The organism is Blattabacterium cuenoti (genome assembly GCF_014252095.1).
Taxonomy (GTDB): Bacteria; Bacteroidota; Bacteroidia; order Flavobacteriales; family Blattabacteriaceae; genus Blattabacterium; species Blattabacterium cuenoti_F.
This window is the reverse complement of the sequence record NZ_CP059210.1, coordinates 25773-83443: the sequence shown is the minus strand read 5'-3', so window position 1 is coordinate 83443 and position 57671 is coordinate 25773. Positions and strand designations below refer to the sequence as shown.

Sequence of the window (57671 nt, the reverse complement as noted above, 5' to 3'; positions counted from 1 at the left end):
TAAACGATTATGTTTTTTTCTATCAACATCTGATTATACTTATATTTATTTTCAAAGGTGGATAAATGAGGATAATTTTTTGGATTTAGTCCGCTAAATATTTCTTTTATAAACATTTTGGCTACACGTTTAGGTGTACTACGTAAACTATCATCATTCATATCCAAACCTAAAATTTCCATGATGTGGAAAAAATGTTTTTCTATTTTATCAATTTTTTTTTCGTCGCTTATAAGAAAAGCATCATCACGTAGTGGAGTTCCATGATTTTCTAAAAAATTAGTATCCTTATTATCTTTTTCTAAAAATTTTTTATACTCTTCTCCCATCATAATTTAACTTAATCCATGAAAAACAAAGGTACGAAAAGGTTTTTGGATTGATATGTTTCTCTTTGTTTTCCAAGAATCAGGAGATTATTTTTCCATTTCTTAAAATATCAGGAATTTTACAGATAGGAATAGGTCTCATCTTGTGTTCATTTTTTTTGTGTAGATATTGATATATTTTTAAAATATCATATTCTCTTCTTTTAAAGGTTTCATGAAAATTTTTTTCCTTTTTTTTTGCGATTTTCATGGCCCATTCTAATTCTTCATAAGTAGCTTTTAACTGATCTTCATCGGATCTTTGATCTTCCCATAATCCATCTGTAGGTTCAGCTTTTTGTATTCCATCAAGAATATTTAATTCTTTAGCAATACAACGGATTTCACTTTTAGTTAAATCTGCTATAGGATGTATATCTACGCCTCCGTCTCCATATTTTGTAAAAAATCCAACTCCAAAATCTTCTACTTTATTTCCAGTTCCCACCACTAGACAATTCTCTATATTTGCGTAATAATATAGAGTTAACATACGGAGACGAGATTTTGCATTGGCTAAGGCTAAAGGTTTATTTTTTTTTTCTGTAATATTATCATTTATAGTGTGAATAAAAGAAGTGAATAAAGAAGATAGATCTTTTTTTAAATGATGAATATTTAAAAATCTAGATTTTAAAAAATTTACATGTTGTTCAGATAGAAAATTTGGATTTTTTTCTAAAATAGGCATTTCTAATGTAAAAATTGGATATTTAGTCATAGCTACTAATATGGAGGTCACAGCAGAATCTATTCCTCCGGATATTCCAATAACAAAACCATTTGATTGAGTTTTTTTTATGTATTTTTTTAACCACTGGACAATATAATGAACTATTTTTTTTGCATTATTTATCATTTCAAATAGATTTTAGATATTTTGGTTGTGAAAAAAAATAATAAATAAAGATGACTTTGATCCTAAATTTGGAAACTTCTACAAAAAATTGCTCGGTTAGCATAGCAAAAAACGGGATAGGCTTAATCTCCATAGAAGAACATACGGATAAACATCTTCATTCAGAAAAATTACATACATTTATACAATATGCTATAAAAATTTCAAAGATTAATATAAATGATTTACAATCCATTTGTGTAAGTCAAGGTCCCGGGTCCTACACTTCCTTAAGAATAGGAGTATCGGCTGCTAAAGGTCTATGTTATGCTTTAGGGATTCCTTTATTATCATTAGATTCATTAACTATCTTGAGTCAAAAAATAGATGTCCAAGATGGATTTTTAATTCCTATGATACATGCAAAATCCGATTTTTTTTATACAACTTTATATAATAGATCTAAAAAAAGATTATGTCCTATTTCTATCAAGAAGTTTGGTAGTGATTTTTTTCAATCTATAACAGAAAATAAAAAAGTATATTTATTTGGGAATATAACTTTTCCAAAAGTAAAGAAGTTATTTACGGATAATTTTCGTTTTATTTTTCCTGTTTATCCATCTGCCATGGATATGTCTTTTCTTTCTTACGTGAAATTTTGTAATAAAAAATTCAATAACATTGAAGAGTTTATTCCTTTTTATTTATAATTAATTATAAAACCAAATAAAGAGTTTTTTGAATAGAATTATTAGAATAGGAAAAGAAATAGCTCATGGATTATTTCTCAATCAATAGAAGTTCACTAAGTCTTTCAGAGACATTGTTTTCATAGGATCCATTTTATTTCATTCTAATTTGTAAATTGGAAAAATTGTGATTCTCTATCTTCCAGTATAGAACGTTAATTTTTGAAACCTTTAGGAGGTGGATGTTTTATCCACCTATTGGAGTCCATGCCATCATTAAAAATAAAATTATTTATTTTACCGGAAAATTATTCAGTTTAAATGGCATGAAAAAAATAAGAAAAACAAAAATAGGAACTAATTATTAACCTGTTATAGGATTATAGGATATCAGTGTGCAAAGAAAATAAAAGAATATGAGAATAAAAAATATTTCATACTAAGAGTAAGCAGAGCCAGTCATGACCCAAATTATATTCAGAAATATATTACCATTTATAACTCCAATAACATTTTTTTATATAATTATTTCTTTAGGATGGAAAACATTTCTAAATCCTGTTTTAGATATAGGAATTCTCATGGGAATCGTATTCCTACTTAGTATTTTTCATTTTTGTTTTTTTTTCGAAAGGAGTCTCTACAAGGGATATAAATCCATGATTTTTTTATCTTTTTTTATTTTAATTACTTCTTTTATTTTTTCTGTTGGACAATTCTTTTTTTCAAAAACTGATAAAACAACAGATATACAAATAACCTTATTAATTTGTTTGACTTTATACATATTGATTCGTATTACCTATTTTATGCGAATAATATATGTCAAAATACATAATCCTGCTTTTATTTTTATTACTAGTTTTGTATTTCTATCTTTTGTAGGGGCAGTCTTGCTTATGCTTCCGACTTCTACAGTTCAAAAAATATCCTTTATAGATGCCTTGTTTACTTCTACTAGTGCCGTTTGTGTGACAGGTCTAGTCGTATTAGATACCGCAAAAGATTTTACCTATTTGGGAAAAGTGATTATTATAACGTTAGTAGAACTCGGAGGTTTAGGAATTTTAACCATCACTTCTTTTTTTAGTTATTTTTTTATGGACGGGATTTCTTTTAGAGAAGGAATATACATTAGCAATTTTTTGAATACAAAAACTACTAATAATGTTCTTAGTTTAGCCGTAAAAGTTGTTCTGTTTACTTTAACAGTAGAAATTATAGGAACTTTGTTAATTTATTTTTCTATTAATAAGGAAAAAAGTTTTATAGAAACTGATAGTCTTTTATTTTTTTCTATTTTCCATTCTATATCCGCTTTTTGTAATAGTGGATTTTCTACTCTTAGTGAAGGTCTTTATTCTGAATCTGTTAGATTTAATTATCTATTACAATTTATTATTGCCTGTTTATTAATATTGGGAGGAATAGGTTTTAATATTTTATTTAACTTTTTTACATATATATGGATGACAATCAAAAAATATTTTTATAGAGTTTTTAAAGAGGAATATTTGAGATATCCTGCTCATATTGTTACTTTGAATACAAAAATTGTTGTATTCACAACCTTTATCTTACTTTTTTTTGGAACCATTTTTTATTATTTCAGTGAATTTCATTTCTCTCTTATCGAACATCCTTCTTTTACTGGAAAATGGATTGCTTCATTTTTTTCTTCTGCCACATCTAGAACAGCAGGATTTCAAGTATTAAACCTGAATAAATGGACCCCAATTACTATATTATTTACGATTTTTTTGATGTGGATTGGAGCCTCTCCCGCTTCTACAGGTGGAGGAATTAAGACAAGTACTTTTGCATTAGCATTAATGAATGTGATTTCTTTATCTAGAGGAAATAATCGATTAGAAATTCAAAGAAAAGAGATTTCTTCAGAGTCTGTTAGACGTTCTTTTGCTATTATCATATTATCTTTAATTGTCATATATATAAGTATTTTGATTATTCTTTTTTTTGATCCAGAAAAAGAGATTTTATCCATTTCTTTTGAAGTTTTTTCCGCTTTTTCAACAGTAGGATTATCTTTAGGGATTACTTCTAATTTATCTAATGGAAGTAAGTTCGTGTTAATCATTTTAATGTTCTTAGGAAGAATTGGAATTTTTAATATTATGGTAGGATTATTAAAAAATAGAATAAATAGTCATTATTATTATAGATTTCCTCAAGGAAATATTCTCATATGAAAATTATAATTATCGGATTAGGAAATTTTGGAAGATCTTTAGCTCTCAATTTAACAGACAATGGTCATGAAGTTTTTGGAGTAGACTATAAAATGGAAAAAGTAGATTTATTAAAAGATCATATAGCCAATGTTGTATGTATGGATGCTAATAATGAAGCCGCTTATAAAGTATTGCCGATACAACAAGCTGATTTAGGAATTGTAGCTATTGGAGAAAACGAAGGATCATCAATAGTCACTACGGCGATATTAAAAAAATATAAACACCTTAGAATAGTTAGTCGATCTTTATCAAAAATACATGATACCATATTAGAAGCTATGGGGATTAACGATGTTGTCCATCCAGAGCAAGACGCAGCTTTCAGATTAACTAAACAAATATCCTTTAATTATGCTTTAGATTATTTTAGAGTGGATAATAAATATTCTATTGCAGAAGTTTTTTCTCCATATTCTTTTCATGGAAAGTCTGTGAAAAGTCTAAAATTAACACAAAAATATTCCGTTTCTTTAATCACGGTAATACGAGATATGAAAAATCAGATGTTGTATAAGGGAAAGGGAAGTTCATCTACAAGAAAAGTGGTTGGATTGGTAACTGGAGATACTATTCTTCAAAAAGGAGATATATTGACACTTTTTGGATCTAATAAATCCATAATGAATTTTGTAAAAGAAAAAAATCATGATTAAAATTCTTTTTTTATCAAAAAAGTTTTTTTATGAAATCTTGTGATTTTTTTATCCGTAAAAGTATTCTACTTTACAGAAAAAACCTATTCTAGGAAATGATCGATTCATTATAAAAATAGAAAATATGTTCAGTTATCACCGTTATTTTTATATATAAGGATATTTATATTTTTTACTTTCTTGAAAAAAAGGGTTTCCAATAGAATGAAGTTTTTTTTTGTTTAAGTTTCTAAATAAAATATAGCTAAAAATAGAACCTATCAATAGAAAAGATCCAATTTCAGATAATCCAAATTGAGCATCAAAGATTCCATTTACATCTGGAGCTATTAAATTATATATATCTATATAATGTCCAAAAAGTAATATACTAGCAATTGTCAAGACTATTCTTGGGTTCGTTTTACATCTACTGCTCATTAAACCTAAAAAGGGAATCAAAAAATTTGGAATGAGCATCCAAAAATGAATGGATCCGTAAACTTCTTTTCTTTTTATAAAAAAAGAAATTTCTTCCGGAATGTTTCCGTACCAATAAAGCATAAACTGTGAAAACCACAAATAAGTCCACAGTAAACTACTGGAAAAAAGGTATTTACTTAAATCATGTAAGTGATTTTCATTAAAAAAAGGTAAACATCCTTTTTTTTTTAGATAAATAGAAATTATAGTAATGGTGCTTATTCCTGTTACCATATAGGTACTCAAAATATACCAACTAAATAAAGTACTAAACCAATGAGGATTCAAAGACATTATCCAGTCCCATCCCATAAAAATAGATGTGATAGAAAAAAATATTATAAATATGATAGATAAAAAATTTAGTTTTTTGTAATCTTTCAAAGAACATGTTTTATCTAAAATAGAAGATGTTTTTTTTATTTTGAAATAAAAAAAACACCAGCCAATTATATAGATCAAACTTCTGATTAAGAAAAAGGGAATGTTTAAAAATAACTTTTTATTTGCAATGATTTTATCATATTCTAAGGAATTCGGATCATATAAAGTAGGATCCATCCAATGAAATATATGAATGTAATCCATAGCATTTAATAATAATATTATTAGAATCATCACTCCTCCATATGGAATAAAAGAAGAAATTTCTTCCATGATAGGATGGATGATAATAGACCATCCGGATTTGGAGACATATTGTATCCCTAAAAAAAATAAAGATCCTAGAGAAATACTGGTAAAATAAAATAGAGACATATATAATCCTATCCAGGGTTGATTTTCTATTTTTTCGGATTTTTGTAAAGTATTTTTTTTATTTTCTATAGATTTCTTTTCTAAAAAAAGTTCTTTTTTTTTGGAAAAAAAAATTTTCTTTGAAAAAGGAGTTTGATCAAAAAGAAGAATAAAAAAACCTATGAACATTATAAAAATAATAATTTTTTTCTTTTTTTGAGAAAATTGATACATCTTTTATTTTTTTAGACTATTGATTCTTTAGAATCATTATATATTCTGCCACTTTCCATCTATCTATTTCATTTAATTGAGAGGCATAGGAACTCATGTTATTTTTTCCATAAGTAATCACATGATAAATACTACCAATGGTAATATCTCTATCTTTATAACTGGGAATTCCTAATATTTTTTCTTTTTTTACTAAAAAACCTTGTCCATCTCCATTTTCTCCATGACATATAGAACAGTTAATTTTATAGATATTTTTTCCGTCTTCTATGATTTTATTGAATTCCTCCTTATTACTCTTTTTTAAAGGGGATTTCAATATTTTTTTATATAGATTATATCCTTTCTGGGTTCCATCAGATGGATAAAAATTAAATCCATAAGAATTTCTTGGAATAGTTCCTTTCACAGGCAAAAGAGATGAAGTTTTCCCTTTTATAAAAAGAGTAATTCCACTCTTTTTAAGAGTTTTTTTATAATTTGGATATGGATCTGAATAAGGCTCGTATGCATCTGAATAGTACATATCCGGCATATATACTCTATTAGGTTTTGATTTATCAAACCAACAAGAATTCAGTGTTATAAATATAAAAAGGATAAGAACATAAAGATATTGATTTTTCATATTTGAGCTATTTTAGTTATATTCACTTCCATAGCTCCATTTTCTTTTAAAAAATTCCGTAATTTTTCAGCATTTTCTTCTGTATAAATTTCTATTAGAAACATATTATCAGTAGTTCTAGGATCCGGATTTTTTGGAGTAGATCCTGGAAATAATTTACATTGAAAAAGATAAGTTATGCACATAAAATGTGCAGAAAAAAAAATAGATAATTCAAATATGACAGGAATAAAAGAAGGAACATTTTGAATCCAAGAATAAGATGGTTTTCCTCCAATATTTTGAGGCCAATCATAAATCATTGTATACCAAGTTATTAAAATAGATAAAAAAAATCCTATAAGTCCATAGATAAAAGATAAAAAGGACAAATTTGTTTTTTTTAATTTAAGTAATTTATTCAAATTATGAATGGGAAAAGGTGAATAAACTTCATGTATATTGATGTTCTTTTTTCGAAGAATTTTTAAATGATTTATCATTAAATCTTCATGATCATATAAGGCCTGAATATTAAATACGGATTTATTCATTTTTTATAACATTTTTTTTGGACCATTTCAAGGTCAATATTGTTTTTAGTTCTGCTTGTGATATAACTGGAAATACACGTATGTATAACAAATAAAGAACGAAAAAAAAACCAATAGTTCCTATAAATATCCCTACATCCACAAATGAAGGCATGAAACCAGTCCAAGAAGAAGGCAAGTAATCATGACTTAGATTTAAAACAATAATATCAAACCTTTCAAACCACATTCCAATATTGATAAAAATTGCTATGATATAAGACCAAAAAAAACTTCTTCTTACAGATTTAATCCATAAAAATTGGGGAATCAATACATTGCAAATAATTAACGCCCAAAAAGCCCACCAAAATGGTCCTATTGCAGCTTTTACAGAAAAATAAGTGAACTCTTCGAAAGGGCTGCTAGAATACCATGAAAGGATAAATTCGGATATATAAGCTAATAAAACTATTCCTCCTGTTAATAAAATGATCATATTCATATATTCAATATGATTTCTAGTTATATAACTTTCTAAAGAAAGGACTTTTCTAGCTACTCCCAATAAAGTTTGTACCATTGCAAAACCTGAAAATATAGCTCCAGCTACGAAATAAGGAGGAAATATAGTGCTATGCCAACCCTTAATCACAGAAGTAGAAAAATCAAATGAAACAATAGTATGTACTGAAAAAACTAACGGAGTGCATAATCCAGCTAGCAATAAAGAAATTTCTTCAAATCTTTGCCAATCTTTGGATGTTCCTCCCCATCCAAAACTAAGAATTCCATATATCTTTTTCTGTATAGGATCTGTGACTCTATCTCTGATCATAGCAAAATCTGGAATTAATCCCATAAACCAAAACACAGTAGAAACAGAAAAATAAGTACTAATAGCAAATACGTCCCATAAAAGTGGAGAATTAAAATTAGGCCACAAAGAACCAAATTGATTTGGAATTGGCAAAACCCAATGAGCATTCCATGGTCTTCCCATGTGTATGATAGGAAATAATCCAGCTTGGATAACCGCAAAAATAGTCATAGCTTCAGCTGATCGGTTAATAGATAAACGCCATTTTTGACGAAACAATAATAAAACAGCAGAAATCAAAGTTCCAGCATGACCAATTCCAACCCACCAAACAAAATTAGTAATATCCCAAGCCCAATTTATAGTTCTATTTAAACCCCAGACTCCTATTCCCGTACCTATAGTATAAAAAACGCATCCTAAACCCCATAAAAAAGCCATAATTGAGATTAATAAAGATATCCACCATAGCTTTCCAGCTTTATTTTCTATTGGTCTCAAAATATCCTCTGTGATATTTTGAAACGTTTTATTTCCTAAAATCAATGGTTCTCTTATAGAGGATTCATGGTTTTTATTTAGTTTTAACATAATAATCCCTTCTTTCTATTTCAAATTTCTAATCTTTAATTGATAGGATACATTCGGACGTATTCCGAGAAATTCCAGAAGTTTATAATTTCTTTGATCTTTAATTTTTTCTAAAATATGGCTATCCTTGTCATTAACATCTCCAAAAGTAATTGCTTTTGTAGGACAAGAAACACTACAAGCTGTTTCAAATTCTTCATCTTTTATATTTCTATTTTCTTTTTTTGCAATTCCTATAACAGATTGTGTTCTTTGTATGCATAAAGAGCATTTTTCCATAACTCCTCTGCTTCTAACAACAATATCTGGATTAAGAACCATTCTTCCTAGATCATTATTCATATGAAAATCAAATTTTTTGTTATTAGCATAATTAAACCAATTAAAACGTCTTACTTTATAAGGACAATTATTTGCACAATAACGTGTTCCTACACAACGATTATATGCCATCATATTTTGACCTTGCTCTCCATGAGATGTAGCACCAACCGGACATACAGTCTCACAAGGAGCATTTTCACAATGCTGACACATGACAGGTTGAAAAGAAACTTTTGGATTTTTGAAAAATTCATCCTTAGAATTTTCTTTTTCGGAATAATATCTATCCACACGTAACCAATGCATATCTCTAGATTTTCTAATCTCTTCTTTTCCCACAATAGGAACATTATTTTCCGAATGACATGCAATAATACAAGCTCCACATCCAATACAAGCATTCAGATCTATAGACAAATGAAAATGATGACCTTTTTTATTATCTTTTTCTTTTCCAAAAAGGCCATTCCAAATAGGAGCCTTCTCTTCTGGTTCATTCCAAATTTCTTTAGAATGTTTTAAAAAAGTTTCTAAATCTGTTTCTTTGACTATATTTCTTCCTTCAGTTGTATTTTGTAACTGGATACAAGCAAATTTATGTATTTTATTTACTTTTTTTATCTGTATATTTTTTTGTATCAAATGAAAATTTTCGTAAAGTACATAAGCATTTTTTCCTTTGATCATTTGAGAAAATTTTCCTATTTTTTGTCCATATCCAAAAGATAAACCGATAGAACCTATAGCTTGTCCAGGTTGAATATAAACAGGGATATCTGCAATCAAAATTTTTTGATCTTTGATTAAATCTACACAATGTCCATTCATAGCTCCTATTCCTGTATACCAATTTCTTACTCCTATTTTTTTTGCATCATCATATGATATAGTTAAATAATTTTCCCAAGTAGTCCGCGTAATTGGATCTGGAAGTTCTTGAAGCCATGGATTGTCATATTGATGGCCGTCTCCTAGACTTGTTTTTGTGTATAATCTAAGTTCAAAATTTTTATCTAATTTATTTTTTTCATCTCTAGAAATAGAATATTTTTCCTTAGATAGAACATTGTTTTTTCGAATGATATTTTCTTCTTTTTCCACTACTCCGTGAAACAAAGCTTCCTGAAAAGAGGAAACATTGGATTTGGGAATAATTTCTTTTTCCCAAATGTTTTTTAAGTATTCGTAATAATTTTTTTCTGGATTTTTTCCCCAAATCATTAAAGAATCTTGAAATTGTCTTGTATTAAATATACACTGAATAGTAGGCTGAATCAGGGTGTAAATCCCTGTAACAGGATGAGTGTCTCCCCAACTTTCTAGCCAATGAGGAATGGGCGCTAATACATCCATTAATTCATTGGTTTCATCTTTTTTCATAGAAAAAGATATAGTAACTGGTATTTTTCTTAAAAATTTTTTTATTTCATGAGAAAGGGAAGAAGGAAGACTATAGACTGGATTAGTATTATGAATTAATAAAGCTCCAACTTTTTCTTTTTCTAAATTTTTTATAAAGTTCTTTAGTTTATCATCATCACTTTCTTTTGATAAAAAAAATTTATTTTTTTGTAAAGCTTGACTATGAATTTTTTGATTTATTAAAAAAGAAAAAATATATGCTTCTTTACTTCCATCTGCAAGAACTACACTTTTTGATCCTTTTTTTTGAATTAAGTCAGTTATTTTTTTTACCATTTCACTATTAGTTTCTTTTTGAAGAACTAGTTTTTGGTAAACTTCAAATAACATTTTTTCTATATCTGATGGCTTTTTTGAAATACGAATGTCCGCATTGGCTCCAGATAGACTCATATTACTTTCTATCTGAATGTGTTGTATCATAGATTTTTTTGGATTTTTATTCCTTGTATAGGAATTACTCATATTTTCCGGACTCCAATCTCCTAAAAAATCAGCATCGAAAGATACTATTAATTCCGTTTTTGATAAATCAAAAAGTGGAAAACCTCGGAATCCAAATATTTCTGCTGCAGCATCTAAAGCTTTTGAATAAGAAATAGCATCATAAGTAATCCATTTTGTGGTTGGATATGTTCTTGTAAAATCTTGGATTAATTTTTTGGTCGAAAAACTTGGATAAGAGGACGAAAAGATTACAATATCTTTTTTTAGTTCTGATATTTTTTCTAAATGAGAAATGACATAGTTATCTATTTGATGCCAAGAACATTTATTTTCCTTAATAAAAGGATTTTTTAACCTTTTCTCATCATAAAGAGATAACAAAGAAGATTGAATTCTAGCTGATGTGGTATTTAAATAATTGGAAGTTAGATTAGGTTCTATTTTTATAGGACGTCCTTCTCTGGTTTTAACTAATACACTTCCAATATCAAAGGGGTCTATCATGGTAGATGCGTAATAGGTAGGAATGCCTGGAGTAATCACTTCTGGTTTTACGACATAAGGAATGGATTTTATTACCGGACCTTTACATGCAGCTAAAGTAACAGAAGCTGTACTAAAACCTACCCATTTCAAAAAATCACGTCTAGAGGTTCTATTTTTTAAAAAATTTTTAATTGGGATATCTATTTTAGAAATAGCGTTTTCTTTTTTATTTGATTTCATCATAAATAATTTATTAAGAAAAATAAATGACGGATTAAGTTATTTAATAGTGACATTTAGCACATTCTGTACCACCAATCATATCTATGGTTATTTTTTTTCCTTTCTTTTTTTGGATAAAATTGGAAAAATACTTTTGATAATATTGATTATTAATATCTATTTCTGTTTCTCGATGACAAGAAATGCACCATTCCATGGTAAAATCTTGAGACATTTCTACTTGATCCATATTTTGAACATCTCCATGACAAGCATTACAAGTCAAATCTACTTTTTTTGATTTTTTGATCATTTTTTCTCCTGTTATTATATGTTGAGAATGATCAAAATGAACAAAATCAGGCATATTGTGTATTCGTATCCATTGAATAGGATTTATATTTTGAGAATATTCCCTTTTTTCTGGATTCCAACCCACAGAATGGTATATTTTTTGTATTTCCTGATTATATATTTCCCTACTCTTTCCTTTTTCAATATAATCACCTTTATATTCATTGATAGTGATATGACAATTCATACAAATATTTGCAGAAGGAATTCCAGATACTTTGCTATATTTTGCTGAAGAATGACAATACTGACAATCAATTCCATTGATACCAGAATGAATTTTATGAGAAAACAAAATGGGTTGTTCTGGTTTATATCCTTTATTTACATCTATTTTCATTAAAAATATCCAAATTCCGTATATTCCTAATAAGAATAAAAATCCTATAAAACAAGATAGGAAAGCAAAATTTTTTTTCTTCTTTCCTAAAAATTTAAATAAAACAGAATATATCCAAAAATCTTTTTTATCTCTTTTCTTATAAAGAAGATCTTCATTTAATAATAATTTAGTTAAAATTTGAATTTTGTATAAAATCCAAAGTAAAATCGCAGATAAAATACTAAGTCCAAAAACAATTATTTTAATTAAAAATGGGTTTTCTTCCAATTCTAACTTGGCATTTTTTTCCTTTTTTTCGTCATCAGGACTTTCTTTCTTGATGACAGGATTTTTGATAAAAGATAATATATCATCTATTTCCTGTTCGGATAATTGAGGAAATAAATTCATTTCCACATTTCCATATTCTTTGTAAATGGCTATAGCGTCTTTATCTCCACTTTGTCGAAGAGATTTGTTATCCACAATCCATTTATGTAACCATTCTCTGCTTCTTTTTTCGGTAATACCAGCTAGAGGGGGTCCGATCATTTTTTTTTCTAAATCTATAGAGTGACAAGACGTACAATTCTTTTTAAAAAGTTCTGTCCCTTTTTCTGCATTTCCTTTTATATCTTTTGCTTCAATTTTTAGAAAAAAAGAAAAGAAAAAAAGGAAAAAAAATAAAAAATATTTCATAATATTTTACTCTTAGACTCCACATTAATTCCACAAAATAATAGAATAAAAGAAAAAAATCCCATTTTTTGGAAAAAAAAATTCGTAAATTCCTTTAATTTATTTTGTAAATTTGTTTTTTATTCATAGAAAACAATATGCAATATGAATAGAATTTCTTTCTTAATCATCATGACAATGATAATGTTTAATTCTTTGAAAGCTGATCAAGTACCTAATAATAAAATTAGATTTTTTGAGGAAACCCTGTCAAATGGACTACATGTTATTTTACATCAAGATAACACAAATCCTTTGGTATCTATTTCCGTTTTATATCATGTAGGAACTAAAAATGAATCTCCCGGAAAATCCGGTTTTGCTCATTTTTTTGAACATTTAATGTTTGAAGGTTCCAAAAATATTAAAAGAGGAGAATTTTTCAAATATATAGCTTCTAATGGGGGAAAGAATAATGCTTATACCAATCATGATGAGACTTGTTATTACGAAGTTTTGCCATCAGATCGCCTCCCTTTAGCCTTATGGTTGGAATCTGAAAGAATGCTTCATGCAAAAATAGATGCAGAAAGCATTAATATTCAAAGAGAAGTAGTCAAAGAAGAAAAAAAAATGCAAATAGAAAATCAACCGTATGCTAAAGCTATCTCAGAAATTATTCCTTCTTTATTATTTAAGAAACATCCTTATAAGTATCCTATTATTGGTTTTGAAGAAGATTTAGATTCTGCTACAGAGGTAGATTATAAAAAATTTTATGAAACTTATTATGTTCCCAATAACGCTACTTTAGTGGTAGCAGGTGATTTTGATATGAAAGAAGCAAGGAATTTGATTCAAACATATTTTTCTCCTATTCCAAAAGGAAAAATAGATTTTCACATGAAGAGAATAGAAGAAAACCCTATTAGAAAGGAAATTTTTTCTACCTATGTAGATAAAAATACTAAAGTTCCTGGTGTTTTTTTGTCGTATAGACTTCCAAAAATAACGGATAAAGATTCTTATGTATTAAAAATTATAGATCATATTCTTTCTTCTGGAGAAAGTTCACGGATAATGAAAAATGTTGTAAATAATCAACAGTCAGCTTCTTATGCAGGATCTTTTTTAGATTCTATGGAAGATTACGGTATTTTCATTATATACGGATTAATAAATCCTGGAGTGACTTTAGAAAAATTAACAAAAGTTATAGATAAAGAAATAGAAAATTTAAAAGAAAAAGGAATAAAACCGTATGAATTAGAAAAACACAAGAATTTTTTTGAAAAAAAATTTCTTTTCGAGAATTATTATATGAGTGGAATAGCAGAAAATTTAGCTCATTATCATTTATACTATAAAAACGCAGATTTAATTAATACAGATATAGAAAAATACCGTGAAATATCTGTGGAAGATATTAAGATAGTTGCTAATAAATATTTAAATAAAAATAGTAGAGTCCGTTTATATAATGTTCCAACTAGTTAAATTTTTTAATCAAAAAATTATTCTTCTTATAATAACCATCAACATTTTTTTTCAAACAAATATGTTTTCTCAAATAGTTAATCGTAGTTTTCCACCTAAGTCTTTAACAAGAAAGACTGTTATCAATATTGAAAAACCTCAGTTTTTTCAAATGAAAAATGGATTAAAAGTTTTAGTTGTAGAAAATCATAAACTTCCTTTAGTTAGAGTAGGTTTAGAATTAGACTATAAACCTTTTTTGGAAAAAGAAAAGGCTGGAATAAAAAAGATTTTTGGACAAATGCTTCGTTCTGGAACAAAGAATTCTTCTAAGGAAGAATTAGATGAAATAATTGATTATATAGGAACCACTTTGTATACTTCTTTTTCAGGAATATCTATTTCTACTTTAAAAAAACATTTAGAAAAGTCTATTGCTATTATGAGTGATATTTTGATGAATAGTCAATTTGATAATTCTAAAGAATTGGAAAAAATAGTCAAACAAAAGATTATAGATATTCACTTATCAGAAAAGGATCCCAATGCCATTTTACAACGGGTACGAAATGTTTTATATTTTGGAAAAAATCATCCTTATGGAGAATATGAAACTTATGATACAATAAAAAACATTACTCTTAAAGATTTAAAAAAATTATATCGTAAATATTACATTCCAAATATCTCTTATCTTTCTTTTATAGGAGATGTCTCTTTACAAGAAGCAAAACAATTATGTGAACATTATTTATCTAAATGGAAAAAAAGATCTTTTTCTCAAGGAAAACAAATTTTAAAAAAATCAAATTTTTCTCCAAAAATAGAAATAGATTTAGTGGATATACCTTCTCTGACTCAATCTACCATTTGTTATGGTGGGCCTGTATTTTTTCAGAAAAATGATCCTACTTATTTTTCTTCTATTTTAGCTAATGGAATTCTTGGAGGAGGACCTCAAAGTCGTTTATTTTTAAATCTTCGAGAAAAGAAAGCTTATACATATGGAATTTATTCTGTTTTGAAATCAGATAAGGATATAGGTTATTTTTCTGTTTATACTCAGGTTAGAAATGGAGTCACAGATCAAGCTATAAAAGATATTCTAAAAGAAATTGTAGAAATTACCACAAATAAAGTTACCCCAGAAGAATTGAATATTAAGAAAAAAGAGATATGTGGTTTATTTATTCTAGATTTAGAAGATCCAAATAGAATTAGTGATTTTTTTATAAGTGAATTAAAAAATAATCTTCCAAGTGGATTCTATAAAAATTATTTGAATAGTGTTCAATCCGTCACGATTTCTGATGTACATTCTTCATGTAAAAAATTTTTTTCTGTAAAAAATGGGAGAATTTTAATTATAGGAAAAGCTAATGAGCTTTTACCTATTTTGAAAAATTTTGATTATCCTATTCGTTTTTTTGATAAATTTGGAACAATGTTAAAATGAGTATAAATTGAAATGAAAGAAGATTATTCCTCTTTAGAGGATCGTATTATTTCTATATTGAAAAGAATATATGATCCAGAAATACCGGTAGATATTTATGAATTGGGTCTGATTTATGATATACAAATCTCTCATGAAAATGAGGTCAAAATAGTGATGACACTCACTACATCGAATTGTCCAGTTGCAGATAGTTTGCCTATAAAAGTCAAAGAAGAAGTTGAATCTATTGAAGAAATTAAAAAAGTGAATGTCGTTTTAACATTTGATCCTCCTTGGAAAAGAGAATTTATGAGTGAAGAAGCTCGTTTAGAACTTGGAATGTTGTAAATTTTTAATATATATATGAGCATTTTTAGTTTACTATTTTATGGATTATTAATTCTTTTAATCCTTTCTTTTTTTTCTAGCTTTATTTTTATAGTTCATCAAGAAACCGCTTCTATTGTTGAAAGACTTGGAAAGTTTCATAGTATTCGTCAAGCGGGATTACATTTAAAGATTCCTTTCATAGATAATATAGTAGGAAAATTAACATTGAAAATCCAACAATTAGATATTTTAGTGGATACAAAAACCAAAGATAATGTTTTTGTGAAAGTAAAAATATCGGTTCAATTTCAAGTGATTAAAAACAAGATATATGAAGCTTTTTATAAATTGGACAATTCTCATTCACAAATTACTTCCTATATATTTGATGTTGTGAGAGCTGAAGTTCCAAAAATGCGTTTAGATGATGTTTTTGAACGAAAAGATCATCTAGCTCTTGTTGTAAAGGGAGAGCTAGAAGGTGCTATGTTAAATTATGGATATTCTATTATTAAAGCTTTAGTTACAGATTTGGATCCAGATGAACAGGTGAAACATGCTATGAATCGCATTAATACAGCTGAAAGAGAAAAAGTAGCGGCTGAGTATAAAGCAGAAGCTGAAAGAATTAAAATAGTGGCTAAAGCTAAAGCAGAAGCTGAAAGTAAAAAATTACAAGGAAAAGGAACAGCAGATCAGCGCAGAGAAATAGCTAGAGGAATTTTAGAATCTGTAGAAGTTTTAAACAATGTAGGAATCAATTCACAAGAGGCGTCTGCCTTAATTGTCGTGACGCAACATTATGACACCCTTCAATCTATGGGGGAAAATTCCAATGCTAATTTAATTTTATTACCTAATTCTCCAGGAGCTGCTAGTGACATGTTGAATAATATGATAACATCATTCAATGTATCTAGTCAAATTGGAGAATCTATAAAAAAGAAAAATGACACTAAAAATAGTAAAAAAAATAAATAAAATTACATGGAAATAATAGGAAGAGTTAAGAAATTATTTGATATTCAAAAATTTGATAGTGGATTTAAAAAAAGAGAAATGGTTCTTACTACGGAAGAACCGTATCCTCAAAATATATTGATAGAATTTATTCAAGATAAAGTGGATTTATTAGGCTCTATAAGACCAGAGGATAAAATAAAAGTTTTTATTAATCTTCGTGGAAGAGAATGGACAAATCCAGAAGGAATCATCAAATATTTTAATTCAATACAAGGATGGAAAATTGAAGAAATCCAGCATTCTATAGAAAATAAAACATCTATATCTCCCTCTTTATCCTCATCTTCTGAGGATTTTGATGATTTACCTTTTTAATAGATTATTGTTGACCAATTTTTGATAGATAATGTCATTTTTAGAGTTCCATCTTCTAGATGGAGAATATTCTTTTCCGTAAAGAATGATTTGAAGGTGTAATTTTTTCCAATTTTTTTTCGAAAAAAAACATTTGGCATCTTTTTCTGTTTGTCTTATATTTTTTCCGTTACTTAGTTTCCATCGAAACATCATTCTATGAATATGAGTATCTATAGGAAATACAGGTTCTTTTGATACATGAGACAAAAAAACGGAGGCGGTTTTATGGCCTATTCCTGGTAAAGATTCTAATTCAAAAATATTTTTTGGAATAATTCCATTATATTTTTTTATTAAAATAATAGATAAATTATAAATATTTATAGACTTTCTTTTATAAAGTCCAATACTTTTTATATAATTTTGAATATTTATCACAGATAAATGAATAATATCTTGAGGTTTTTGAATTTTTTTAAACAAGATTTTTGTTATTTGGTTCACTTTTTTTTCCTGACTTCTCGAGGTTAATAGGATTGCTATAAGCAAAGTAAATTCATTAGTGTAGTATAAGGAACTAATTGGATTAGGATAAAGAAAATTTAAAGTATCTGTGATAATTTTTATTTTTTTTTCTATTTCTAACATTAAATTCTATTCTATGATTTTTGAATAATAACTTGAACATCATCTTTTTTTTCATTCATTTTCAATGTAATTTGATTTCCTTTTTTTAAGGTTTCATTAATGATACATTCTGAGATGGGATTTTTTATGAATTTTTCTATAACTCTTTTTAATGGACGAGCTCCATATTCTTTATCAAATCCTTTTTTTTCAATAAAATTTTTTACTTCGGGAAGTAATATTAATTGATATCCTAAATTAGATATATGAGCATTTATTTTTTCTATTTCTAAATGAGTTATTTTAGATATGTCCTCTGGTTTCAAAGAGTTAAAAAGGATAATATCATCTATTCTATTTAAAAATTCTGGAGAAAAAGTATGTTTCAGAGCATGCTCTAAAATGTTTTTATAATTATTTGATTTCCTAGCCTGAGTATAGAAACCAATTTCTTGGCCAAATTCTTTTAATTTTTGGATTTCTGTATTTGAAGTAAAGATAATGACGGTATTTTTGAAGTTGACTTTTCTTCCCAGGCTATCTGTTACACATCCATAATCCAACATTTGTAATAGAACATTAAATACTTCAGGATGTGCTTTTTCTATTTCATCCAACAAAATGACAGAATAAGGTCTACGACGTATAATTTCTGTTAGCTGCCCTCCTTCTTCGTAACCCACATAGCCAGGAGGTGCCCCTATTAATCTGGAAACAGAAAATTTTTCCATATATTCACTCATATCCAGACGGACTAATGATTCTTCTGAATCAAATAATTCCCTAGAAAAAATCTTTGCTAAATAAGTTTTTCCTACACCTGTTTTTCCTAAAAAAATGAAAGATCCTATAGGACAATTAGGATCTTTTAATCCTGTTCTATTTCTTTGAACTGCTTTCACTATTTTTTTCACAGCTTCATCTTGTCCGATTATTTTTTCTTTTAGAAGATCTATCATTTTATTCAACTTTTTCATTTCAGCTTGAGCTATTCTATTTACCGGAATTCCACTCATCATAGAAACTACTTCTTCCACGTTTTCTTCAGAAACAGTTTCTCTATTCTCTTTGGAAGACTCTTCCCAAGCTTTTTGTGCTTGTATTAATTGTTTTTCTATCCGTTTTTCCGTATCACGAAGACGTGCAGCTTCTTCATATTTTTGACTTTTAACTACTTGGGATTTTTCTTCACGAATATTTTCCAATTCTTTTTCCAGAAGAACTATTTCTTGTGGAACTTTAATATTTTTAATGTGAACACGAGATCCTGCCTCATCTAATGCATCAATGGCTTTATCAGGAAAAAAACGATCTACAATATATCGTCCAGTTAAGTTTACACAAGCATTTATCGCATCTTCTGTATAAATTACATTATGATGACTTTCATATCTTCCTTTTATTTTTTTTAAAATTTCAATAGTTTCTTCTTCAGAAGAGGGTTGTACAATAATTTTTTGAAATCTCCGTTCTAATGCTCCATCTTTTTCTATGTATTGTCTATATTCATTCAATGTAGTAGCCCCAATACATTGAATATCCCCCCTAGCCAAAGCAGGTTTGAATATATTAGAAGCATCTAATGAACCTGTAGTTCCACCAGCCCCAATCATTGTATGAATTTCATCGATAAAAAGAATTAAATCTGTATTTTTTTCTGATTCATTTATGATAGCTTTCATTCTTTCCTCAAATTGTCCCCTATATTTAGTTCCAGCTACTAAACTAGCTAAATCTAAAACAACTACTCTTTTATTATATAAAACTCTGGATACTTTTCTCTGTACAATACGTAATGCTAATCCTTCAGCTATAGCAGATTTTCCAACCCCTGGTTCTCCTATAAGAAGGGGGTTATTTTTTTTTCTTCTACTCAGTATTTGAGAGACCCTTTCTACTTCTTTGTTTCTCCCCACTACAGGATCTAATTTTCCTTGAATAGCTATGGAATTGAGATCTCTTCCAAAATTATCTAATACTGGAGTTTTACTTCGTACGGAGGTTCCTCCATAATAACTTGATCCCATTCCGCTACCTCCAGATCCATAGGAAGTAGAACTATCATTTTCAATATCTTCATCTGAAGAAGTAGAAGAAAAAAATATTTTTTTTTCTTCAAAAAAAGAATATTTTTTTAGAAAAAAATTATGAATCATATAAAAATGTTTATCTGAGAAGATAAATGATCTCTTTCATTTTTACAAATAAATCAACGGATAATTCCAATGTATCCTTTTACGATAAGGATATTTTTTTATTGTATAGTTTAGTTGGAATAGAAGATAAAATTTTCAATTTTAATCTTTCTATCAATTTATCTACACATTTATTTTTTCTAGATAAAAAATTGTATTGTTCTATTGGGAGATTTTCCAAATTTTTTTCTTTGACTAGAATTTTGAATTCTAAATGTGGATTATTCAATTTATTTCTAAAATATTTTATAAAATGTGTTTGTATGAAAAAAAAATTACGATTTTCTAATTTTGAGGGGACCACCAAAAGTATTTTATTTTTATAGATAAAAAATTTTATTTCATGTTTTAGTGAATTTAAATAAGTAGGATGAATCTTTTCAGAAAACTTTTGGATGAACTTTATCCAGTTTTCTTGTAAAAATTGAATTTTTTTTTCCTCAAGATCTTTCTTCTGAATAGGAAATTCCTCAAGATCTTTCTTCTGAATAGGAAATTCCTCAGGATCTTTCTTCTGAATAGGAAATTCCTCAGGATCTTTCTTCTGAATAGGAAATTCCTCAGGATCTTTCTTCTGAAACAGAAAATTGGCTAATTGGATCAAATAGATTTCTATTGTTAATTTAGAATTCTTATATATTAAAGATTCTTTTTCCATTTGACAACAAATCCTCAAAGCATTAACTAAAAAAGAAAAATGTATTTTTCTGGATTGTTGTATATAAAATCGTATAGTTTTCTTTTTTAATTTTAAAAGGAATAAAGTTTCAGTATTTTTCGATAACAAGAGATCTCTAAAATGTTTAGTCAATCCACTTATGAAATTAATAGAACTAACTCCAGATTGAAAAATTTTATCTAACAAAATTAATATCTTAGAGATTTTTTGATCTAATAGATAATCAATTATTTTAAAATAGTAACCCGGATCCAGAATTCCTAATTTTTCCATAACTAATTCTCTGGAAATTTTTTTTTGGTCATAAAAGGTAAGTTTTTCGAAAGTATTAAGCGCTTCACTAAGTGAACCATTTCCATTTTTAGAAATGAGAAATAAAGCCTCATTATCTATTTCTATACGTTCTTTTTCTGCTATTTTTTTTAAGTAAAAAAAAATATCTCTTAAAGAAATATGTCTAAATTCATAGATTTGACAACGTGAAATAATAGAAAATATTTTATTTTTTTCTGTTGTACAAAAAATAAATAATACATGTATAGGAGGTTTTTCTAGAGTTCTCAAAATAAGATTAAAAGAATCTTGAGGGAAAAAATTTAAATCATTAATAATAAGTATTTTATATTTTCCTTTTTTTGGATATAAACGAATTTTATGGATTTTTTCACATAGAGATTCCACTGAATGATTCAAAAATCCACTTATTTCGAAAACATTTGAAAAAGAGTCCAATTCATTAGCCAAGATTCTTGCACAGGTGTTTTTTCCAACTCCTCTAGGTCCAAAAAATAATAAGATTTGGGATAAACGATTTTTTTCCATGGAATTTTTTAAAATGTTTGTAACATCTACTTGTCCAATGACTTCTTCCCATCTGATAGGTCTATATTTTAAACTCCATACAATGTATGGAAATGGAAAACGTTTATCCATCATATATATCTAACTTCTTAAAATTTTTTTTATTTTATCTGCTGCCTCTTTTAAAGTGGACGTATAATAAATAGGCAATTGACTATTTTCAAGTCTTTTTTTTGCGATTATTTCATTAGTCCCTTGTAAACGAACAATTACCGGTATTTTAATTTTATGATCAATGTTATAATAGGAGTTAATAATTCCCTCTGCAACCGTATCACAACGAACAATTCCTCCAAAAATATTTATTAATATAGTCTTCACAGATGGATCTTTCAATATAATTCGAAATGCTTTTTCAACACGCTCTTTATCAGCAGATCCTCCTATATCTAAGAAATTAGATGGATTTCCTCCACAAGATTTAATCATATCCATGGTAGCCATAGCTAATCCAGCTCCATTCACCATACATCCTACATTTCCTTCTAATTTTAAAAAATTTAATTTTGCTTCAAAAGCTTCTATTTCAATAGGATTCTCTTCTTTTTGATCACGAAAACTCGCATATTTTTTTTGACGAAACAATGCATTATCATCCAAAACCATCTTTGTGTCTACTGCTAAAATTTGATGATCAAAAGTTTGAATTAAAGGATTAATTTCCAATAATAAGGCATCACAAGACAAATAAGCCTTGTATAAAGAAATTAAAAAATTTCTGAAATTTTTTAATAAAACTTCCTCATTGAATCCTAAATCATATCCAATTTTTCTAACTTGAAATAATTGCAAACCCAAAAATGGATCGAGTTCTTCTAAAAAGATTTTATCTGGACATTTTTTAGATATATCTTCTATATCTATTCCTCCTTCTTTAGAATAGAGAATTACATTTTTTTCTATATCACGATTGACTAATATAGATAAATAATATTCTTTAGGAGGAAAAAAAGAATTTTTCATTTTCCTTCCTTTAGGAATAGAATAGACATCATCTGAAATGAGTACTTTTCGTACTAATTTTCCTGTTTTAGAAGTTTGTGGAGTAATCAAATATTTTCCTAAAAGATTTTTTGATTTTTCATATACTTCTTCCAAAGATTTGGCTATTTGTATCCCACCTCCTTTTCCGCGACCACCTGCATGTATTTGTGCTTTAATGACTAAAGAATTTTTATTAGTTTTTTTGAAGATTATTTTTGCAGCCTGAACTGCTTCTTCTGGAGTAGAAACCAAAACTCCATCAGGGATCTGAACAGAAAAAGATCTTAATATTTCCTTTCCTTGGAATTCATGTAAGTTCATTTAAAAAAAGTTTTTACAAGTAAATTTAAACTAAAATTCGTTTATTTTTGAAACGTTTTTTTTAGTTTTTTAACGAAAAGATTTCTAAATTTATAGAAAAATTTATGATTCAAGCTGAAAACATTTACAAATCTTTTGGAAAAAAAGAGATTTTGAGAGGAATCAATATTAGAGTGAAAAAAGGAAATATAGTATGCATATTAGGAGAATCTGGAGCTGGAAAAAGTACATTATTGCATATACTGGGAACTCTAGAAAAACCTACTTTCAAAAAAAAGGAAAAAACTGTTTTAAAAATAGATGGAGAAAATGTCCTATCCTTATCAGAAAAAAAACTTTCTATTATTAGAAATGAAAAAATAGGTTTTGTTTTTCAATCTCCTCAACTTCTTCCTGAATTTACCGCATTAGAAAATGTTTGTTTACCAAGATTCATAAAAATAAAAGATAGAGAACGTATAAAAAAAAAGCAAAAAAATTATTAAAAAAATTGCATCTTTCCCCATACGAAAATTCAAAACCTGAGGAATTGTCTGGAGGGCAAAAACAAAGATTATCAGTAGCAAGAGCATTAATTAATGATCCTAAAGTTATTTTTGCAGACGAGCCTTCCGGAAATCTAGATTTAAAAAATGCTAAAGATCTACACGATCTATTCTTTTTTCTAAGAGAAGAATTGGAACAAACTTTTTTAATTGTCACACACAATCTTCAATTAGCTAATATGTCAGATGAACAACTAAAAATAAAAAATGGAAAGGTAAATAAGATTCAGTAAAAAAATAAAAAAAATGTTTTCAAATAAACTTTCTATTAAACATATTATAAAAAAACCAATAAATAAAAAAGATTCTCCTCCTCTTTTTTTAATGATTCACGGATATGGAAGTAATGAAAAGGATCTTTTTTCCTTGCATAAGGATATTCCAGAAAAATTTTTTATAATCAGTATTCAAGGAATATATTCCATGAATAAAGAAAAATATTCATGGTATGAAATTGATTTTCAGGACAAAAAGAAATTTATAAATATTTCACAGGCTAAAGATACAATTGAAAAAATATCTTTTTTTATAGATGAAGCCATTGAAAAATATAAATTAAACAAAAATAAGGTATGGTTATGCGGATTTAGTCAAGGAGCTATTTTAAGTTATGCTATCGCTTTAAAAAAACCTAATCAAGTAAAAAGGGTTATAGCTTTAAGTGGTTATTTCGAGAAAAATCTTTTTCCAAAAGAAGAAATATGTGAAAATTCTTATGCAGATTTAAAATTTTTTATTTCTCATGGAAAATATGATACTGTTATTCCTATCCATTGGGTGAAAAAAGGTTTGTCTTTTCTTAAAAATCGTCAAATACTTTCTTTACACTATAAAGAATATAACTCTGGACATGTTCTATGCGATTCTAATTATCAGGATTTAATTCATTGGATTAAAAAACATTAAAATCATGAAAAAATCTACAAAAATAGTATTATTATTGATAATGATAATAGGGAGTCTTTATTTTTTTTTTCAAAAAGATTATTTCTATGGGATAATTTTGTTATTATTAAGTTTTTTTCCTGTTTTTTTTCTTTTCAGAAATGAATTTTTGTTATTGGCCTTTTTTAAAATAAAAAAAAGAGATATGAAAGGTTTAAAAAAATATTTGGAATATGTAAAAAATCCAAAATTACAACTAGTGAAAAGTCAACAAGCTTATTACTATTTTCTTTATGGAATCTTATATTCAGAATCTAATATACATCAGTCAGAAAACTATATGAAAAAGGCTCTAGATCTTGGATTAAAGTTTAAACAAAATATAGCTATAGCTAAATTAAATATAGCCATAGCTTCTTTATCAAAAGGAAATAAAAAAAAAGCTGAATTATTATTATTGGAAGCAAAAAAAACGGACATTCATGGTTTATTACATGAACAGATTCAGATCATAAAAATTCAGATGAAAAAAATGAACATAGGAAATAGACAAAATCCTTTTCTCAGAAAAAATTTTTAATATTTTTTTCATGAATCTAACTAAAGTTCCTATTTTTTATAATTCTAATATTCTATGAATATTATTTTCACTTCCTTCCATTAAAAATTTTATTGGATTTTCTATTGCTTCTTTTACAGAAACTAAAAATCCAACAGATTCTCTTCCATCAATAATTCTATGATCATAAGATAAAGCCAGATACATTACAGGACGTATTTTTATTGATCCATTAATAACCACAGGTCTTTCTACTACTTTATGAATTCCTAAAATAGCACTTTGTGGTGGATTTATTATTGGAGTAGAAAGAATCGACCCAAATACTCCGCCATTAGTGATGGTAAAAGTTCCACCCGTCATTTCATTTATCGTAATTTTTCCATTACGAACACGTGTAGATAATCTATGAATTTCCTTTTCTATTCCCAGAAAGGATAGATATTCAGCATTTTTAATAACAGGAACCATTAGTCCTTTAGGTCCAGATATAGCAATACTAATATCATAATATTCAAAATTAATCTTTTCTGATCCACTAATCATCGCATTAACATCTGGATATAATTTTAATGCTCTTACACAAGAGAGAGTAAAAAAAGACATGAAACCCAAATTCACTCCATGTTTTTCCTTAAAAATATTTTTATACTTTTTCCTTATAAGAAAAATTTCCTGCATATCCACTTCATTAAAAGTGGTCAACATGGCCGTTTGATTTTTTACAGACACCAATCTTTCAGAGAGTTTTCTTCTTAAAGAAGAAAGAGGAATAATTTTTTTTTCACGAGACTTGTAAGTAGGGGGACCATCTTCTACGATAGAAGAGGAAGAACTATCAATTGTAGTAAATTCATCAAGAATACAATCTTTTTTTGTAATTCTTCCCTGTTTTCCAGTTCCATGAATAAATTCTATGGAAATCTCTTTTTCTGATAAGATTTTTTTTGATGCTGGGGAAGGAATTTTTTTTATTATGTTCTGTTTTTTTTGTATTTCTTCTTCATGAGAATTTAACAATTTAGAATTGTCATTGTTGTAAATGGGTTTTTTTTTAGAAGTGTCTATAATACATAGAACTTCTCCAACTTGTATTCTTTTTCCTTTTTCTACCATTGAGGAAATAACCCCATTTTCTTCCGCAGAAATTTCTAAAGTAGCCTTATCTGAATCAATTTCAGCTATTACTTGATTTTTAGATACGTAATCTCCATCTTTAACCAACCATGAGGCGACCTCTACCTCTGTAATAGATTCTCCTGGAGAAGGAACCTTGACTTTGATTATCATATTTTTTTTAATTTTTTAACTATGAAAATGCCTTTTCCAACAGGTCATTTTGAATTTTCAAAAAATAGGGATAAGATCCTGTAGATGGACTAGGACTTTCAGATGGAGCAATTAATTTAAAAGGAATATCTTTTCCTATTTTTCTGAAAATAAAACTCCATAATCCCATATTTTCTGGTTCTTCTTGGACCCAAAAAATGCTTTTCTTGTTTTTATACTTATTAAATAATTCTTTAATTTTATCCTTTTTTAAAGGATATATTTGTTCTATACGAATTATAGCAGTTGTATCCTCTCTGAGGAATTCTTTTTTCTTTAGGAGATCATAATATATTTTTCCAGAGCAGAAAATCAATTTGGTAATTTTTTCAATATCTCCATCTCCCATATCCGAAGGATCATCCAAAATTTCTTGAAATTCTCCTTCAGAAAGTTCTTCCATTTTTGATAGACATTTCGGATGACGAAGCAAACTTTTAGGTGTAAAAACTATAAGCGGTTTCCTAAAATCTAATTTCATCTGTCGTCTTAAAAGATGATAAAAATTAGCTGGAGTGGTACAATTCACCACAAATAAATTATTATTAGCACAAAGTTGTAGATAACGTTCTACACGTGCAGAGGAATGCTCTGGACCTTGTCCTTCATATCCATGAGGAAGTAACATCACTATTCCATTTCTAATTTTCCACTTGTTTTCTCCAGAGGAAATATACTGATCTATAATAATTTGCCCTCCATTTCCAAAGTCACCAAATTGAGCTTCCCATATAGTTAAAGTATAGGGAGAATACATAGCATATCCATAATCAAATCCTAAAACTCCATATTCGGAAAGCGGAGAATTATACACTTGCATTTTTCCTTGCTCCATACAAATCCGATTCAACAGAATAATTTCTTCTTCTTCTTCTGTTTTTATAATAGCATGACGTTGAGAAAAAGTTCCTCTTCCTACATCTTCTCCTGATAAACGAATATGAAATCCTTCATATAAAATTGTTCCATAGGCTATTAATTCAGAAATACTCCAATCTACCAAATTTTTTTTTACCATTTCTAATCTTTGATTGAAAAGATGTTCTGTTTTTCTAAAAAATTTTTTCTTCTTAGGAAGAGTAAAAATCTTCTCAGAAATTTTTATAAGTTTTTCAATTGGAAATTGAGTATTTACTTTTTTAAAAATTTCATCTGTATTAGATACAATAGGAAAATTTTTCCATTCTTCTTCTAAAAAAGAATTTAGAACATTCCATTTAATATTTTTTGCTTCATTATATCCTCTATTAAGAATTTCTTCATATTCTTTTTCCATTTTTTTGATATCTCCTGTACTAATCAATCCCTCTTTTTCTAATTTTTCTTTATATAAATTATATGAATTCGGATGTTTGGAAATAGCTTTATATAAAGTTGGTTGAGTAAAACGAGGTTCATCCCCTTCGTTATGTCCATATTTTCTATATCCTAATAAGTCTATAAAAACATCTTCGTGATAACGCATCCTGAAATCTACTGCAAAATGAATGGCATGAATAACAGATTCTATATCATCTGCATTCACATGCAAAACGGGAGATAGTACTAGTTTTGCTATATCTGTACAATAAATGCTAGAACGACCTTCTGTATAATCCGTAGTGAACCCAATTTGATTGTTAATTACAATATGAAGAGTTCCTCCAGTTTGATAACCTTTCAATCTGGATAATTGGATGACTTCATAAACAATTCCTTGACCTGACAAAGCGGCATCTCCATGAATAAGAATAGGGATTATTTTTTCTGAATTACTATTCTGATGATAGTTAATGTCTATTTTTGAACGAGTAATTCCTTCTACAATAGAATCTACGGATTCTAGATGAGATGGATTTGGAACTAGACTCATTTTTATATATCGTCCTTGACGAGTTTTTCTAATTTTTGTAAAACCTAAATGATACTTCACATCACCAGAAAAGCTTTTTTCTTTATATTCTTTTCCCTGAAATTCGCTGAATATATGAGAATAGTTTTTTTTAAAAAAGTTAGAAAGTAGGTTTAAACGTCCTCTATGGGGCATTCCTATCACAAAATCTTCTGTGAAATATCTTTTGGAAGTATATTCCATCATTTCTTCCAATGCAGGTAATATAGATTCATTTCCTTCAATAGAAAATCTTTTTTGTCCCACAAATTTAGTATGAACAAAATTTTCAAAAGCAACTGCTTCATTTAATTTTCTCAGAAAAAATTTTTTCTTTTCCGCAGGAAATTCAAATTTTTCTTTTTGAAACCATTTTTCAATCCATTCAATTTTTTTAGGATCAGAAATGTACATGTATTCTATTCCTATTGAATTACAATAAATATTTTTGAGATAATTAATTATATTCCTTAAGGAATTTTTTCCGATTCCAATTATTTTTCCAGCTTCGAAATGAAGATCCAGCTCTTTTTCAGATAATCCAAAATTTTTTAAATCTAAAGAAGGATTATGTTTTCTTCTTTCTCGTATTGGATTTGTTCTGGTAAAGAAATGACCTCGTTTCCTATAATTTTGAATCAAATTATAAACTAAAAATTCTGTATGTACGGATGGTTTTTTGAGGAAATTATTAGGAATAGCAGGGAAAGTGTTTTTTTTTTCTTGAAAATATTGATAATTTTCTTCGTTAAAATCAAATCCATAAAAAAAAGCACACCAGCTAGGTTCTACTGAATTAGGATTTTCTTTATATTTTTTATAGAGAGTTTCTATATCTTTAAAATGAATGGTATTTAAAAACGAATATTTATCACTCATCTTATACAAAATTTTTCGCTAATTTAATAAACAATTTAACACAAACTATCAAAAAGATCTAAAATATTTTAGATATTCTTTGGTTTTCTTTAACACTAAATTTAATCCATTTTGATTACTCCCTATAGCCGTGGCAAAAAAAGATTTCCCCCAATATGTTCCATGAATGTCATCCGACATTTTACGTATAATTTGATTAGCATGAATATTTTTATTCTTGATAATATGATCGGAAATAGATATAAAAATTATTGGTTTTTTATCTTTGATAAATCCCACTATCATAAATAAATTAAATATTACATCTCGTAAATCTAAAATAGTTTTTTTTAAAAGATTAGGATCAAAATCCTTTTCTTCAAAAGAAATATCACATATATATGTAATAGAAGGCAATTGAATAGCTTTCAGAAGATATTCTTTTTTGAAAATTTTTATTTGTTGATATTGCAATTTTTCCAGTTCTATTTTTAGTTTTTTATTTTTTTTTTGTAAATTAATGAAGCTTTTTATCGTAGATTCTGTATTATTCATAATTTTTCTCAAAGATTTCTCTTGAAAATGAATAGACTTTAAATATTGAATGGCTTTTTCGTAAGTAAAAGCTTTTATTCTTCGTATTCCATGCGATACAGATAACTCAGAAAAAATGGAAAAAACTTGAATACATCCAGTATTCTTTACATGTGTTCCAACGCATAATTCAGAAGAATCACCAAATGTAATCCCACGTACTTCTTTTTCATATTTTTCGTAAAATATCCCACTATATCCTTTTTTGATTGCTTCTTGTAAAGGAAAAGATCGTTTTTCTTCTAAATGAAGATTTGAAAAAATTAATTTTTGAACCATTTCTTCTATTTTGAACAATTCTTCAACAGTTATTTTTTTCGGATGTGAAAAGTCAAAACGAAGGTAATCCTCTCCTACATAAGATCCTTTTTGTTGAATATGTTTTCCTAAAACTTTTTTCAGAGAAAAATGTAATAAATGAGTAGAGGTATGATTTTTTTCAATTTTTTTTCTTCTATTTTTATTTACAATAGCTTGAAAACGAGAATAAATATCTACAGGAAGCTTTCGAACAAGATGTATAATAATAGAATTTTCTTTTTTAGTTTGTTCAATGAAAATTTTTTCAAGATTATTTTTTATAAAACCAGTATCTCCTAATTGTCCCCCTCCTTCAGGATAAAAAGGTGTTTTTGAAAAAACTAATTCATAATAATGATTTTCCTTAATTTTATCCTCTATTTTTCTATATTGAATAATGAGGATATGACATTCTAGAAAATCATATCCTATAAAATTATTTTTTTCATGAAAAAACTGACTTTCATGAACTTTTACCCAGTCATTTTTTATGAGGATATTCTTCTTCTTGTGAGATTTTTCTTTTTGTGTTAATAATCTTTTTTCAAATGATTTTTCATCGATACATAAGTTACTTTTTTTTGCAAAAATTTTAGACAATTTTAATGGAAATCCATAAGTATCGTATAATTGAAATATACTCCTTCCATCAAGAACTTTTTGATTTTTTTCTTTAGCTTTTAGAATTATATGTTGAATCCTTTCATAACCTTTTTCAAGAACTTGAAAAAAAGAAAATTCTTCTTCCTTTATAACATTTTTTATGTAATCTTTTTTCTTTTCCAATTCAGGAAAAGAATTTTTCATTCTTCTAATTAAAGAATCCACAAATTTATAAACAAAAGGTTCTTTTTGATATAAAAAACGAGTCACATAGATAACTGCTCTTCTTAATAACCTTCTTATTACATACCCGGCTCCATTATTCGATGGTAATTGTCCATCGGAAATAGAAAAAACAAGAGCTCTTAAATGATCTGCGACAATGCGTATAGATATATCTTGGTTAAATTCTTCTTTATAAATTACTCCTAAAGATTCTTTTATGTCTTTAATTATTGGAAAAAATATATCCGTATCATAACTAGAAAATTTTCCTTGCAAAACCATACAGAGTCTTTCCAATCCCATTCCAGTATCTACATGTTTTGTAGAAAGTTTTTCTAAGGTTCCATCGGATTTTCTATAAAATTCTATAAAAACGAGGTTCCAAATTTCTATAACCTTAGGGTTTTTTTTGTTAATCAGATATTTACCAGGTATTTTTTCTTTTTCTTCTTTATTTCGAAGATCGATATGAATTTCAGAACAAGGACCGCAAGGACCTATAGATCCCATTTCCCAAAAATTTTCTTCTTTCCCAAAAAAAACAAGATTTTCTTTCTTTATAAAAGTTTTCCAATGTTGAAAAGTTTCTTTGTCCATAGATAGACCTTCTTTTTCATCTCCAATAAAAATGGATATATAAAGGTTGTTCTCTGGAATATTATATACTTTTGTTAAAAGTTCCCAAGCCCATTCTATGGTTTCTTTTCTAGAATAGTCTCCAAAAGACCAATTTCCTAACATCTCAAACATAGTATGATGATAGTTATCATGTCCAACATTTTCTAAATCATTGTGTTTTCCAGAAACTCTAAGACATTTTTGAACGTTTACAATTCGTGAATATTCCGGTTTTTTATGTCCTAAAAAATATTCTTTGAAAGGATTCATCCCTGCATTAATAAAAAAAAGTGTAGGATCGTCTTTTAAATAAATAGGAAAAGAGGAAATAATTTTGTGTTTCTTTTTTTGAAAAAAATCCAGAAAAGTATCTCTGATATATTCGTATTTCATGGTTTAACTGATTGTGATTGATTGGGTTTTATTTCTATATTTTGGAGATTGTTCTATAGCATCCATAATTTTTTCCATAATCATCTCAGTAGTATCATTTTTTAAATCCCATTTTATGGGAGCTTTAAAAATCATTTTTTGTAATACTCCCTTTTTTTTGATTCTAATTCCTTTTTTATCATAAGCTTTTTGAAATCCATCTAAAACAATAGGAACCACTATAGGGGTAAATTTTCTTATAACATGAACAATTCCTCTACGTCCAGGTGCAAAAGCTTTAGTAGTTCCTTGAGGAAAAGTAATTAACCATCCGTCATCTAAAGCAGTTCCCATACGAGTAATTTCAGATATATCTACTGACCTATTTATTCTTTTATTTCCCTCTCTCCATGTTCTCTTTACAGTAATGCCTCCTGAATAAGTAAACAATCTTGTAAGAAACCCCTTATTCATTGTTTCTTTCGCCGCTACATAATATAGATTAACTTTTGGATTTAAAAGATAAATAGGATTTTTGATTGTATTTATAAATCCATTTTTAACACTGCAAAATACATGAAACATAGCGAAAACATCTGCAAAATAAGTTTGATGATTAGAAACAAAAAGAACTCTTTTATCAGGAAGATCTTTAATGTATTCTGTTCCCTTTAATTGTAATTGATTAAATCCATTATAACGATTATAAGAAATACAACCAAAAGTGAAAATTAAAAAACGTTTTATAAAATGTAAATTTCCAAACGCATCTCTGAATAGGGTGCTTCCCTTTTTTTTAAAATGTTTTTTTACTACTTTTAACATGAAAGAATATTCATAACTTCTCTATTTTTTTCGTATTTGAATAATACGAAAGAATTGTAATGATTACTAAAATTAATAAACTAAAATAAATCCAAAAAGGAATAGAAAAAGGTTCTCCTCTAGCGTAAGAATGTAATCCGGATAGATAATAATTTACCCCAAAATAAGTCATGATAATGGAACTGATTGCTAAAATACTGGAAAGATTGAAAGAAAATCCGCCTATTATAGGAACTAAACGCATATGTAATACAAATGCGTAAACCATAATACTAATGAGTGACCAAGTTTCTTTTGGATCCCAACTCCAATAACGTCCCCAGCTATTGTTAGCCCAAACAGCTCCTAAAAAAGTTCCTATAGTTAACAAAAAAAGTCCTATAGTCAAACTCATCTCATTAATAATAGTTAATTTATCAATATGAATTTGAATTTTTTTCTGATACGTCATCCTAGAATGGACTCCTTTTAGGACATATAAAATTAGAACTAAAAACCCTAGAAAGGATCCTGTAAAGAAAAAACCATAACTTGCTGTTATTATAGCTACATGAATAATCAACCAGTGGGACTTTAAAACAGGAACAAGATTGGTTATTTCTGGATCCATTGTATCTCCATGTGCTATCATTAACAAAATAGATGCGATTAATGCTGTCACTCCTGATACAAATTGATTCCGATAAAATAAAAAACCTATCCCCACTAAACACCAACTAATGAAAATAGACGATTCATATCCATTGCTCCATGGAGCATGTCCTGAAATGTACCATCTAGAAATCAAACCCAAAAATTCAAAAAAAAATAGAATAGATAAAAGAAAAATGAAAATTTTTGAAATCCAATACAGGTATTTTTTTTGAGAAAAAATTCTTATAAAAGAAATTGTCAGGAGAATTACTCCAAATGAGGCATAAAAAAAAGGTAAAAAATAAAATATATTCAATCGATTATAAAGAATTTCTATCGAAATTTTTTTTTCTGAAGGTAAAATAGGTTTAGCATGCTTAATCTGATAGAATCGTATTTTTTTTATCTCATTATCTGCTATATTCCAATTTTTTTCGTTCTGTGCATGAAACAAAGATCTAAGATAATGGTTAAACATGGAAAATCCAATAGGATTTAAGTTTTCGGAATCTAATCTAACCCAACTAGACCATGTATGATTCATATCATTTGGAATAGGAAAAATACGAATATATCTTCCCTGAAAAAGCCCATGAATGATACCTATTCGTTCACTAAGATTAATAACCGCTTTGTCATATTCATTTCTTTGAATGGGATTTTTATAGAAAGCTTTTTCATAATCTTCTTGTAAAAGGAACTTTAATTTTGAGGTATGGGGATCTATCACGTATAGATCCATCATAGACACATAATTATCTTTATTTGCTTTTACTTTAGTCAACAACTTAAGTCCGCCTTTTTGATCTACTTTAATAAAAGGGATTTGTGTCCAAAAAATATTATCTTGATGTATAGATATAAACCATTGATTAGCATCTAAGTTTTCTATAGAACTTTTTTTATGTATTTTCCTGAGGAGTTCTAATGAAAGAGTATGAATTGGTTTTATTCTTCCCCTGTGATCTTGGACAAGTAAACGTCCAAATTTTTCGCCATGTTTTTTAGGAATGTGTATGTTATCAGATATGCTTTCTAAAGGAATTTTTTTGAATTTTTCATGAGAAAAAATAAAATTACCACTAATCCATAGTAAAAATATAGTAGAAATTTTAGATAATACTTTCAACTTTCTTTTAAGATAACTAAATCTAGTTCCTTTCCAAAATAAAGTAAGAAACATTCCAATACTCATGAAAAAATAACCTGTATATGATAAATTAGTCCCTAAATCGTCTTTACTTACAGAAAAGTGCGTTCCTTTTCCGTCTGGATCATATCCAGATTGAAAAAATCTATATCCTTTGTAATTCAAAACATGGTTCATATAAATAAAAAAATTTTTATTTTTATCCTTGTCCATTAATGTTACATGGCTAATAAAAAAAGATGGAAGTTCAGAACCTGGATAATTTTCTACCTGAAATTTATTTAATCGTAAAAAAAAAGGAAGATTGAATAAGATAGATCCATATCCTATAGAAATTTTGTGATTGTTGAACCAGATAGGATCACTCATATCCGTGATATTTTTTCCTCCTAAAAAAGTTACTAACTTAGATTTATTTTGAAACGATATTTTTGCCGTAATAGCATCCAAAAAATTAGAATTTTCATTATCACATGATTTTACATATTCTAATTTTCCTTTTATGATTCCTTCAGGAATAACCCAATACAGTTTTCCATTTTTTTTTCTATTCCTATTTTCTATTTCATATAAATGTCTTATTTTTAAAGGAGTATAAATATTTTTTAATAAAAAGGAAATTTTTTTATTCTTCATATTCATACTTTTTCCAAAAAAAGAAGATTTTACATAAAGTTGATTCTTTTTTTCTAAGATTTGAATTCCAAAAGGAATTTCTCTATTAAGAGAAAATACTATTCCATTAATTTTTATTGTTTCTCCATTTTTAAGAAAATTTTCCGTTCTTTCTTTTTCATTGGTTGAAACAATTTTTAGAATTTTTTCTTCTGAATTTTTTTTCGAAAGAATGACTTTTGCACAAGGAATATAGTTTACAATTTTTATTTTTAAAATATTTCCCTGAAAAAAAAATTTTCTTTTATATCCATGATGAAAAGAAGAAAAAATATAAGGATCTTGATAAAATCTTGTATGATTTCCTCTATTCACTTGCAATTTGATGTAATTTTTTCTAGAAAGAATTTCCCCCTTTTTCTCTCCTTCTCTTATAGACATCATTCCTTCAAAACTATAGTATCTGGAAATCATCCCTCCAATGAAAATAAATACAAATGATAAATGAAAAATCAATAAAGGAAATTTATTCTTTTTCCATAGTTGATATTTCCAGATGTTTCCCATTAAATTTATTACAAATAATAACAGAAGACTTTCAAACCATCCAGATTCATAAACGAATATCTTTGCTATATCTGTAGAATATTTTTTTTCTACGAAAGTTGCTATAGCCATAGAGAAAGCTAATAATAGAAACAAAATAGAAGTGATTCTTGTAGAAAAAAGAATATTTTTTAACGTTTGCATATTATTATTTTTTTCATAAAAAAACATAAAAAAAATTTCCGAACAGCAACTATTTAGTAATAATTAACTCATCATAAGCTAAATAAACATTTTTAGGTAATTGAATTTGTACTTCCTCATGAAATCCTAGTAAATGACTGATATGAGTTAAGTAAGTTCTTTTAGGATTAATTTCCTGAATCATTTTCAATGAATCTGACAAAGTAAAATGAGATGGATGTTTCGGAACTTTCCTTAATACATTTAAAACCAAAATATCTAATCCTTTTAATTTTTGTATCGTATGAAAAGGAATCCGGCTAGCATCTGTAATATATGCAAAATTTTCTATGCGAAAACCTAAAATAGGAAGAGGTCCATGCCATATAGATAAAGGAAAAACTTTAAAAGATTCTACAAAGAAAAAATTCGTATACCTATCCAATTCGTGGATAGAAATTTTTGAAGTATTTGATTTTCTATTTTCCGAAAAAATATAATAAAATCGTTTCTTCACACTTTCTAAAACACGACGCAATCCATAAACTGGAATAGGATTTTCCCCATTAATAGATCTTATCTCATCCAACCCACCTATGTGATCTTGATGTTCATGTGTAATCAAAATAGCGTCCAATTTTTTATGATTACTTCTTAACATTTGATAACGGAAATCTGGACTACAGTCTATCAGAAAAACTTTTTTTTCTTTTTCAATAAGAATAGAACTTCTAAGTCTTTTATCTTTTTGATTTTTAGAAAGACATACTGGATGTGTAGAACCAATAAGAGGAACCCCTTGTGAAGTTCCAGTGCCTAAAAAAGTAATTTTCATATTTTTTTAGAAGATTCTATTGAAGATACTGATTTATTATATTTTTTTGCATTTCATTGAGAATATTTTTTTTACCTTTTAAGAATTCTTTAACAGAATCCCGTCCTTGACCTAATTGAAGATCTCCATAACTGAACCAAGATCCATTTTTTTTAATAATTCCTAAATCTACTCCTAAATCTAGAATCTCTCCTATTTTAGAGATTCCTTCCCCATACAGAAGATCGAATTCTGCAGTTTTAAAAGGAGGAGAAAGTTTGTTTTTTACTACTTTTACTTTTGTTCTATTTCCTAAAATTTTTTCTCCATTTTTAATTTGATTTCCTTTTCGAATATCCAATCGGATGGAAGAATAAAATTTTAAAGCATTCCCACCGGTAGTGACTTCTGGATTCCCATATACTCCAATTTTTTCTCTTAATTGATTAATAAATATGAGAATGCTCTTAGATTTTCCGATACTAGAAGTCAACTTCCTCAAAGCTTGAGACATTAATCTTGCTTGTAATCCAATTTTTGAATCTCCCATTTCTCCTTCAATTTCACTCTTAGGTGTTAAAGCTGCTACGGAATCCACTACGATCATATCAATCACACCAGATCTTATTAAATTATCTACTATTTCAAGTGCTTGTTCTCCATTATCTGGTTGAGAAATGATTAATTCTTTAATATTTACTCCTATTTTTTGGGCATAAACGCAATCAAAAGCATGTTCCGCATCAATAAATCCTGCAAATCCTCCAATTTTCTGAGATTGTGTAATAGCATGTAAAGCTAAAGTAGTTTTTCCGGAAGATTCTGGTCCAAATATTTCTATAATACGACCTTTTGGAAATCCTTTTATACCTAAGGCAATATCCAATCCAATAGATCCAGAAGAAATAATTTCTAAGTTTTCTTTATGAGAATCCCCCATACGCATTACTGTTCCTTTTCCATAGATCTTATCCATTTTATCTAAGACAAGTCTCAATGCCATTTTTTTTTGTTCAAATCTTTCTTTTTTTTCATTCATAATTTTTAAATATTAAATCAACGGGATTCTACATAACTATTCCACACTTTAATCAAAAATTAATCTTTCTTTTTTGAAAAAAAACCTTCTCTTTCTCTCTCTTTAAAAAGAGAAATTTTGACTCTTGGTAATCTTATAAAAAATTTTTCTCCAATAGGAATAACATCTACAAGATATTGTGGATTGAGAAATCTCAAATCTTGATAGGAAATGTTTAATGCAGAAGATAAGGATCTTAAAGAAACTTTTTCTTTTATAGTGACTAATCCTGTCTCTTTATATTTAAGATGAAAATGTGGATAAGAGGGAATGTGATGTTCTTTGTAATAATTCATCACATAATTAATAGCAATGAATTTTGGAATATAATTTTTTGTCTCTTTTGGAAGAAATTCCCATAAGCTCCAAAAGTCTTTTTTTTCTTTATGACGTTGTATAATTTTTTCTATCGTTCCTGGTCCAGCATTATAGGCAGCTAAAACTAATTCCCAGTTCCCCATTTTATTATACAAGTGTTTAAAATATCTACAAGCCGCTTCTGTAGATTTAACAGGATCATTTCTGTCATCATAAATATGATTGATATTTAAATGATAAATTTTTCCTGTTTCAGACATAAATTGCCAAATCCCTTGAGCTCCAGCTTTAGATGTAATAGTGGGATTTAGATTGGATTCTATAATGGCAATATATTTTAATTCCTTAGGAATATGATAGGTTTCAAGTTTTTCTTCGAACATAGGAAAATAATAATCAGATAATGAAAGAATTTTTCCTATATATTTTCCCATACGAAGATAACTCTCTACAGATGCATGGATAATTGTGTTATACTTAAGTATTTTTATTTGAGATTTTTGATTAAGATGATTTATTCTTGATCTTAATTCCTCTGCTTCTATATTGGTAATAATGATATTTTTTTTCGGTGAAATTTTTCTTCCATATAAAGATTTTTTTTTCCAATTAAAAATTTTTTTCCATAGATTGTCTATATAAATGTGATTTAAATCGAATTTTTTAATAGGAGGATTTTTATAATAATTCATTACACTTTTTTCTTCCAAAAATGGTTTTGAGGCTGATTGTATGATCAGACTTTTTAAGATGAGTATAAAAAACATAATATTTCTTATTGTTTTCATTATTAGTTAGTAAAAAGTGCTAATAAATAAACAAACAGAAAATGAAAGAAAGTTCTATTCTTCTAAATTTTCGTTTTCAGAAGCCTTTCTAAACTCTTTCAATCCTGTACCTAATCCTTTCATTAATTCTGGTATTTTTTTACCCCCGAAAAGTAAAAGTGCAAGAATAACAATAACCACAATTTCTGTGGTTCCAAATGTTCCAAGTAGTATAGAAAAAATAACAAAAAAACCCATGAAGATGGAAATTTTATTCCAAATATAAAAAAATTATTTTAATCCGATTTATACAGAAATTTTTGAACTAAAAATTTAACATAGAATAATCTCCTAAGTTAACTTTTTTTGTTTTTCCTATATAAGAAGTGTGATTTCCAATCATAGAATTAGAAATATTTGCATATATAATTTTTGTATGATCTTGAATAATTGATTTTTCAATATTACTATTTTTTATTTTCGTAAATTTTCCTATTGATACATAAGGACCAATGAGGCTATTTTCAATAGTAGTATTCTCTCCTATAAAACAAGGTTTGATTATGACACTGTTTTTTATAATTGCTTTTTTGTGAATTAATTCTTCTTTTTTGGATTCAAGAGACAATATTTTAGAATTGGAAGAAATAATTTTTTTTGGATTTCCAAAATCCATCCATTTCTGAACTTCTTTACTAAAAAATGGAATCCCTTTCTTTCTCATATTTTCTAGAGCTGAGGTTAATTGATATTCTTTTTCATTTTTAATATTATGATCTAGTAGATATTGTAATTCTTGTTCTAAAAGAGAACTGTTTTTAAAATAATATATGCCGATAATAGCTAAATTAGATACATTGTTTTTTGGTTTTTCCATAAAATGAGTAATTAAACCTGAGGGATCACATTTTACAATTCCAAATAAGTGAGGATTTTGAACTCTTTTTGTCCAGATGAGATTATCTATTTTCGCATCTATTCGAAATTTTTCATGATGAAATAAAGTATCAGAAAAAGCAATAATTATAGGTCCATTTAAAGATTTTTTTGCCTTAAGTAATGCGTCCGCAGTTCCTAGTGGTTTTTCCTGATAATATATAACACCAGGGAGTCCTATCTCATTAGAAATTTTTATTAATTGTTTTTCTATTTTTTTTCCGAGATCTCCTATAATGAAAACTATTTCTTTTATAGAAAAAATTTCAATCAATCTAGAAAAACTTTCTATTAGTCTTTTCAAGATTGGTTTTCCTACTATAGGAATCAATGGTTTAGGAGTGTTTAAAGTATGTGGACGGAGACGGGTTCCTTCTCCTGCCATAGGAATTATGATTTTCATAATCAAATGAAATAAGTTAAATGAGATTAAGATCCATTTTATTTTATATTCCGGTACTTCCAAAACTATTTTCTCCTCTTATACTTTGATTGAGAATGGAGCATTTTTTCCATTGTATTTCATTTTTTTGATAAATTTCCATTATAGCTATTTTTTGATCAGGTTTAATGAGAATTGGTTTTAAAGAAAGGTTGATGAATACTATTTGTATTTCTGTGTAGATAGAACGGAGATTTTTTTTTTTTCAGAAAAATGAATCAAACAAATAGTAACAGTCTTTATTAATTTTCTTTTAATAAAAAAATTTTTTCTTTTAAGTTTATATAACTTAACATAAAGACCCGTTGGGATTAATTTTCTTCCCAAGAAATTTATGTATATGGATTTCTCAACATCCGCTTTTAATACATATGAGTATTGATTATTTTTTTTATGCAAAATTTATTTTTCTATTTATTTTTTAAATTCTTTTTTTCGAATAAGAAGACAATAATTATATACAAAAATTGTAAAAAAATACTAATTTCTATCCTATTTTCATGATGAACCATATAGACCACTAAAAAAAGGGCAAATAATAAGTGAATGACAATCTTCCAAGTTTTTCTGAAAAATTTAAGGAAATTTTTTTTCCCCCAAAAATATAGAACTAAAACCATACTTCCATAAGAAGCAAGTGTTCCCCAAGCCGGAATCATAAAACTGCTATGAGGAATGAGGATAAACACTATATTAAATAAAACGGTGATCAATACTCCTACTAAAGAGATATAAGTTCCAATAATAGGCTTATCTATAATTTTGTAGAAAATGGATAAATTTGTATATATTCCTAGAAATAGGTTCCCCATCATTACTATTGGAATAATAGAGATGGCGAGATGATATTTTTTATCAATTAAGAATTTTATAAGAATAGAAAGATTTCCACATATTAATACGTAAAATATTAAACCAAATATGATAAAAAAATAGGTGATTTTTTCGTAAAAATATTTTGCATCAGCATCTTCAGATTTTTTAAAAAAAAAAGGTTCGATCCCTAATCGAAATGCACGAATATATAAACTCATAAAAGACGCTATTTTATAACAAGCAGAATAGGCCCCATTTATTTCATCAGAAAGCCATCTTTTAATCAGAATTTTATCAAGATTTTCATTAATAGAAAAAGCTATAGTTCCAAGCATAATTGGAATTCCATAATTTAACATCTTTTTGGCAAGAATTTTATTAAACTTTCTTATGGTAACTTTTTTAAAAAGGATAGGCATAATTAAAAGAAAATTACTTAAAGATGAAACCATATTTGCAAAAAAAATGTAGCCTGTTTTATCTGTAAAAGAATTAACTAACTCAAAAATGGAAGAAAAAAAAGTATTTTTTTGGGTATAAAAAGAAAACATATATATTATCATAGTGGATTGCAATAATATATTTATAACATTTATCGTAGTGTATTTTAAAGCCATTTCATTAGCACGAAGCCAAGCCATAGGAAGAATACAAATAGTATCAAAAAATATAATTAAAAAAAACATGAAAAAATATTCTGGATGATTTTTATATCCAGCAATAGAAACTAAATATTTTATCGAATTAACTGAAAGTATTAAAAAAAAAGAAGTTATCAAAAATTGAACAACAAAGCCGGTTGAAAAAACGACTTCATTGTTGTGGTCTTTTTTAGATATAAATCTGAAATAGGTATTTTCTAATCCAAAAGAAAGAAATCCTATGACTATAAAAGATAGAGCATACATATCCGTATAAAGAGAAAATTCTTCTCTTCTTAAAGATTTTGTAAAAAATTTTAAAAAAGCATAATTAATAATCTTGGGAAAAATGGATCCTATCAAATAGATTATGGTTTGAATAACTAATTTCTTGTACAAATTCAATTTTTTTTATTCGGTTTCTAATTTCTGCTTTTTTTTTGTCCAATTTTTTATTAGAATTTTTTTATTCAGGACAGGAGATGAATATATAGTAAGTAATTATGAATAAATTTGTATATAAAAAATATGGACTATCATAAAAAACATTCGGAAGAATTTAAGAAATATGCAATAAAACATCAAAGAATCAATAGTTTGACTATTGATCAATATATTAAATTGATGACTCCTTATATTGTTGAAGAACGTAAATTAAATGTAGCTCAAATGGATGTTTTTTCTCGTTTAATGATGGATCGTGTTATTTTCTTAGGAACTCCTATAGAGGATCAAGTAGCCAATATTGTACAAGCACAATTATTGTTTTTGCAATCTGTAGATTCTTTGAAGGATATACAAATCTATATTAATTCTCCAGGAGGAGATGTCCATGCTGGGTTGGGAATATATGATACAATGCAAATTGTAGAACCAGATGTAGCCACTATATGTACAGGAATGGCAGCTTCCATGGCAGCTGTTTTGCTTTGTTCTGGAGAAAAAAATAAAAGATCTGGATTAAAACATTCTAGAGTGATGATTCATCAGCCTATGGGTGGAACACATGGACAAGCTTCAGATATTGAAATTACAGTTCGTGAAATTTTAAAGTTAAAAAGAGAACTTTATGAAATTATCGCTATTCATTCGGGATCACCTATAGAAAAAATAGAAAAAGATGCTGATAGAGATTATTGGATGACTTCTGAAGAGGCTAAAAAATACGGAATGATAGATGAAGTTTTAAAAGAAAAAGTATCTAAAAAAACATCTGAATAACCGAAAAAATGATCACGACAGGATTCGAACCTGCGACCGACTGCTTAGAAGGCAGTTGCTCTATCCATTTGAGCTACGTGATCTACAAAACCCCACCGGTCGGGGTAGCAGGATTTGAACCTACGATCTCCTGGTCCCAAACCAGGCGCGATAACCAAACTACGCCATACCCCGTTTTTTTGCGGAGAATGTGGGATTCGAACCCACGCAGTATTTATCATACCGACAGTTTAGCAAACTGTTCCGTTAACCACTCCGGCAACTCTCCAAGAAGTCTTTCTACAAATCTAAAATAGATCCATTTAATAAACAAATCTATTCAGATAAATTGACTGATTATTTAGTTAGGATACTCTATTCTAGTATGATAAATATTTATCAATTTCTTTTGAAGAACTTTTTTTATTTTTTCTATTTCTTTCAAAGTTATATCTGCATTAGAAAATTGATTTTCTTTTTTCTGTTTATTAATAATATTTTCTACTAAATTTTCTAGATCTTTATTAGATGGATTTTTTATACTTTTAGAGGCGGCTTCTATAGAATCACATATCATCACAATAGCTGTTTCTTTAGAAAATGGTTTAGGTCCAGAATATTGGAATTTTTTTTCATCGACCATCATATTTGGACATTTTTCTTTTTGCTTTTCATAAAAATAATGAATAATACTATTTCCGTGATGTGTGCGTATAAAATCCGTAATGGTATCAGGTAAATGATATTTTTTTGCTAATTCTATTCCAATTGTCACATGTTCCAAAATAATTTTTGCGCTTTCTTTTGGACTTAGTTTTTCATGAGGATTTAATAGGAGGTTATGTTGATTTTCGGTAAAAAAAATAGAATTTTTTATTTTTCCTATATCATGATAAATGGCTCCTATTCTTGTTAATAAAGAATTAGCTCCAATAGAAACCGCTGCTTCTTCTGCTATATTCGCTACTGTTAAAACATGTTGAAGAGTTCCTGGAGCTTTTTGAGAGAGCAATCTTAAAATAGGGGTATTAGTATCGGAAAGTTCTAATAAGGAAATATCTGAAGTCAGATTAAATAATTTTTCGAAAAGAAATATCAATGGATGAACAAATAAAGTCAATACACCGCTAAAAAAAAATAAGGAAAAAGAATACAAGGAAATACTTTCTAATGATCCTTTTCTGATTAAAGTTAAAGAACAAAAAATTATTATATAAGTAATAGTTATTTTTCCTATCGAAATAAATAGGTTGGCCATTTTATAAATGTTTTTTTTTGTTAAAAGGACTAAAAAACCTGTAATAACTTGAAGAAAGATAAATTCGAAACTATTTGGCGTAATTAAGGATAATAGTAAAATTGTTGTCAAGTGGATAATAAGACTCAAGTTTAAATTAAAAAAAGCACGAATGCTTATGGGAAGAATACAAAAAGGAATTAGATATAATATTTTAGAATGATATTTTAAGGTTATAATTGTTATTGACGATATTAATAATATATTAATTATCAAAAAATTTATTTCTCTGTTATTTTGAAATATTTTATTCTGAAAATAAAAAAGATATAAAAACAGTATCAAAAATATCGTACTGATTATTAAAAAATATCCTAAAATTAAACCATAGTCCTTTTTTTGATTCCATACTTTAGTCTCATATTCCTCTCTAAATAAGGATAAAATTTGAAACTTTTCTCCATTGATAACCTCATTTTTTCTAATAATTTTTTCTCCTTTTGCAATAGTTCGTTTTATTCTAATAATGGACTTCACTTTTTCATGAAAAATATCTTCCGTATAGTCTCTTTTATAATAAAGATTTGGAACTATCATTTTTTTTAATGTTCGTTTTAAACGATAGTTATTTTTTATTTTCTTGTCAAGAAGATTATTTACTTTTTGAGAAGTGTAAATCTTATTAGACGATACGGGAATCCCATATTTTTTTTCTTTATAAAAAAAAAGAAGATTATTCTTAGGAACAAGCTTGGCATCTAAATATCCATATCGGTATATCGTGTTGATAATCTTACGAGATTTGTTATATAAGAATTTATTTTTTCTTATGAAGGAAATTTTCTTTAATTTTTTTTTTATTTTTCTGATTACATGTGGTTTTTTATCAAAAAAATGACTTTTATTCTCTTCTAATTTTTTCATTTCCAAAAAAATATCTCGTTCATTTTTTGGAACTATCAAATGAAATGGGGAAAATAAATCTTCGTGATTCCAAATTTTCCCTTTAGAAAATTCATATTTAAAAATCTCTTTTTTTGGGAAAAAAAATGTTAATGATAAGATTGCAATAAGAGTAACGAAAATCTTATCTACGATATTTTTATATGTATAAAATCTTAAGAATTTAGCCATTTCCTTAATAAAAAATTGAAGCTATGCAATTTTTTGGAAGGATGAAAAAATAAGAATACTAAAACATGACAAAGAAAATTTTCTATATTTTCAAATTAATTGTATTTTATGTCTCTAATCGAATGAGAAAATTATGTTTTTTTTTTCTTATAAGAGGGTTTCTTTTTTTGTAAAATATTAGAAAGTAATCTATTTTCATCATTAATACTTTCTTCTAAACAAATCGTAGATTCTGTTCTAAGTACTCCTTTTATTTCTCCAATTTTAGAAATCACATCTCTAGCATCTGAAGGATCTCTAGCTATAATTCGACAAAAAAGATTATACTTACCGGAAGTAATATATAATTGGACAATATTAGGAATTTTTTTTAGTTCTTCTTTGACTAATTTTGATTCTCTAGAATCGGATAATATTCCAACAAAAGCAATTAGATGAAACCCTAATGATTCATAGCCTATTATCAAAGTACTTCCTTTTATGATTCCAGCCTCTTCTAATTTTTTCACTCTGACATGAACAGTTCCAACTGATAAGGGTTTAATTTCTTCGCTTATTTGTTTACTGATTTCAGTATATGGGGTTCTAGCATTTATATTCAGTTTTCTGACAATGGTATTGTCTATTTCGTCTGTATTATATCTTAGAATCATTGTTATATATTTTTTTTTTTGAATAAAGGTATTAAAAATACCAAGATACAAAACTTTCTTTTGAAGACCTATTTCCTTCTTTTTCAAGATATTTTTTATACAGAAAATCTTTTCCTATCTATAAAATCTTCCAACGATATGGTATAAATAATTCCGCTAGTTAAAATAGATAAAAATTGAATACTTCTTTTCTCATTTTCATGATTCTTTCTGAAAAAGAATATTCCTACTTATATGAGGTTTCTGTATGTTTCCATGAAGATTCATTTTTACATTCTGTCAATATTAGATTTTCATGGTTAGGATAATAATTGGACAAGTCCATATATTCTATTATGTTAGATCTTGTTTCCAATTCATAATTGGGATTTTTTCTTGATTGGAAAAATGATAGCGGCCATCCGTAACGAAATATTTTCCACTTATTTGGACTTTTTTTTTGGGCTTTTTTTCTAAAATAAGAAAACCCTTTCCTCTTAATTCCAGAAAATTTTCTAATTTATCGTCTAATAATATGGATACTTTTGTTTTTTCATCTATATCTGTTTTTATGTTTAAAGATAGGGAGTCCTCTTTATTTTCAATTTTTTTTATTTTCTTATTTGGATGAATATTAGGATCCATCAACTCAATAAAATCTTTCTTTTGATTTTTGGAAGATCCATTTGGATTAATATATAAATGAGAAGAACTTAAAATGTTTCCTTTTTCCATGCAAATGTTTACATCATCATTTTTTTTGATTATTTGAATCTCTCCTTTAGAAAAAATTTTTCCAAAAAAAGATGTATTAGGTTTTTTTTCTGTATTTAAAACAAGTAATTTTTTGGTATCTATAGATAGATATCCATTCCATTTCAAAAAATTTTTATGGAAAAAAACTCCATTTATGCATCCTGTTGTATTGTATTTTATGTCTCTAAAAGAAAAGTTTTTTAAAATGCAGGATTTATAAAAAAGACTTATATAGGCTGGACTGGTCATTTCATAATCCGTATTTATAGAATTGATTTTTATTCCAACTTTTTTAAGTTCTAATTTTCCAAAATAATGCGGATTTTCTAATCTTCCAAAAATTCGTATTTTTCCGGAAATAAAACCTCTAGCTTCACTATCCATTTTTTTCCATAAAAAAGGGAAATCACTTATGTTGAAATTTTTAATACTTACCTTCCAATTGAGTTTATATTTTTTTTTGAATTCGTTATTAATATTTCCAGAAAATGAAAAAATTTCAGAAGAGTCTTTATTCTTCAATATCCCATGAATTTCAGAATTATTTTTAGAACGAATAAAAAAATTTCCAAGAACCTTTTTTTCAATTGAAATATTTTTAATATTGATATTTATATTATTGGGTTCAATTTTTTTTAAACCCACTTTAAAAACCAAAATGCCATTTGCATAACCATTTATCATAAAGTCTTTTTTTGGAAGTATTTTTTTTAATTGAATATTATTCAATAATATTTTAAATTTCATATCATTTTCTTGATGAAAAGAAGATTTGATGACAATTTTTTCATGATCATTATCTGATGATAATATGATATTATCAATGATATATTTTTTATTTTCCAAGTCTATTTTTATTTTCCCTATATTCCTATTCATTTGATTGATAATAAACCAATCATATCCATTGATATTCAATTTGGAAGGTAGTATAAAAAAAATCCAAAAATTCCTATTATAATTAATTTTTTTAAAAAGAAAATTTAGTGTTTGTTTTTGAAATTCTTTTTTTTTGAATTTGAAAAAAAAATTGAAATTGATTATTAAAAAGTTTTTTTTGTCAAAAATGGAAAGATCTATTTTTTTAGATAAAAAATTATTAAATGATATTTTTTTGATATATAACTGAATTTTATTCTTTACAAAGGAATTTATTTTAAGATAAAAACGATCAATTAATATTTCCTTGAATTGGATCTTTTTTGTGAAAAGACTCATTTTTATTACATCATTTTTGTATAGTCCTGATAATTGAATATCTGATAATATTTTTATTTTTTTTTGCAAATTCATCAATTTAAAAAAGCCTTTTTTAATTGAAAAATGAAAAAAAGCATATTGTTTTTTTATTATAGGATTCTTCTTAAAACGAAGATTCTTTCTTAAAGAAGAAATCTCCTTTTTTATAGATGTAAAAAAATCTTTCCATATAAAATTTCCATGAATAGAACCGGTAATTATATCGGATATATCTATGAAAAAACTTTTTTTGGATTCATTTTTAATTAATAGAATTTTCATTTTTTTGAAAAATTGATTTTCATTTTTTGTATTAATACTTAGAAATAATTTTTGAAAATTATTATGGATTTGTCCATGACAATTGATTTCGATTCCTGAATCAGGAAAAGGACAAGAAAGGGTAATAAAAAAGTGATTCAAACTATTTTGAATATTCTTTTTCAAAGAAAAATTCTTATAGATTCCTTTGAAATTGAAAATCCATAAACATGAGGGAATTCTTAATGGGATTAAAGAATCCATACTTTCTTTTCTTTTGGTTGAAATTCTTCCTAGATATTTAATATTTAGATTATTAGTACGAGAAATACAAGCATAGATGTGAGATGTAAAAGTTTTGGAATGGATGTTCCCATTTATTTTCATCCATTTTTTTTTGAAAATTAAATCTCCTTTGTAGGAAAAAATATGGTTAAAAGAATTCAAAAGATTTAATTTCGAATGATAAGAAGATGGAAATATTTTTTTTATTTCATGAACTGAAGTTTGAAAAACAGTTTTTAAAAATTGAATCTCTCTCCATTCTTTTTTTAGATTATAAAAAATATTAATTTTTTCTGAAAATATTTTCTTGAAAAGAATATTTTTTATATAAATTTTTGAAAAAGAAATTTTTTCATTCAATTTTCCATTTATAAATCCATGAACGGAAAAAATGAGTGGAAAACTCTTTTTTTTAGAAAAGTTTGAAAAAAATATACTGATGAAATCAGAACCTAATTTGGATCCTTCAAAGATTTCTCCTTTTATGCTCATATTCTTTTTATCCACATTATTTTTATTCGCATTATAAAAAAATGTAACTTTTCCTTTCAAATGGCTATCAGATGTTCTTAGAAAAAAATTGTGGATTTTTAACTTCGAAGTAAAATAAGTAAAATGACAAAAAAAATTTTCTATACGATAATTTTTTCTTTTTATATATCCATTTAATTTTAGAAAAAAAATAGTGGCTTTTATTTTTTGATCTTCATCTATTTTTATATTTCTTATTGAAGTAGAAAAATTATTTTTGTAACTTTCTTTAGAGTTAAAATTTTCATATACTAAATGAGCATTTTTTATTTTAAAATTAGAACAACTAATAGTTTGGATAGAGTTTTTTTTATTTAAATCTCTTTTTAGGATAAATTCTTTGAAAAAGGTAAAAAAACTGTTTTCTTTTTCATTTAAATACTTTTTGACAAAAATTTTAGGATTTTCAAGTATTAGATTTCCTATATTTAGACATTGAGAACTTATAAAAAAATATTGAAAAAAATTTTTTATAGATATTTTACATTTGGATAAATGAATCAAATAAAAGTGATGATGATCCATAATCCTCACGTCGGAAAGATGAAATTCTTTTTTAAAAAGATTCATAGACACATTTTTCACACGAATTCTTTGACCAAGATGGGTATTCATTTTTTTCACAAAAAATGCCGTTATTTTTTCTTGTATCTCTTTTCGATAATAAAAAGTTGTGCTAATTACTCCTAATAAGAAAATAGCTATACAAAGGATATAGATATTCTTTTTTCTAAAAAAGAATTTTATTAAAAATCCATGATTCATTTCTAAAGATATTGTTATTTTTTTTATGAAAAAAAAACTTATTGTCATTGGGATAGAATCCTCGTGTGATGATACGGCAGTCTCTATTATAAAGAATAGATGTGTATTATCGAATGTTATAATTCGTCAAAAAATTCATAAACAATATGGAGGAGTCGTCCCAGAAATAGCTTCAAGATTACATGAGAAATCTCTCATTTTAGCTGTAAATAAATCTATATCCTATGCAAGGATAAATAAAAATCAAATTGATGCTGTATCTTTTACGCTAGGTCCAGGACTAATAGGTCCTTTATTAGTAGGTACTTCTTTTGCAAAATCTTTATCAATGGGATTAAAAATTCCTTTATTAACTGTCAATCACGTACAAGCACATATCCTTTCGCATTTTATACAAAAAGCTAATATGAATAATACTTATCCTAAATTTCCTTTTTTATGTTTAATGATTAGTGGAGGACATACTTTAATAGTAAGAGTTAACGATTTTTTTCAAATGGAAATATTAGGATCGACCTTAGATGATTCCGTAGGAGACGCTTTTGATAAAATAGCTAGAATTTTAGGATTTTCTTATCCTGGAGGTCCTTTATTAGATCATTTTTCTATCAATGGATATTCTAAAAAATTTAGGTTTTCTAAACCCTCAGTAAAAGGATTAAATTTTAGTTTTAGTGGTTTGAAAAGCCAGGTATTACAGTTTATAAACAATAAATTACAAAAAGATTCCTTTTTTGTAAAAAAAAATTTATCCGATTTGTGTGCTTCAGTACAGAATATTATAGCCGAAATTCTTTTGGAAAAAGTGTTAAAAGCTACCTTAAAAACAGGAATTTTTAGAGTAGCTTTAGCAGGAGGAGTTTCTGCTAATAATGAGATTAGACGACATTTTATTCTTTTTGCAAAAAGAGACAAAAAACTAGAAATTTTTCTTCCCAAAAAGGAATATTCTACAGATAATGGAGCTATGATAGCCATCACTGGACTACTTAAATACGAAAAAAATATATTCGATTCCATGAATGTCACTCCATATTCTAAATTAAAAACATTCTAGACTAAGTACATCTACAAATTAGATTCCTATCTCCGTATCCATCATCGATTCTACTAATAGAGGGCCAAAACTTTCTCTCTTTTACCCAATTCAATGGATAAGCTGCTTTTTCTCTAGTATAAGGATAAACCCATTGGTTGTCTGTTAATAAATCTAAACTATGTGGAGCATTTTTTAATACATTTTCTTTTTCAGAAAATTTCCCTTCTTCAATTTCATGAATTTCTTGACGTATGTTTATAAGGGTTTCAATAAAACGATCTAATTCTTCTTTAGATTCACTTTCCGTAGGTTCTATCATCATACATCCTTCTACAGGAAAAGATATAGTAGGAGCATGAAATCCATAATCCATCATTCTTTTGGCTATATCTATAACTTCTATCCCAATTGATTTGAAAATTCTACAATCTATAATCAGTTCGTGTGCTACAGTATCATTTTTTCCAACGTATAATATTTTATAATCATTTTTTAATTTTTTCTTTATGTAATTAGCATTCAATATAGATATTTCCGTGCATTTTTTGAGTCCATCTGGACCTAGAAGACGAATATAAGCATAAGAAATTGTTAAAATTAGAGAAGATCCATATGGAGAAGAAGATACGGTCAATGTTTTTTTATTTTTTTCATTTTGAAGAAAGGGATGATTTGGAAGAAAAGGTTGTAAATGAGAAGCAACACAAATAGGACCCATTCCTGGGCCACCTCCTCCATGAGGAATGGCAAAAGTTTTATGCAGATTCAGATGACATACATCTACACCTATTTTTTCTGGTTTCATTAATCCAATTTGTGCATTCATATTGGCTCCATCCATATAAACTTGTCCTCCATTTTTGTGAACTATTTCTATAATTTCTTGAATATGAAATTCGTAAACTCCATGAGTTGATGGATATGTAATCATTAATACGGATAAAAAATCTTTGTTTTCTTTTACTTTTTTTAACAAATCATTTTGATCTATGGATCCATCTTTCTTTGTGGAAATTAAGATAACTTTCATTCCAGCCATCATCGCAGATGCAGGATTGGTTCCGTGTGATGAAGAAGGAATTAGAGCTACATTTCTTTTATCTTCTTGTAAAGAGTGATGATAAGCTTTGATAACCATAAGTCCAGCATATTCTCCTTGAGCCCCTGAATTAGGTTGTAAAGATATTCCAGGAAATCCAGTTATTTCTTTTAGGTATTTTTCTAAATTTCTTATAATAAACTGGTATCCTTTTGTTTGTTCCTTAGGAACAAAAGGATGAATATTTCTCCATTCGTATTGGCTAAGAGAAAATAATTCTGCAGATGCATTTAATTTCATGGTACATGATCCTAATGGAATCATAGAATGAGTCAAAGAAAGATCTTTTCTTTCTAGTCTTTTAATATAACGCATAAGTTCATTTTCTGAATGAAACTTATGAAAAATTGAATGGGTTAAAAAATTAGATCTTCTTTTTAAAGAATTAGGAATTTTACATTTTTCCTCTTGATTTTTTTTGAAAAAAAATTTATAGGTATTTCTTTCCATTTTTTTATGATTATTAACTTCATGAAATATAGAAAGAATATGATGAATATCCTCTTCACAAGAAGTTTCGTCTAAAGTGATTGTCATCATATGACAATCTACATATCGGAAATTAGTTCTTCTTCGTTCAGCTATTTTTTTGAGTTTTTCTAAAGAAAAAATTTCTGGATTTTTTATTCTGATTCTGAGAGTGTCAAAATAAAAGGAGTTAATTTGCTCTATTCCATTCACAGTGTGGATCAATCCATTTTCTAACTTTTTTGTCCATTTATGAATATTTTCTGCAATTATTTTTAATCCTTTTGGACCATGATATAAAGCATACATAGAAGCCATGATAGCAGGCAATACTTGTGATGTACAAATATTTGAAGTGGCTCTTTCTCTTTTTATATGTTGTTCTCTTGTTTGCAAAGCCATACGAAATGCTTTTTTATTTTTTCTATCCACAGATTCTCCAATAATTCTTCCTGGAAGAAAACGTTTATACTTTTCAAGAGTCGAAAAAAAAGCGGCATGAGGCCCCCCGTATCCCATAGGAATCCCAAAAGATTGAGTAGATCCTACTACTACATCCGCATTCCATTCTCCAGGAGGCGTTAATAAGGTTAGAGATAAAAGATCTGCAGATACTATCACCGATATATCTTTTTCTTTTGCATATTTTACTGTTTCAGTATAGTCATAAATTTCTCCTAAAGAGGAAGGATATGGAAGGAGTAATCCGAATATATTTTTTTTTTGATATTTTTTTAATTCTCCATGAAAATCTTGAATTAATTTGATTCCTAAACCAAAGCATCTAGTCTTGAGTATGGATAATGTTTGTGGAAAAATTTCATCTGAAACGAAAAAATAAGGATCATTTTTTATCCGTTTTCTTCTTAGACTTTCTTTATAAATCATAATCATGGCATCAGCTGATGCAGTTCCTTCATCTAACATAGAAGCGTTACTAATTTTCATGGAAGTTAGATCTGAAATCATAGTTTGAAAATTGATTAAGGCTTCTAAGCGCCCTTGAGATATTTCCGATTGATAGGGAGTATAAGGAGTATACCAATTTGGGTTTTCTAAAATATTTCTTTGAATTACGGCTGGAGTAATAGTATTTTTATATCCCAATCCTATATAAGAACGAAAAACTTTATTTCTTTTGCTAACTCGAAAAATATGATTCAAATATTTATATTCAGAAATAGAATTCGGAAGAATTAAATTTTTTTTTAAACGTATTTCTTTTGGAATTGTTTTATGGATTAACTCTTTTAGGGAGCTACATTTTAAGATTTTCAACATTTTGTTAATTTCTTCCAAAGACGGACCTATATGTCTGAAATAGAATTTTCCCTTAATGAAATCCTCATTCATAAAAAATAGAAATTGTGTTTATATTTATAAAACCTATAAAACCTTACAAAGTAAGATAAATATTTAATCGTTTAAAAAAAAATGAAAGTTACTATTATTGGAGCGGGAAATGTTGGAGCTTCATGTGCTAGTCTTTTAGCTGAAAAAGATATCGTAAATGAAATCGTTTTATTAGATATAAGAGATAAATTTGCCGAAGGAAAGTGCTTAGATATATCTCAAATGTTCCCTATTATTGGTTCAAACACTCATATTATTGGCTTTACCAATGATTATTCAAAATCTAAAAATTCTGAAGTAATTATTATTACTTGTGGAATCCCTAGAAAACCTGGAATGAGTCGTGATGATTTAGTAAATCATAATGCAAAAATTATTCATTCTGTAACTAAAGAATCTATTCGTTTCTCTCCAAAAGCAAAATTTATCATCGTTTCTAATCCATTAGATGTAATGTCCTATGTGAGCTATCTTACAGCTAAAGTGGATTCTTCTCGTGTGATTGGAATGGCTGGAATTTTAGATTCAGCTAGATATCGCTATTTTTTGTCTGAAGAATTAAATTGTTCTCCTCATGATATACAAACTTTATTATTAGGTGGACATGGAGATACGATGGTTCCTTTATACAGATATACATCTATATCTGGAATTCCTATTATGGAATTTATATCAAAAGAAAAAAATCAAGTAATTATTGAAAAAACTAAAAAAGGTGGAGAACAAATTGTAAATCTTTTGGGAACTTCAGCCTGGATGGCCCCTAGTGCTTCCGTACTACAAATGGTCGAGTCTATTATAAAGGATTCTAAACGAATTTTATCATGTTCTGTTTTTTTAAAAGGAGAGTATGATTTGAAAAATGTTTACCTAGGAGTTCCAGTTATGTTGGGAAAATCTGGAATAGAAAAAATTATAGAATTAAAACTGAACCAAGAAGAAAAAAATCTTTTAAAAAAATCCGCTAATCATGTAAAAAATATGATCAAAAAATTGGAAAATTTTCATTAGAATATTCTGAAAAGAAATTTATACAATCTTTTATCCAGATTTCAAAATCAATTTTCTTATATAGATACGATATACTATTGTATAGATAAAAATTATTATAGAAGTTATAATACTAATTTTAGAAAAATAATCTCCATATTTTATATAAAAAGTTTTTTTTCTATTCAGACGAACTTTTGATGATAAAACCCCATCCCTTCCATAAGGAAGGAAAGAAAGGATTTGCCCTTTGTCATCAATGATACAAGAAACTCCTGTATTTGCGGACCTAGCAATATATTTTCTATTTTCAATGGCTCTAAGACGTGCATAATACAGGTGTTGCTTATAACCTTGTGAAAAACCCCACCAACCATCATTAGTAATGATAATCATAAATTCTGCATTTTTTTTGAAAAATTTAGAAACATATTCTCCAAATATAGATTCATAGCAAATAATAGGTGCTACCTTGATTCCTAAATCAGGATGTATAAATACAACCGGCTCCTCTTGTTTTCCATGTTCCATGACAGACCCTCCAAAATTCAGCAATATATTTCCTAATATAGGAAAAAGAATTCCTTTGTAAGGAAAAGTTTCTACAGCTGGAACTAATTTAGATTTGTGATGAATCTCAATATTGTCATCAGATGTTCCTATTTGTATCACAGAATTGAATATATCCAACCATTGGATCCTTTTTTCCTTTTCCATAAAAATTGGGGTGGAAGTTTTACTACTACTATTAGTATAGGATAAAGCATATAATTCTATACCTGTAATAAATACAGTCTTTGGATATTTTTTTTTTAGATGATTTCTAAATAGAGAAATTAAGCTCTCTTGAGTTAGATGATCCATAGAAATTTTATGACCATATCCAGGCAATACCGTTTCAGGGGCTATAATAAAATTTTTCTTACCAGAAAAAATTTTTTTATCTATCAATGTTTGCAATTTTTTGATCAATTTTTCCGTTGAAATTTTATATTTCTGGTGATATGGATCAATATTGGGTTGTAAAATAAAAACATCTACAGTCTCATCTCTTCCTTTCCATTCCTCACATTTTGAATATAAATAATTTGAAATAAAAATAAGGAAAAATATTTTTCCTACATTAAAAAAAATATTTTTATATAAAGTGAGTTTATTCTCATTCTTTTGATATTCAGTAATCGATTTCATGAGTCCTATATTGACACTCCATATCCATAGAGTCCCTCCTAAAATTCCAGTATATTCATACCATTGAATCCATTCTGGATGATTAGAAAAACCATTTCCTAGATTCAACCAAGGCCAAGAAAGCTCCCATTCTAAGTGCATTTTTTCAAACGATATCCATATACAAACTAAGAATAGGTCTCCTATATTTTGATCTTCTACATTTTTTTTTACATACGAATAAATTGAAAATACAATCGACATAAAAAAAGAATTAAGCATAACAGGAATCAAATAGGCTTCTATTATAGCAAAATCTCCATTAGGTTTTTTTGCATAAGATAACCACCATGTAGAAAGAGCGTTCCAGGTAAAAAAAGTAAGAAAGGACCAGAAAAAAATTTTTTTGAAAGAAGAATAACTCAAGGATTCTTCTAGATATAATAAAGGAACAAAAGCGATGAATAAAAACAAAGGATTCCCATAGGTAGGCCATCCTAATCCTAACAAAAATCCTGAAAGAAGACTACAGAAAAAAAATTGTATTCTTTTGTTGTTTTTGAAAGAAACAGAACTCACAATACAATTAAAAAATTGATCAGATGAAAAGTGGAGCTGGCGGGATTCGAACCCGCGTCCAAACAAGTACGAAAAAGGAGTTCTACATATTTATCCAAAGTCTATTTTTTTTAGATTAGAATCGTTCTTTGGATTCCTCATCTAATCCTAGATTCAGAATCTAATTGGAAAACTTAAGAATCATCCGTTTTCTTATCCTTATATTTTGAGTACCTCTATATCATCAGAAACTATAAGGAGGATTTCTGAGAGATATTTTGCTTCTGTGTCTTACAGATCAAGCTATAATGATAATATTATTTTTCATTAAGCAGCAAAAGCGTATTGTTTTTCGCCATTTATACTTGTAACGCGGTATTTACGTGTAACTCCTTACGTAACACGATATGCTTTCCTTTGTCAATAATCTTGCTGTCTATTCCAAAACCAGCCCCTAATTTTAATAAAAATCTGAACTAAAGATAAACAAATAAAAATTATTTATATCAGTATTCACGAAGATTTTTTCATGATGAAATGCTATTTATTATAACAAACTTGTTTGATTTGAAACGTCTAATCGAATAAAAATAAATAATAAAACGGTGAAAGACCAAAGAGAAGATCCACCGTAACTGAAAAAAGGTAAAACAATCCCTATGGTTGGAAATAATCCCATAACCATTCCTAAATTGATAAGGATGTGGATGAAAAGAATATTTCCTACTGAGTATCCAAAAATTCTTCCAAAAGGATCTTTTTGTCTTTCAGATAAAAAGTATATACGACTAATAAATAATAAATAAATTATAATTAAAGTAACACTTCCTATAAACCCCCATTCTTCTCCTACCGTACAAAAAATATAATCTGTATGTTGTTCTGGCAAAAATTTTCCTTTTGTAATGGTTCCTTTTTGATATCCTTTTCCAAAAAATTTTCCAGAACCAATTGCTGTTTTTGAATAAAGTAGATTATACCCTACGTTTTCTCTGTATTTTCTATCAAATTCATTTTGAAATAGGATATTAATTCTATCCTTGTGATGTTTTTTCAAAAATTTTTGATAAAAAAGTGGAGAAATAAAAACAAAAATAGAAAAACTGATAATAAACAAGAGATAAAAAAATAAATCATTTATGGATCTTTTTTTTT

42 protein-coding genes, 3 tRNA genes, 1 other RNA gene and 1 pseudogene (1 of these 47 only partly in view) are annotated in these 57671 nt (G+C 27.2%); 14 read left to right on the top strand and 33 right to left on the bottom strand.

The window, feature by feature from the left end; all coding sequences use genetic code 11:
- Positions 1–332: the start of a GTP cyclohydrolase I FolE gene (gene folE / locus H0H45_RS00345; RefSeq protein WP_394366643.1), read on the bottom strand. Its footprint begins 343 nt before the window's first position; the window shows 332 of its 675 coding nt (coding positions 1–332); the start codon lies at positions 330–332; its stop codon lies off the left edge, out of view.
- Between the two features lie 76 nt (positions 333–408).
- On the bottom strand, positions 409–1227 hold the full coding sequence (gene nadE, locus H0H45_RS00340) for an NAD(+) synthase (protein ID WP_185866647.1): 819 nt from the start codon (positions 1225–1227) through the stop codon (positions 409–411).
- Positions 1228–1277: 50 nt separating this feature from the next.
- On the opposite strand from nadE, the gene tsaB reads away from it, so the two are divergent.
- The 3 genes from tsaB to H0H45_RS00320 all read left to right on the top strand — a co-directional run bounded on the left by tsaB (position 1278) and on the right by H0H45_RS00320 (position 4806).
- Positions 1278–1919, top strand: coding sequence for a tRNA (adenosine(37)-N6)-threonylcarbamoyltransferase complex dimerization subunit type 1 TsaB (tsaB, locus tag H0H45_RS00335; protein WP_185866646.1), 642 nt, complete (start codon positions 1278–1280; stop codon positions 1917–1919).
- A 440-nt stretch (positions 1920–2359) separates the two neighbouring features.
- The gene (locus H0H45_RS00325; protein ID WP_185866645.1) at positions 2360–4108 is read left to right on the top strand and encodes a TrkH family potassium uptake protein; all 1749 of its coding nucleotides are present in this window, start codon (positions 2360–2362) and stop codon (positions 4106–4108) included.
- A complete protein-coding gene (locus H0H45_RS00320; protein ID WP_185866644.1) occupies positions 4105–4806 on the top strand; it encodes a potassium channel family protein in 702 nt (233 codons plus the stop codon). The genes H0H45_RS00325 and H0H45_RS00320 overlap by 4 nt, the downstream gene beginning before the upstream one ends.
- Before the next feature lie 147 nt (positions 4807–4953).
- Here the strand turns inward: H0H45_RS00320 and H0H45_RS00315 are convergent, their stop codons facing one another.
- From H0H45_RS00315 to H0H45_RS00290, 6 genes are read right to left on the bottom strand one after another with little or no spacing between them, the layout of a single operon-like run.
- Positions 4954–6240, bottom strand: a complete 1287-nt coding sequence (locus H0H45_RS00315; RefSeq protein ID WP_185866643.1) for a hypothetical protein — start codon at positions 6238–6240, stop codon at positions 4954–4956.
- A 16-nt stretch (positions 6241–6256) separates the two neighbouring features.
- The gene (locus H0H45_RS00310; protein ID WP_185866642.1) at positions 6257–6868 is read right to left on the bottom strand and encodes a c-type cytochrome; all 612 of its coding nucleotides are present in this window, start codon (positions 6866–6868) and stop codon (positions 6257–6259) included.
- A complete protein-coding gene (locus tag H0H45_RS00305; RefSeq protein ID WP_185866641.1) occupies positions 6865–7401 on the bottom strand; it encodes a DUF3341 domain-containing protein in 537 nt (178 codons plus the stop codon). The genes H0H45_RS00310 and H0H45_RS00305 overlap by 4 nt, the downstream gene beginning before the upstream one ends.
- Positions 7394–8791, bottom strand: coding sequence for an NrfD/PsrC family molybdoenzyme membrane anchor subunit (gene nrfD / locus H0H45_RS00300; RefSeq protein WP_185866640.1), 1398 nt, complete (start codon positions 8789–8791; stop codon positions 7394–7396). The genes H0H45_RS00305 and nrfD overlap by 8 nt, the downstream gene beginning before the upstream one ends.
- Positions 8792–8806: 15 nt before the next feature.
- Positions 8807–11713 carry a 4Fe-4S dicluster domain-containing protein gene (locus H0H45_RS00295; protein ID WP_185866639.1) on the bottom strand — a complete coding sequence of 969 codons (2907 nt, stop codon included), beginning with the start codon at positions 11711–11713 and terminating at the stop codon, positions 8807–8809.
- A 40-nt stretch (positions 11714–11753) separates the two neighbouring features.
- Positions 11754–13067: a c-type cytochrome gene (locus tag H0H45_RS00290; RefSeq protein ID WP_185866638.1), complete on the bottom strand. Its 1314-nt coding sequence runs from the start codon at positions 13065–13067 to the stop codon at positions 11754–11756.
- A 144-nt stretch (positions 13068–13211) separates the two neighbouring features.
- Between H0H45_RS00290 and H0H45_RS00285 the strand changes: the two genes are divergently transcribed.
- The 5 genes from H0H45_RS00285 to H0H45_RS00265 are packed head-to-tail and all read left to right on the top strand — an operon-like array spanning position 13212 to position 17628.
- Complete coding sequence (locus tag H0H45_RS00285; protein ID WP_238785226.1) at positions 13212–14543, top strand: M16 family metallopeptidase; 1332 nt, start codon at positions 13212–13214, stop codon at positions 14541–14543.
- Positions 14527–15978 (top strand): M16 family metallopeptidase, encoded by a 1452-nt coding sequence (locus H0H45_RS00280; protein ID WP_185866637.1) that lies wholly within the window; start codon positions 14527–14529, stop codon positions 15976–15978. The genes H0H45_RS00285 and H0H45_RS00280 overlap by 17 nt, the downstream gene beginning before the upstream one ends.
- A gap of 12 nt (positions 15979–15990) precedes the next feature.
- Positions 15991–16308: an iron-sulfur cluster assembly protein gene (locus H0H45_RS00275; protein WP_185866636.1), complete on the top strand. Its 318-nt coding sequence runs from the start codon at positions 15991–15993 to the stop codon at positions 16306–16308.
- 15 nt (positions 16309–16323) lie between these two features.
- Positions 16324–17271: an SPFH domain-containing protein gene (locus H0H45_RS00270; protein ID WP_185866635.1), complete on the top strand. Its 948-nt coding sequence runs from the start codon at positions 16324–16326 to the stop codon at positions 17269–17271.
- 6 nt (positions 17272–17277) lie between these two features.
- Positions 17278–17628 carry a DUF3127 domain-containing protein gene (locus H0H45_RS00265; RefSeq protein ID WP_185866634.1) on the top strand — a complete coding sequence of 117 codons (351 nt, stop codon included), beginning with the start codon at positions 17278–17280 and terminating at the stop codon, positions 17626–17628.
- On the opposite strand, the gene H0H45_RS00260 is transcribed toward H0H45_RS00265, so the two are convergent.
- The 4 genes from H0H45_RS00260 to sucC all read right to left on the bottom strand — a co-directional run bounded on the left by H0H45_RS00260 (position 17617) and on the right by sucC (position 23277).
- Complete coding sequence (locus tag H0H45_RS00260) at positions 17617–18258, bottom strand: endonuclease III domain-containing protein (RefSeq protein ID WP_185866633.1); 642 nt, start codon at positions 18256–18258, stop codon at positions 17617–17619. The genes H0H45_RS00265 and H0H45_RS00260 overlap by 12 nt on opposite strands.
- An 11-nt stretch (positions 18259–18269) precedes the next feature.
- Positions 18270–20393: an ATP-dependent Clp protease ATP-binding subunit gene (locus tag H0H45_RS00255; protein ID WP_185866632.1), complete on the bottom strand. Its 2124-nt coding sequence runs from the start codon at positions 20391–20393 to the stop codon at positions 18270–18272.
- Between the two features lie 79 nt (positions 20394–20472).
- A complete protein-coding gene (gene holA, locus H0H45_RS00250) occupies positions 20473–22044 on the bottom strand; it encodes a DNA polymerase III subunit delta (RefSeq protein ID WP_185866846.1) in 1572 nt (523 codons plus the stop codon).
- 9 nt (positions 22045–22053) lie between these two features.
- A complete protein-coding gene (gene sucC, locus H0H45_RS00245; protein ID WP_185866631.1) occupies positions 22054–23277 on the bottom strand; it encodes an ADP-forming succinate--CoA ligase subunit beta in 1224 nt (407 codons plus the stop codon).
- Positions 23278–23381: 104 nt separating this feature from the next.
- On the opposite strand from sucC, the pseudogene H0H45_RS00240 reads away from it, so the two are divergent.
- From H0H45_RS00240 to H0H45_RS00230, 3 genes and pseudogenes are all read left to right on the top strand, one after another.
- Positions 23382–24055 (top strand): annotated as a pseudogene (locus H0H45_RS00240) (ABC transporter ATP-binding protein).
- 13 nt (positions 24056–24068) lie between these two features.
- Positions 24069–24728, top strand: coding sequence for an alpha/beta hydrolase (locus tag H0H45_RS00235; protein ID WP_185866630.1), 660 nt, complete (start codon positions 24069–24071; stop codon positions 24726–24728).
- Between the two features lie 4 nt (positions 24729–24732).
- Entirely contained in the window at positions 24733–25287 is a 555-nt protein-coding gene (locus H0H45_RS00230; protein WP_185866629.1) for a hypothetical protein, read from the top strand.
- 36 nt (positions 25288–25323) lie between these two features.
- Here the strand turns inward: H0H45_RS00230 and odhB are convergent, their stop codons facing one another.
- The 11 genes from odhB to H0H45_RS00170 all read right to left on the bottom strand — a co-directional run bounded on the left by odhB (position 25324) and on the right by H0H45_RS00170 (position 42198).
- Positions 25324–26556 carry a 2-oxoglutarate dehydrogenase complex dihydrolipoyllysine-residue succinyltransferase gene (odhB, locus tag H0H45_RS00225; protein ID WP_185866628.1) on the bottom strand — a complete coding sequence of 411 codons (1233 nt, stop codon included), beginning with the start codon at positions 26554–26556 and terminating at the stop codon, positions 25324–25326.
- Between the two features lie 19 nt (positions 26557–26575).
- Positions 26576–29344 carry a 2-oxoglutarate dehydrogenase E1 component gene (locus tag H0H45_RS00220; RefSeq protein WP_185866627.1) on the bottom strand — a complete coding sequence of 923 codons (2769 nt, stop codon included), beginning with the start codon at positions 29342–29344 and terminating at the stop codon, positions 26576–26578.
- A gap of 48 nt (positions 29345–29392) precedes the next feature.
- Positions 29393–32056, bottom strand: a complete 2664-nt coding sequence (alaS, locus tag H0H45_RS00215) for an alanine--tRNA ligase (RefSeq protein WP_185866626.1) — start codon at positions 32054–32056, stop codon at positions 29393–29395.
- 3 nt (positions 32057–32059) lie between these two features.
- Positions 32060–32860 (bottom strand): lysophospholipid acyltransferase family protein, encoded by an 801-nt coding sequence (locus H0H45_RS00210; RefSeq protein WP_185866625.1) that lies wholly within the window; start codon positions 32858–32860, stop codon positions 32060–32062.
- A gap of 10 nt (positions 32861–32870) precedes the next feature.
- Positions 32871–36008: a cytochrome c biogenesis protein CcsA gene (ccsA, locus tag H0H45_RS00205; protein WP_185866624.1), complete on the bottom strand. Its 3138-nt coding sequence runs from the start codon at positions 36006–36008 to the stop codon at positions 32871–32873.
- Positions 36009–36057: 49 nt separating this feature from the next.
- Entirely contained in the window at positions 36058–36822 is a 765-nt protein-coding gene (locus tag H0H45_RS00200; RefSeq protein WP_185866623.1) for an MBL fold metallo-hydrolase, read from the bottom strand.
- Positions 36823–36838: 16 nt separating this feature from the next.
- On the bottom strand, positions 36839–37840 hold the full coding sequence (gene recA / locus H0H45_RS00195) for a recombinase RecA (RefSeq protein WP_185866622.1): 1002 nt from the start codon (positions 37838–37840) through the stop codon (positions 36839–36841).
- Between the two features lie 59 nt (positions 37841–37899).
- A complete protein-coding gene (locus H0H45_RS00190) occupies positions 37900–38985 on the bottom strand; it encodes a lytic transglycosylase domain-containing protein (RefSeq protein WP_185866621.1) in 1086 nt (361 codons plus the stop codon).
- A 54-nt stretch (positions 38986–39039) separates the two neighbouring features.
- Positions 39040–39222, bottom strand: coding sequence for a Sec-independent protein translocase subunit TatA/TatB (locus H0H45_RS00185; protein WP_185859925.1), 183 nt, complete (start codon positions 39220–39222; stop codon positions 39040–39042).
- A 67-nt stretch (positions 39223–39289) separates the two neighbouring features.
- Complete coding sequence (locus H0H45_RS00180) at positions 39290–40303, bottom strand: sugar phosphate nucleotidyltransferase (protein WP_185866620.1); 1014 nt, start codon at positions 40301–40303, stop codon at positions 39290–39292.
- Between the two features lie 449 nt (positions 40304–40752).
- Complete coding sequence (locus H0H45_RS00170) at positions 40753–42198, bottom strand: lipopolysaccharide biosynthesis protein (RefSeq protein ID WP_238785222.1); 1446 nt, start codon at positions 42196–42198, stop codon at positions 40753–40755.
- A 129-nt stretch (positions 42199–42327) separates the two neighbouring features.
- Between H0H45_RS00170 and clpP the strand changes: the two genes are divergently transcribed.
- Complete coding sequence (gene clpP, locus H0H45_RS00165) at positions 42328–43020, top strand: ATP-dependent Clp endopeptidase proteolytic subunit ClpP (RefSeq protein WP_185866618.1); 693 nt, start codon at positions 42328–42330, stop codon at positions 43018–43020.
- Positions 43021–43029: 9 nt separating this feature from the next.
- Here the strand turns inward: clpP and H0H45_RS00160 are convergent.
- The 6 genes from H0H45_RS00160 to H0H45_RS00135 form a co-directional block, all read right to left on the bottom strand.
- A tRNA-Arg gene (locus H0H45_RS00160) sits at positions 43030–43103 on the bottom strand.
- A 16-nt stretch (positions 43104–43119) separates the two neighbouring features.
- A tRNA-Pro gene (locus tag H0H45_RS00155) sits at positions 43120–43194 on the bottom strand.
- An 8-nt stretch (positions 43195–43202) separates the two neighbouring features.
- Positions 43203–43288: transfer RNA gene (locus H0H45_RS00150), tRNA-Ser, on the bottom strand.
- Positions 43289–43360: 72 nt separating this feature from the next.
- On the bottom strand, positions 43361–45370 hold the full coding sequence (locus tag H0H45_RS00145) for an HD family phosphohydrolase (RefSeq protein ID WP_185866617.1): 2010 nt from the start codon (positions 45368–45370) through the stop codon (positions 43361–43363).
- Positions 45371–45501: 131 nt separating this feature from the next.
- Complete coding sequence (locus tag H0H45_RS00140; RefSeq protein WP_185866845.1) at positions 45502–46023, bottom strand: Lrp/AsnC family transcriptional regulator; 522 nt, start codon at positions 46021–46023, stop codon at positions 45502–45504.
- A 333-nt stretch (positions 46024–46356) separates the two neighbouring features.
- Positions 46357–49839 carry a translocation/assembly module TamB domain-containing protein gene (locus tag H0H45_RS00135; protein WP_185866616.1) on the bottom strand — a complete coding sequence of 1161 codons (3483 nt, stop codon included), beginning with the start codon at positions 49837–49839 and terminating at the stop codon, positions 46357–46359.
- Positions 49840–49864: 25 nt separating this feature from the next.
- Here H0H45_RS00135 and tsaD point away from each other — a divergent pair, with 25 nt between their 5' ends.
- Complete coding sequence (gene tsaD, locus H0H45_RS00130; RefSeq protein ID WP_185866615.1) at positions 49865–50896, top strand: tRNA (adenosine(37)-N6)-threonylcarbamoyltransferase complex transferase subunit TsaD; 1032 nt, start codon at positions 49865–49867, stop codon at positions 50894–50896.
- Position 50897: 1 nt separating this feature from the next.
- Here the strand turns inward: tsaD and gcvP are convergent, their stop codons facing one another.
- On the bottom strand, positions 50898–53798 hold the full coding sequence (gene gcvP, locus H0H45_RS00125) for an aminomethyl-transferring glycine dehydrogenase (RefSeq protein ID WP_185866614.1): 2901 nt from the start codon (positions 53796–53798) through the stop codon (positions 50898–50900).
- A gap of 81 nt (positions 53799–53879) precedes the next feature.
- Between gcvP and mdh the strand changes: the two genes are divergently transcribed.
- Positions 53880–54809 carry a malate dehydrogenase gene (gene mdh, locus H0H45_RS00120; protein WP_185866613.1) on the top strand — a complete coding sequence of 310 codons (930 nt, stop codon included), beginning with the start codon at positions 53880–53882 and terminating at the stop codon, positions 54807–54809.
- 30 nt (positions 54810–54839) lie between these two features.
- On the opposite strand, the gene lnt is transcribed toward mdh, so the two are convergent.
- From lnt to rodA, 3 genes are all read right to left on the bottom strand, one after another.
- The gene (lnt, locus tag H0H45_RS00115) at positions 54840–56537 is read right to left on the bottom strand and encodes an apolipoprotein N-acyltransferase (RefSeq protein WP_185866612.1); all 1698 of its coding nucleotides are present in this window, start codon (positions 56535–56537) and stop codon (positions 54840–54842) included.
- Between the two features lie 28 nt (positions 56538–56565).
- Positions 56566–56971: a transfer-messenger RNA gene (gene ssrA, locus H0H45_RS00110) on the bottom strand.
- Positions 56972–57063: 92 nt separating this feature from the next.
- Positions 57064–57671: rod shape-determining protein RodA (rodA, locus tag H0H45_RS00105; protein WP_185866611.1), on the bottom strand; the 608-nt coding region annotated here is incomplete at its 5' end.

Excerpts from the sequence above, each read along its gene's own strand:
- H0H45_RS00135 (WP_185866616.1), bottom strand. The coding sequence starts at position 49,839 with ATGAATCATGGATTTTTAATAAAATTCTTTTTTAGAAAAAAGAATATC.
- H0H45_RS00280 (WP_185866637.1), top strand. The coding sequence starts at position 14,527 with ATGTTCCAACTAGTTAAATTTTTTAATCAAAAAATTATTCTTCTTATA.
- ccsA (WP_185866624.1), bottom strand. The coding sequence starts at position 36,008 with ATGCAAACGTTAAAAAATATTCTTTTTTCTACAAGAATCACTTCTATT.
- H0H45_RS00325 (WP_185866645.1), top strand. The coding sequence starts at position 2,360 with ATGACCCAAATTATATTCAGAAATATATTACCATTTATAACTCCAATA.
- odhB (WP_185866628.1), bottom strand. The coding sequence starts at position 26,556 with ATGATAATCAAAGTCAAGGTTCCTTCTCCAGGAGAATCTATTACAGAG.
- tsaB (WP_185866646.1), top strand. The coding sequence starts at position 1,278 with ATGACTTTGATCCTAAATTTGGAAACTTCTACAAAAAATTGCTCGGTT.
- H0H45_RS00180 (WP_185866620.1), bottom strand. The coding sequence starts at position 40,303 with ATGAAAATCATAATTCCTATGGCAGGAGAAGGAACCCGTCTCCGTCCA.
- H0H45_RS00315 (WP_185866643.1), bottom strand. The coding sequence starts at position 6,240 with ATGTATCAATTTTCTCAAAAAAAGAAAAAAATTATTATTTTTATAATG.
- H0H45_RS00320 (WP_185866644.1), top strand. The coding sequence starts at position 4,105 with ATGAAAATTATAATTATCGGATTAGGAAATTTTGGAAGATCTTTAGCT.
- tsaD (WP_185866615.1), top strand. The coding sequence starts at position 49,865 with ATGAAAAAAAAACTTATTGTCATTGGGATAGAATCCTCGTGTGATGAT.
- H0H45_RS00190 (WP_185866621.1), bottom strand. The coding sequence starts at position 38,985 with ATGAAAACAATAAGAAATATTATGTTTTTTATACTCATCTTAAAAAGT.
- holA (WP_185866846.1), bottom strand. The coding sequence starts at position 22,044 with ATGGATAAACGTTTTCCATTTCCATACATTGTATGGAGTTTAAAATAT.
- H0H45_RS00140 (WP_185866845.1), bottom strand. The coding sequence starts at position 46,023 with ATGATTCTAAGATATAATACAGACGAAATAGACAATACCATTGTCAGA.
- gcvP (WP_185866614.1), bottom strand. The coding sequence starts at position 53,798 with ATGAATGAGGATTTCATTAAGGGAAAATTCTATTTCAGACATATAGGT.
- H0H45_RS00270 (WP_185866635.1), top strand. The coding sequence starts at position 16,324 with ATGAGCATTTTTAGTTTACTATTTTATGGATTATTAATTCTTTTAATC.
- clpP (WP_185866618.1), top strand. The coding sequence starts at position 42,328 with ATGGACTATCATAAAAAACATTCGGAAGAATTTAAGAAATATGCAATA.
- H0H45_RS00145 (WP_185866617.1), bottom strand. The coding sequence starts at position 45,370 with ATGGCTAAATTCTTAAGATTTTATACATATAAAAATATCGTAGATAAG.
- nadE (WP_185866647.1), bottom strand. The coding sequence starts at position 1,227 with ATGATAAATAATGCAAAAAAAATAGTTCATTATATTGTCCAGTGGTTA.
- H0H45_RS00310 (WP_185866642.1), bottom strand. The coding sequence starts at position 6,868 with ATGAAAAATCAATATCTTTATGTTCTTATCCTTTTTATATTTATAACA.
- nrfD (WP_185866640.1), bottom strand. The coding sequence starts at position 8,791 with ATGTTAAAACTAAATAAAAACCATGAATCCTCTATAAGAGAACCATTG.
- mdh (WP_185866613.1), top strand. The coding sequence starts at position 53,880 with ATGAAAGTTACTATTATTGGAGCGGGAAATGTTGGAGCTTCATGTGCT.
- H0H45_RS00200 (WP_185866623.1), bottom strand. The coding sequence starts at position 36,822 with ATGAAAATTACTTTTTTAGGCACTGGAACTTCACAAGGGGTTCCTCTT.
- H0H45_RS00275 (WP_185866636.1), top strand. The coding sequence starts at position 15,991 with ATGAAAGAAGATTATTCCTCTTTAGAGGATCGTATTATTTCTATATTG.
- H0H45_RS00235 (WP_185866630.1), top strand. The coding sequence starts at position 24,069 with ATGTTTTCAAATAAACTTTCTATTAAACATATTATAAAAAAACCAATA.
- alaS (WP_185866626.1), bottom strand. The coding sequence starts at position 32,056 with ATGAAATACGAATATATCAGAGATACTTTTCTGGATTTTTTTCAAAAA.
- H0H45_RS00290 (WP_185866638.1), bottom strand. The coding sequence starts at position 13,067 with ATGAAATATTTTTTATTTTTTTTCCTTTTTTTCTTTTCTTTTTTTCTA.
- H0H45_RS00295 (WP_185866639.1), bottom strand. The coding sequence starts at position 11,713 with ATGATGAAATCAAATAAAAAAGAAAACGCTATTTCTAAAATAGATATC.
- sucC (WP_185866631.1), bottom strand. The coding sequence starts at position 23,277 with ATGAACTTACATGAATTCCAAGGAAAGGAAATATTAAGATCTTTTTCT.
- recA (WP_185866622.1), bottom strand. The coding sequence starts at position 37,840 with ATGAATGAAAAAAAAGAAAGATTTGAACAAAAAAAAATGGCATTGAGA.
- H0H45_RS00285 (WP_238785226.1), top strand. The coding sequence starts at position 13,212 with ATGAATAGAATTTCTTTCTTAATCATCATGACAATGATAATGTTTAAT.
- H0H45_RS00210 (WP_185866625.1), bottom strand. The coding sequence starts at position 32,860 with ATGTTAAAAGTAGTAAAAAAACATTTTAAAAAAAAGGGAAGCACCCTA.
- H0H45_RS00220 (WP_185866627.1), bottom strand. The coding sequence starts at position 29,344 with ATGAGTGATAAATATTCGTTTTTAAATACCATTCATTTTAAAGATATA.
- H0H45_RS00230 (WP_185866629.1), top strand. The coding sequence starts at position 24,733 with ATGAAAAAATCTACAAAAATAGTATTATTATTGATAATGATAATAGGG.
- H0H45_RS00255 (WP_185866632.1), bottom strand. The coding sequence starts at position 20,393 with ATGATTCATAATTTTTTTCTAAAAAAATATTCTTTTTTTGAAGAAAAA.
- H0H45_RS00305 (WP_185866641.1), bottom strand. The coding sequence starts at position 7,401 with ATGAATAAATCCGTATTTAATATTCAGGCCTTATATGATCATGAAGAT.
- H0H45_RS00265 (WP_185866634.1), top strand. The coding sequence starts at position 17,278 with ATGGAAATAATAGGAAGAGTTAAGAAATTATTTGATATTCAAAAATTT.
- H0H45_RS00260 (WP_185866633.1), bottom strand. The coding sequence starts at position 18,258 with ATGTTAGAAATAGAAAAAAAAATAAAAATTATCACAGATACTTTAAAT.
- H0H45_RS00185 (WP_185859925.1), bottom strand. The coding sequence starts at position 39,222 with ATGGGTTTTTTTGTTATTTTTTCTATACTACTTGGAACATTTGGAACC.